General features: G+C 66.7%; 50 protein-coding genes and 1 riboswitch (1 of these 51 running past the window's edge). Of the genes, 16 read left to right on the top strand and 34 right to left on the bottom strand.

The window, feature by feature from the left end:
- The 3 genes in view from Q0Q36_RS05335 to Q0Q36_RS05325 are tightly spaced (at most 17 nt apart) and all read left to right on the top strand, a layout consistent with a single transcriptional unit that may run on beyond the window.
- On the top strand, window positions 1-1,177 hold the 3' portion of the coding sequence (locus Q0Q36_RS05335) for an ABC transporter ATP-binding protein (RefSeq protein WP_293796153.1). 491 nt of this gene lie to the left of the window's left edge; 1,177 of the gene's 1,668 nt are visible here — the last part of the coding sequence; the start codon falls outside the window, past its left edge; its stop codon occupies window positions 1,175-1,177.
- Entirely contained in the window at window positions 1,174-2,037 is an 864-nt protein-coding gene (locus Q0Q36_RS05330; protein WP_293796152.1) for a carbon-nitrogen hydrolase family protein, read from the top strand. The genes Q0Q36_RS05335 and Q0Q36_RS05330 overlap by 4 nt, the downstream gene beginning before the upstream one ends.
- Window positions 2,038-2,054: 17 nt before the next feature.
- Window positions 2,055-2,609, top strand: coding sequence for a carboxymuconolactone decarboxylase family protein (locus tag Q0Q36_RS05325; RefSeq protein ID WP_293796150.1), 555 nt, complete (start codon window positions 2,055-2,057; stop codon window positions 2,607-2,609).
- 159 nt (window positions 2,610-2,768) lie between these two features.
- Here the strand turns inward: Q0Q36_RS05325 and Q0Q36_RS05320 are convergent, their stop codons facing one another.
- Window positions 2,769-3,410, bottom strand: coding sequence for a DUF1109 domain-containing protein (locus Q0Q36_RS05320; protein WP_293796148.1), 642 nt, complete (start codon window positions 3,408-3,410; stop codon window positions 2,769-2,771).
- 86 nt (window positions 3,411-3,496) lie between these two features.
- Window positions 3,497-4,069 (bottom strand): sigma-70 family RNA polymerase sigma factor, encoded by a 573-nt coding sequence (locus Q0Q36_RS05315; RefSeq protein WP_293796147.1) that lies wholly within the window; start codon window positions 4,067-4,069, stop codon window positions 3,497-3,499.
- Between the two features lie 154 nt (window positions 4,070-4,223).
- Here Q0Q36_RS05315 and Q0Q36_RS05310 point away from each other — a divergent pair, with 154 nt between their 5' ends.
- The 6 genes from Q0Q36_RS05310 (at window position 4,224) to Q0Q36_RS05285 (ending at window position 10,470) form a co-directional block, all read left to right on the top strand.
- On the top strand, window positions 4,224-5,102 hold the full coding sequence (locus Q0Q36_RS05310; protein ID WP_293796146.1) for a PHB depolymerase family esterase: 879 nt from the start codon (window positions 4,224-4,226) through the stop codon (window positions 5,100-5,102).
- 129 nt (window positions 5,103-5,231) lie between these two features.
- Complete coding sequence (locus tag Q0Q36_RS05305; protein WP_293796143.1) at window positions 5,232-6,824, top strand: thiamine pyrophosphate-binding protein; 1,593 nt, start codon at window positions 5,232-5,234, stop codon at window positions 6,822-6,824.
- Entirely contained in the window at window positions 6,824-8,020 is a 1,197-nt protein-coding gene (locus tag Q0Q36_RS05300) for an OpgC family protein (RefSeq protein WP_293796142.1), read from the top strand. Before Q0Q36_RS05305 ends, Q0Q36_RS05300 begins: the two co-directional genes overlap by 1 nt.
- Window positions 8,021-8,090: 70 nt before the next feature.
- Complete coding sequence (locus tag Q0Q36_RS05295) at window positions 8,091-9,488, top strand: tetratricopeptide repeat protein (protein WP_293796140.1); 1,398 nt, start codon at window positions 8,091-8,093, stop codon at window positions 9,486-9,488.
- Window positions 9,489-9,509: 21 nt separating this feature from the next.
- Complete coding sequence (locus Q0Q36_RS05290; protein WP_293796138.1) at window positions 9,510-9,995, top strand: hypothetical protein; 486 nt, start codon at window positions 9,510-9,512, stop codon at window positions 9,993-9,995.
- A gap of 4 nt (window positions 9,996-9,999) precedes the next feature.
- Window positions 10,000-10,470: a YHS domain-containing (seleno)protein gene (locus Q0Q36_RS05285; protein WP_293796136.1), complete on the top strand. Its 471-nt coding sequence runs from the start codon at window positions 10,000-10,002 to the stop codon at window positions 10,468-10,470.
- A 192-nt stretch (window positions 10,471-10,662) separates the two neighbouring features.
- Here the strand turns inward: Q0Q36_RS05285 and ureG are convergent, their stop codons facing one another.
- The 13 genes from ureG to urtA form a co-directional block, all read right to left on the bottom strand.
- Window positions 10,663-11,301, bottom strand: a complete 639-nt coding sequence (ureG, locus tag Q0Q36_RS05280) for an urease accessory protein UreG (protein WP_293796135.1) — start codon at window positions 11,299-11,301, stop codon at window positions 10,663-10,665.
- Window positions 11,298-11,978: an urease accessory protein UreF gene (locus Q0Q36_RS05275; protein ID WP_293796289.1), complete on the bottom strand. Its 681-nt coding sequence runs from the start codon at window positions 11,976-11,978 to the stop codon at window positions 11,298-11,300. The genes ureG and Q0Q36_RS05275 overlap by 4 nt, the downstream gene beginning before the upstream one ends.
- Window positions 11,953-12,465, bottom strand: a complete 513-nt coding sequence (locus Q0Q36_RS05270; RefSeq protein WP_293796134.1) for an urease accessory protein UreE — start codon at window positions 12,463-12,465, stop codon at window positions 11,953-11,955. Before Q0Q36_RS05270 ends, Q0Q36_RS05275 begins: the two co-directional genes overlap by 26 nt.
- 8 nt (window positions 12,466-12,473) lie before the next feature.
- Window positions 12,474-14,186 (bottom strand): urease subunit alpha, encoded by a 1,713-nt coding sequence (gene ureC, locus Q0Q36_RS05265; RefSeq protein ID WP_293796133.1) that lies wholly within the window; start codon window positions 14,184-14,186, stop codon window positions 12,474-12,476.
- Complete coding sequence (locus tag Q0Q36_RS05260) at window positions 14,186-14,491, bottom strand: urease subunit beta (RefSeq protein ID WP_293796131.1); 306 nt, start codon at window positions 14,489-14,491, stop codon at window positions 14,186-14,188. Before Q0Q36_RS05260 ends, ureC begins: the two co-directional genes overlap by 1 nt.
- A gap of 4 nt (window positions 14,492-14,495) precedes the next feature.
- On the bottom strand, window positions 14,496-15,077 hold the full coding sequence (locus tag Q0Q36_RS05255; protein ID WP_293796130.1) for a HupE/UreJ family protein: 582 nt from the start codon (window positions 15,075-15,077) through the stop codon (window positions 14,496-14,498).
- Between the two features lie 21 nt (window positions 15,078-15,098).
- Window positions 15,099-15,401 carry an urease subunit gamma gene (locus Q0Q36_RS05250; protein ID WP_047579581.1) on the bottom strand — a complete coding sequence of 101 codons (303 nt, stop codon included), beginning with the start codon at window positions 15,399-15,401 and terminating at the stop codon, window positions 15,099-15,101.
- Between the two features lie 11 nt (window positions 15,402-15,412).
- Complete coding sequence (locus tag Q0Q36_RS05245; protein ID WP_293796127.1) at window positions 15,413-16,249, bottom strand: urease accessory protein UreD; 837 nt, start codon at window positions 16,247-16,249, stop codon at window positions 15,413-15,415.
- A gap of 47 nt (window positions 16,250-16,296) precedes the next feature.
- Window positions 16,297-16,992 (bottom strand): urea ABC transporter ATP-binding subunit UrtE, encoded by a 696-nt coding sequence (gene urtE / locus Q0Q36_RS05240; RefSeq protein ID WP_293796126.1) that lies wholly within the window; start codon window positions 16,990-16,992, stop codon window positions 16,297-16,299.
- Window positions 16,993-17,053: 61 nt separating this feature from the next.
- Window positions 17,054-17,818 (bottom strand): urea ABC transporter ATP-binding protein UrtD, encoded by a 765-nt coding sequence (urtD, locus tag Q0Q36_RS05235; protein WP_293796125.1) that lies wholly within the window; start codon window positions 17,816-17,818, stop codon window positions 17,054-17,056.
- A gap of 5 nt (window positions 17,819-17,823) precedes the next feature.
- Entirely contained in the window at window positions 17,824-18,963 is a 1,140-nt protein-coding gene (urtC, locus tag Q0Q36_RS05230) for an urea ABC transporter permease subunit UrtC (protein ID WP_293796124.1), read from the bottom strand.
- Window positions 18,960-20,561, bottom strand: a complete 1,602-nt coding sequence (gene urtB / locus Q0Q36_RS05225; protein ID WP_293796123.1) for an urea ABC transporter permease subunit UrtB — start codon at window positions 20,559-20,561, stop codon at window positions 18,960-18,962. Before urtB ends, urtC begins: the two co-directional genes overlap by 4 nt.
- 108 nt (window positions 20,562-20,669) lie before the next feature.
- Window positions 20,670-21,965: an urea ABC transporter substrate-binding protein gene (gene urtA / locus Q0Q36_RS05220; protein ID WP_293796122.1), complete on the bottom strand. Its 1,296-nt coding sequence runs from the start codon at window positions 21,963-21,965 to the stop codon at window positions 20,670-20,672.
- Window positions 21,966-22,438: 473 nt separating this feature from the next.
- Between urtA and Q0Q36_RS05215 the strand changes: the two genes are divergently transcribed.
- Both Q0Q36_RS05215 and ltaE read left to right on the top strand, forming a co-directional pair.
- Window positions 22,439-23,818 carry an L-serine ammonia-lyase gene (locus Q0Q36_RS05215; protein ID WP_293796120.1) on the top strand — a complete coding sequence of 460 codons (1,380 nt, stop codon included), beginning with the start codon at window positions 22,439-22,441 and terminating at the stop codon, window positions 23,816-23,818.
- A 79-nt stretch (window positions 23,819-23,897) separates the two neighbouring features.
- Window positions 23,898-24,929: a low-specificity L-threonine aldolase gene (ltaE, locus tag Q0Q36_RS05210; RefSeq protein WP_293796118.1), complete on the top strand. Its 1,032-nt coding sequence runs from the start codon at window positions 23,898-23,900 to the stop codon at window positions 24,927-24,929.
- A gap of 10 nt (window positions 24,930-24,939) precedes the next feature.
- Here the strand turns inward: ltaE and Q0Q36_RS05205 are convergent, their stop codons facing one another.
- The 9 genes from Q0Q36_RS05205 to Q0Q36_RS05165 all read right to left on the bottom strand — a co-directional run bounded on the left by Q0Q36_RS05205 (window position 24,940) and on the right by Q0Q36_RS05165 (window position 35,865).
- A complete protein-coding gene (locus tag Q0Q36_RS05205) occupies window positions 24,940-25,734 on the bottom strand; it encodes an ABC transporter ATP-binding protein (protein WP_293796116.1) in 795 nt (264 codons plus the stop codon).
- Window positions 25,731-26,774, bottom strand: coding sequence for an iron ABC transporter permease (locus tag Q0Q36_RS05200; protein ID WP_293796114.1), 1,044 nt, complete (start codon window positions 26,772-26,774; stop codon window positions 25,731-25,733). Before Q0Q36_RS05200 ends, Q0Q36_RS05205 begins: the two co-directional genes overlap by 4 nt.
- Complete coding sequence (locus Q0Q36_RS05195; protein WP_293796113.1) at window positions 26,771-27,808, bottom strand: ABC transporter substrate-binding protein; 1,038 nt, start codon at window positions 27,806-27,808, stop codon at window positions 26,771-26,773. The genes Q0Q36_RS05200 and Q0Q36_RS05195 overlap by 4 nt, the downstream gene beginning before the upstream one ends.
- Window positions 27,809-28,022: 214 nt before the next feature.
- A riboswitch (cobalamin riboswitch) is annotated at window positions 28,023-28,235 on the bottom strand.
- A 35-nt stretch (window positions 28,236-28,270) separates the two neighbouring features.
- Window positions 28,271-29,449 carry a mandelate racemase/muconate lactonizing enzyme family protein gene (locus Q0Q36_RS05190; protein WP_293796112.1) on the bottom strand — a complete coding sequence of 393 codons (1,179 nt, stop codon included), beginning with the start codon at window positions 29,447-29,449 and terminating at the stop codon, window positions 28,271-28,273.
- Window positions 29,450-29,460: 11 nt separating this feature from the next.
- On the bottom strand, window positions 29,461-30,948 hold the full coding sequence (locus tag Q0Q36_RS05185; protein WP_293796111.1) for a M81 family metallopeptidase: 1,488 nt from the start codon (window positions 30,946-30,948) through the stop codon (window positions 29,461-29,463).
- Window positions 30,949-31,230: 282 nt separating this feature from the next.
- On the bottom strand, window positions 31,231-32,079 hold the full coding sequence (locus Q0Q36_RS05180) for an ABC transporter permease (protein WP_293796109.1): 849 nt from the start codon (window positions 32,077-32,079) through the stop codon (window positions 31,231-31,233).
- Window positions 32,079-33,023, bottom strand: coding sequence for an ABC transporter permease (locus Q0Q36_RS05175; protein ID WP_293796107.1), 945 nt, complete (start codon window positions 33,021-33,023; stop codon window positions 32,079-32,081). Before Q0Q36_RS05175 ends, Q0Q36_RS05180 begins: the two co-directional genes overlap by 1 nt.
- A gap of 220 nt (window positions 33,024-33,243) precedes the next feature.
- Window positions 33,244-34,782, bottom strand: a complete 1,539-nt coding sequence (locus Q0Q36_RS05170) for an ABC transporter substrate-binding protein (protein WP_293796106.1) — start codon at window positions 34,780-34,782, stop codon at window positions 33,244-33,246.
- A 51-nt stretch (window positions 34,783-34,833) separates the two neighbouring features.
- Window positions 34,834-35,865, bottom strand: a complete 1,032-nt coding sequence (locus Q0Q36_RS05165; protein WP_293796103.1) for a succinylglutamate desuccinylase/aspartoacylase family protein — start codon at window positions 35,863-35,865, stop codon at window positions 34,834-34,836.
- A 79-nt stretch (window positions 35,866-35,944) separates the two neighbouring features.
- On the opposite strand from Q0Q36_RS05165, the gene Q0Q36_RS05160 reads away from it, so the two are divergent.
- Together Q0Q36_RS05160 and Q0Q36_RS05155 are read left to right on the top strand one after the other, a co-directional pair.
- On the top strand, window positions 35,945-36,703 hold the full coding sequence (locus Q0Q36_RS05160; RefSeq protein ID WP_293796102.1) for a GntR family transcriptional regulator: 759 nt from the start codon (window positions 35,945-35,947) through the stop codon (window positions 36,701-36,703).
- On the top strand, window positions 36,700-37,893 hold the full coding sequence (locus Q0Q36_RS05155) for a mandelate racemase/muconate lactonizing enzyme family protein (protein ID WP_293796101.1): 1,194 nt from the start codon (window positions 36,700-36,702) through the stop codon (window positions 37,891-37,893). Before Q0Q36_RS05160 ends, Q0Q36_RS05155 begins: the two co-directional genes overlap by 4 nt.
- Window positions 37,894-37,902: 9 nt before the next feature.
- Here Q0Q36_RS05155 and Q0Q36_RS05150 read toward each other — a convergent pair whose 3' ends face one another.
- Window positions 37,903-39,267: a sigma-54 dependent transcriptional regulator gene (locus Q0Q36_RS05150; protein WP_293796100.1), complete on the bottom strand. Its 1,365-nt coding sequence runs from the start codon at window positions 39,265-39,267 to the stop codon at window positions 37,903-37,905.
- Window positions 39,264-41,084, bottom strand: coding sequence for an ATP-binding protein (locus Q0Q36_RS05145; protein WP_293796098.1), 1,821 nt, complete (start codon window positions 41,082-41,084; stop codon window positions 39,264-39,266). Before Q0Q36_RS05145 ends, Q0Q36_RS05150 begins: the two co-directional genes overlap by 4 nt.
- 208 nt (window positions 41,085-41,292) lie before the next feature.
- Here Q0Q36_RS05145 and Q0Q36_RS05140 point away from each other — a divergent pair, with 208 nt between their 5' ends.
- Window positions 41,293-42,627, top strand: coding sequence for a dicarboxylate/amino acid:cation symporter (locus Q0Q36_RS05140; RefSeq protein ID WP_293796095.1), 1,335 nt, complete (start codon window positions 41,293-41,295; stop codon window positions 42,625-42,627).
- A gap of 70 nt (window positions 42,628-42,697) precedes the next feature.
- Here the strand turns inward: Q0Q36_RS05140 and Q0Q36_RS05135 are convergent, their stop codons facing one another.
- From Q0Q36_RS05135 to Q0Q36_RS05100, 8 genes are all read right to left on the bottom strand, one after another.
- Window positions 42,698-43,897 carry a mandelate racemase/muconate lactonizing enzyme family protein gene (locus Q0Q36_RS05135; RefSeq protein WP_293796093.1) on the bottom strand — a complete coding sequence of 400 codons (1,200 nt, stop codon included), beginning with the start codon at window positions 43,895-43,897 and terminating at the stop codon, window positions 42,698-42,700.
- A gap of 70 nt (window positions 43,898-43,967) precedes the next feature.
- Window positions 43,968-44,732: an SDR family oxidoreductase gene (locus Q0Q36_RS05130; protein WP_293796092.1), complete on the bottom strand. Its 765-nt coding sequence runs from the start codon at window positions 44,730-44,732 to the stop codon at window positions 43,968-43,970.
- A gap of 10 nt (window positions 44,733-44,742) precedes the next feature.
- The gene (locus tag Q0Q36_RS05125) at window positions 44,743-45,492 is read right to left on the bottom strand and encodes a FadR/GntR family transcriptional regulator (RefSeq protein ID WP_293796090.1); all 750 of its coding nucleotides are present in this window, start codon (window positions 45,490-45,492) and stop codon (window positions 44,743-44,745) included.
- Between the two features lie 258 nt (window positions 45,493-45,750).
- Complete coding sequence (locus Q0Q36_RS05120; RefSeq protein ID WP_293796088.1) at window positions 45,751-48,042, bottom strand: glycoside hydrolase family 31 protein; 2,292 nt, start codon at window positions 48,040-48,042, stop codon at window positions 45,751-45,753.
- Between the two features lie 19 nt (window positions 48,043-48,061).
- The gene (locus Q0Q36_RS05115) at window positions 48,062-49,129 is read right to left on the bottom strand and encodes an ABC transporter ATP-binding protein (RefSeq protein WP_293796086.1); all 1,068 of its coding nucleotides are present in this window, start codon (window positions 49,127-49,129) and stop codon (window positions 48,062-48,064) included.
- Window positions 49,129-50,181, bottom strand: a complete 1,053-nt coding sequence (locus Q0Q36_RS05110; RefSeq protein WP_293796084.1) for a carbohydrate ABC transporter permease — start codon at window positions 50,179-50,181, stop codon at window positions 49,129-49,131. The genes Q0Q36_RS05115 and Q0Q36_RS05110 overlap by 1 nt, the downstream gene beginning before the upstream one ends.
- Complete coding sequence (locus Q0Q36_RS05105; RefSeq protein WP_293796081.1) at window positions 50,178-51,200, bottom strand: carbohydrate ABC transporter permease; 1,023 nt, start codon at window positions 51,198-51,200, stop codon at window positions 50,178-50,180. The genes Q0Q36_RS05110 and Q0Q36_RS05105 overlap by 4 nt, the downstream gene beginning before the upstream one ends.
- Window positions 51,201-51,205: 5 nt before the next feature.
- Window positions 51,206-52,483, bottom strand: a complete 1,278-nt coding sequence (locus tag Q0Q36_RS05100) for an extracellular solute-binding protein (RefSeq protein ID WP_293796079.1) — start codon at window positions 52,481-52,483, stop codon at window positions 51,206-51,208.
- A gap of 168 nt (window positions 52,484-52,651) precedes the next feature.
- Between Q0Q36_RS05100 and Q0Q36_RS05095 the strand changes: the two genes are divergently transcribed.
- Window positions 52,652-53,689 carry a LacI family DNA-binding transcriptional regulator gene (locus tag Q0Q36_RS05095; RefSeq protein WP_293796077.1) on the top strand — a complete coding sequence of 346 codons (1,038 nt, stop codon included), beginning with the start codon at window positions 52,652-52,654 and terminating at the stop codon, window positions 53,687-53,689.
- Window positions 53,690-53,845: 156 nt separating this feature from the next.
- Window positions 53,846-56,591 (top strand): formate dehydrogenase-N subunit alpha (fdnG, locus tag Q0Q36_RS05090; protein WP_293796075.1); only part of this gene is annotated, 2,746 nt, incomplete at its 3' end.

The following is a 56,591-nucleotide window of genomic DNA, read 5'->3' as shown; positions in this document are numbered from 1 at the left end:
GCGCCAGCGCGTGATGATCGCGATGGCTCTCGCGCTCAAGCCGAAGCTGCTGATCGCTGACGAGCCGACGACCGCGCTCGACGTCACCACGCAGAAGCAGATCCTCAGCCTGATCCGCGAATTGCAGGACAAGCAGAACACCGCCGTCCTGTTCATCACCCATGACATGGGCGTGGTCGTCGACATCGCCGACCGGGTCTGCGTGATGCGCCGCGGCGAGATCGTCGAGACCGGCCCGGTCGAGCAGGTCTTGAGCCGGCCCCGCGAGGATTACACGCGCGATCTCCTGCAATCGGTGCCCTCGCTGACGCCACGCGCACCGCGCGCTTCGTCGGGAGGCGAGACGGTGCTGGAGATCCGCAATCTCGAGAAGACCTTCAGCTTCGGCTCCCTGTTCGGAAAGCTGATGGGGCGCGAGAGCCGTAACGTGCGCGCCGTGAAGGATGTCAGCTTCGGGCTGGCGCGCGGGCGTACGCTCGGCATCGTCGGCGAAAGCGGTTCGGGCAAATCGACGGTGGCGCGCTGCCTGATGCGGCTGGAGCATCCGACCGGCGGCGAGATCCGCGTCAACGGGCAGGACATCGCCAATTTGCAGGGTCAGCAGGCCTTGGCCCCGGCGCGGCGGCGCGTGCAGATGGTGTTCCAGGACCCCAACCGCTCGCTCAATCCGCGCCTGCGCATCGGCGAGAGCCTGATCGAGGGGCCGTTGAATCTCGGCGAGGATCGCGAGACCGCCCTGAAGCGCGCGGGCGAATTGATGGAAGTGGTCGGCCTGCCCAGCGCGAGTCTCGAGCGCTTCCCGCACCAGTTCTCCGGCGGCCAGCGCCAGCGCATCGCGATCGCGCGCGCCTTGATGATGGAGCCGGAGGTGATCGTCGCGGACGAGGCGGTCTCGGCGCTCGACGTCTCCGTGCAGGCGCAGGTGCTCGACCTTCTGGCCGAGATCCAAGAGCGGCGGAACCTCGCGGTGCTGTTCATCACCCATGATCTGCGCGTCGCCGCCCAGATCTGCGACGATGTGATGGTGATGCAGCGCGGCAGCGTCGTCGAGATGGGGCCGGCCGCCGAGGTTCTGGGCCGGCCGAGCCATGAGTATACCCGTGCGCTGATCAACGCGGCGCCGGGGCGGGACTGGGACTTCGCGGCCGGGCGCCGCATCGCTGGAGCCACCGCATGATTTCCGCCAGCCTTATCCAGATGGACGTCCAGTCCCTGGCGCCGGCCGAGAACTTCCGGCGCATCCATGATTTCGTCGCGGCAGAGGCGGCGAAGGGCGCGCAGCTCATCCTGTTCCCGGAGCTAGCCAATACCGGCTATGTCGAGCCGCTGGTGCCGGGCGGCGCTGTAATCAGCGATGTCCCGCATTTCGGTGCGGCGCTCTACGAGGCTTGCGCGGCGCCGGATGGCGAGGAGATCAAGGCGCTCGTCGCGCTTGCCGCGAAGCATCGCGTGCATCTCGTCATCGGGCTCGGCCTGCGCGACCGCCTGCGCGCGGGCGTGATGCGCAATGCCTCGCTGCTGATCGGGCCGGAGGGCGTGATCGGCGACTACACCAAGATCCACCAGTGGCAGAACGAGAAGCTGTTCTTCAGCGGCGGCGACAGCATCGACACCTATCCCGTCTTCGGGACGCGGCTCGGCATGCAGGTCTGCTACGATATCCGCTTCCCGGAGATCACCCGCATCCTCGCGCTTCAGGGCGCGAGCATCGTGACCTCGGTCTGGGCCTCCTTCGGGGCCGAAAGCGCGCCGGTGACCGACGAGGGGCTCTTCATCCACCGCGCCTATACGCGCGCCACCGAGAACGGCGTGTTCTTCCTGAGCTGCAACCGCAGCGGCAGCCGCGGCGGGCAGCGCTTCTTCGGCCGCTCCTGTGCGGTGGCGCCGGATGGCCGCGTGCTCGGTGCGCTCGACCACGATCGCGAGGACGTGCTGCGGGTCGAGATCGACCTCGCCGAAGTCGCGCGCTATCGCAGCTTCACGGGCATCTGGGCCGACCGGGCGCCTGCCCTCTATGCCAAATACCTGACGCCCTGAGCTTCGCGAGACAGCCGATGACGACCTCTCCCTGCCCGCCGATCAGCGACGCCGACTGGCCCGAGGCTATTGCCGAGATGAAGACCGGCTTTGCCGGCGCGCTCAATGTCTACCGGACGATGGCGCATCATCCGGCGCTGCTGAAGGCCTGGGCGCCCTTGCGCCAGCATGTCGTCAAGGACAGCGCGCTCGGGCCGGTGCGCTCGGAGGTGGTGATTCTGCGCGCGGCGCACCGGATGGGTTCGCCCTATGAATGGGCGCATCATGTCAGCCGGGCGCGGGTGCTCGGCATGAGCGATGCCCGTATCGCCGCTTTGCGGGGCCAGCCAGAGGGCGAGGACGGGTTGATCGTGCGGGCGGTCGACGCGCTTTTCGACGACAAGCGTCTGTCGCTTGCGCTCGAAGCGGAGCTTGCCGCCGCGCTCGGGCGCGAGGCGGTGTTCGACCTGATCGCGACGGTCGGCTTCTATTCGGTGCTCGGCTACATGCTGATGACCTACGAGACGCCGATCGATGAAGCGATCGCGACCGAGATGGCCGAGAAGCCGCTCGCCAACAATATCGACCGCTAAGCGCAGAGGACTGCCGCTCCTGGCAAAAGCGATCCGTTTCGCCGGAAAGCGTCAGAAGCGGCCATTGGAGACCGATCTTGCATTGCCTGCCCGGACTAGCGGCAGCGGCCGTTGCGGGAAGTCAGATCACCTTCTTGGCGCTCTCCGTGCGGACTCGCCTCACCAGCGCAGGAAACGCGGCAGGATTAACGCCCCGAATGTGGTCACGATCGCGGTCGCGATCGTGTACCAGGTCGCCAGGAAGGGCGCGGTATCGTCCGGACAATGCAGGCTGTAGGCGATTATGGCGAGGCCTGCGGAGGCAAGGCCGGCAGAGCCTCCTGTCAAGCCACCGTCGACCGGTGCGCCACGGCGAGCCAGCAGCAGAAGTGCGACGAGCGGAAGCAGCGCGTAGAGCGGCACCGCGATGAGGCAGGCTCGCCAGTAGCGGCCGAAGATCAAGGCATGCCATTGCTCGGCGGGGGCCTGCACCAGCGTCAGGAGGGCCCAGCCCGCCGCGACCAGCAGCGGCAGCGCAACGAGCGGCAGGCGCCGCGCCGGCTTCAGGCCCGGTCGCAAGCTGTTCTGGAACAGCATCAGCGCGATGGTTGCGACGCTGGCGCCGAATGCGACTTTGGCGATGACCGGAAGCGTCGTCCAGGCGCTTGCGAGGTCTGGCCGCGTGCCGAGCGTCAGCAGGACGAGTCCGGCCGTGGCCGCAAGGGCTGCGAAGGCCGAAAGCCAGGTCGCGCGGCGCAGCCAGCCGGTATCGACCGGCCGGCTGTCCATGCTGATCAGGGAGATCAAATCGTCGGTCTGCATGTCCGATCTTCGAAAATGTCCGGTTCAACGGGAATTCGCGCGGAGCCGGCGAAAGGTTACGGCGCGCTGGTGCCTCATGGGGATCGTCATGGTGGCCGCCTCCGTTTCGACAGGAATCGTGCCATGGCCTGAAGGCCGCGATGGATCGCGACCTTGGCCGCCGTCTCCGTCATCCCAATGGCATCTGCGGCGGCGGCGATGCTGGCGCCCTGGAGCTTGACCTGATCGATCAGGCGCCGCGTGCGCTCCGGCAGGGCTTCCATCGCGCGCGCCAGATCGAGCCGTGCCTCTGCCGCGGCGCTTTCCGACGGACCTGCCAGCCGATCCACCTCGTCTTCGAGCGGCAGCGCACCGGCGTGGCGGCCGGAACGGCGCAGATAGTCGACCAGCTTGTAGCGCGCGATCGCATGAGCCCAGGCCGTCACCGGGCTCGCGGCGTCATAGGTATGGCGCGACAGGTGCAGCGCCAGGAGGGTTTCCTGCAGGACGTCCTCGGCCTCGCTCGCCTCGGTCCGGCCGGCGCGGGCCAGCATCTGGCGGAGATAGCCGCGTAGCCGCAGGCTGATCGTATCGAGGAATAGGCGATAGGCAGCTTCATCGCCGGCAAGGGCCGCGAGGAAGATCGGTCGGAGCTGGGTTTCGAGCTCGTGCAGCGACACGTCTTGCGCTTGTTCGCAGGGGGATTCGCAATCCAAGTCCGTTGCATGCGCGGCGCCGCCTCACAAGTCCGCGATGCCGAGATGAAGCGCCGGTTCGCCCCAGCTACGCTTGCGCGCAAGGGCAGGCTTCGGCGAAGCAGCGGAGAGATCGCAAATGGCATCGAAGCTAGGGCTCATCGGTGCGCTGGCCGGTTTGGTCCTGACGGTGTCGGCCGTTGCGCAGCCCCCCGCCCCTGCCCAGTCCCGCGACGCCTGCCCTGCGGACACAGGCTGTCGCGTGGCGAGCGGCAGCTACCGCATCGTCCTGCCGCCGCAGGCGCCGGCAGGACGCAAGGTCGGCGCGATCCTATATTTCCACGGCTATCAGGGTTCGGCCGAGGAGGTCATCGCCGATGCCGAGCTCGTCGCCGTTGCCGAGCGTCTTGGCGTCGCGCTGATCGCGCCTGACGGCGCCGGGCGCTCATGGTCCTTTCCCGGTTCGCCGGCCCGTCATCGCGACGAGTTTGCCTTCGTCGGACAGGTGCTCGACGATGTCGCAGCGGGCTTTCCCATCGATTCCGGCCGCATCCTCGCGAGCGGCTTTTCGCAGGGGGGATCGATGGTCTGGTATCTCGCCTGCCGGATGTCGCGGCGCTTTGCCGCCTTCGCGCCGATCGCTGGGGCTTTCTGGGAGCCGCTGCCGGAAAGCTGCGACGGCCCGCGTCCGCCGCTGATCCATGTCCATGGCACGAGCGATACGACCGTGCCGCTCGCCGGCCGCACCCTGCGCCAGGGCTCCAGACAGGGCGATGTCTTCAAGAGCCTCGCGGTCTTCGCGCCCGGCGGCTGTACCGCAGGCTGGGCGGAAGCTGTTCGTACGGCCCCTGCGCCGGAAGGCTTGATCTGCCGCGTTGCGACCGGTTGCGGCAGCCCGGCGCGACTGGAACTCTGTCTACATGGCGGCGGCCATGTCGCTAATGCCGCGTGGGTCGAACGCGCCTGGCGCCTGACGATGCAGCCGCCTGCTTCAGCTGCCGGTCTCACGTCTCCGTGATCGTGTAACCAAACCGGCCTCCCGCGCGATCTCTCCCGCAGAGCCGCTTTCGCGGCAAGGCGGAGAGACATGATGCGTCACGAACGGATAGCGGCCGCAAAGCCGGCTGGAAGCGATCCCGAAGCGTTCGTGACTGGCGCCGATCTACTGGCCGCCCGGTTGGCGGCGGCCGGCGCGACCCATGCCTTCGGCATCCCCGGCGGCGAGGTGCTGGCGCTGGTCGATGCGCTCGAACGCGCGGGCATCCGCTTCCAGCTCGCGCGGCACGAGAACGCGGCCGGTTTCATGGCCGAAGGGCTCTGGCACGTGACGGGCGCGCTGCCCGTCCTGGTCGCGACGCTCGGTCCCGGCGTCGCCAATGCGGTCAATGTCGTCGCCAATGCCCAGCAGGACCGTGTGCCGCTGATCGTCGTGACCGGCTGCGTCGACCAGGCCCTGGCCGAGAGCTACACGCATCAGGTCTTCGACCATCAGGCCGTGCTGCGCCCGCTGGTCAAGGCGAGCTTCCGCGCCGCGCCCGGCACCGAGGACCTCGTCGTGGCCAAGGCTGCCGCCATAGCCCGGCGTGGACGGCCCGGGCCGGTCCATATCGACCTGCCGATCTCCGTCGCCGAAGCTCGCATGGCCCCGCGCGCGCCGCTGGCCATGCCATCGGCTGCGCCTGCGATCCCGGTAGATCTCCAGCCGGCACGCGCCCTGATCGCCGCCGCGCAGCGCCCTCTGGTGATCGCCGGGCTCGACCTCGTGAACCAGGATGGCGGCGCGGCGCTGAATGAGTTCCTGGCTCGCACCGGCGCACCGCTGCTCACCACCTACAAGGCCAAGGGGCTGGTGCCGGAGGATGACCCGCGCGTGATCGGCGCGGTCGGCCTCTCGCCCAAGGCAGACGCGCTTGTCCGCCCGCTGATCGATGCGGCCGACCTGATCGTACTCGCCGGCTACGATCCGATCGAGATGCGCCAGGGCTGGCGGAACCCCTGGCCTGCCGGCAAGCCGGTCATCGATATCATCGCGGAACCTGGCCAGCACGGCATGCATCACTCCAGCCTGCTGCTGGAAGGCGAGGTCGGCGCCATCCTGACGCGCCTGTCGGAGGAGCATGCGCGGCGGGACACCTGGCCTGCCGGCGAACCTGTCGCGGCCCGTGCCGCCTTCCGCGCGGCCTTCGCCGCTCCCGCAGCATGGGGGCCGCATGCCGTCTTCGAGACCCTGCGCCGGGTCGCGCCGGCCGGCACGGTCGCGACGGCTGATTCAGGCGCACATCGCATCCTGCTCAGCCAGATGTGGAACTGCGACGGGCCACGCCGCCTGCTGCAGTCGAGCGGGCTCTGCACCATGGGCTGCGCCCTGCCTTTAGCGACGGGTGCGGCGCTTGGCTCCGGCCGGCCGGTGCTGTGCTTCGTCGGTGATGCCGGCCTCGAGATGGTGCTGGGCGAGATGGCGACACTGCGCGATCTCGGCCTGCCGGTGATCGTCGTCGTGCTCGTCGATCAGACGCTCGGGCTGATCGCGCTGAAGCAGCGCCAGCTCGGCATGGCGCGCGCCGGCGTCGATATCGGCGAGACCGATTTCGCCGCGGTCGCCCGCGGGTTGGGCGGGCATGGCGCGGCGATCGACGACCGCGAAATGCTGACGCGCGAAGCAGAGGCGGCCTTCCGGCGCGATGGCTTCACCGTGCTCGCCTGTCGCATCGATGCTTCCAGCTACGAGGGAGCGTTCTGATGGCCGCAACCTCCACCGCTCCCGCAAAGCGGCCGCGCGACGAGCGGCTCGACCTCTTCCGCGGTCTGACCATGCTGATCATATTCGTGGCGCATCTGCCGGAGAATAGCTGGAACGCCTGGATTCCCGCGCGCTTCGGCTTTTCCTCAGGCGCAGAGCTGTTCGTCTTCTGCTCTGGTATCGCCAGCGCGCTTGCCTTCGGCAGCGTCTTCACGCGTCGCGGCTGGCGGCTGGGCACAGCGCGGATCACCTACCGGATCTGGCAGGTTTATTGGGCGCAGATCGGCCTCGTCATGGCGCTGATCGCGCTTGCTGCCGCGCTCGACCGGATCTTCGGCCTCGCCGTGCTCGCGCAACAATTCCAGCCGCTGCTGGCGGATCCCGAGAACGCGCTGCTCGGCCTGGCCACGCTGACCTGGCAGCCGGACTATCTCGACATTCTGCCGATGTATCTCGTCATCCTGGCGCTCGTGCCGGTGATGATGCTGGCGCGCCGGCTCCATGCCGCCTTGCCCTTCCTGATCGCCGCGGCGCTCTATGCGGCAGTCTGGGCGACCGGCCTCAACCTGTCGGGCAATCCCTGGAACGGCGCCGGCTGGTTCCTCAATCCGTTCGCCTGGCAATTCATCTTCTTCATCGGCTTCTTCATCGCCATGAAATGGCTGCCCGTGCCCCCGCTCGGCGATCGGCGCCTGATGATGGCGGCGGCGCTCTTCATCCTGATCTCGGTACCGCTGTCGTTCTGGGGCATCCTGGAGCACTGGCCATTGGCACAGGCGGCCCGCGATCTCGTCATCCCGGCCAGCGAGAAGACGGACCTGCATATCCTGCGCGTGCTGCATTTCCTGGCGCTCGCCTATCTCGCGCTCAGCTTTATCGAACCCTGGCGGGACCGGCTCGATCGCGGCGCCGGCCATCTGCTCATCCTGATCGGGCGGCAGTCGCTCGCCTGTTTCCTGGCGAGCGTCGTGCTGGCGCGGCTGCTGGGCACGGTCGCCGACATGGAGGGGCGCAGCGAGCTCGTGGTCGCGCTGCTCAACCTGACGGGTTTCGCACTGATCCTCGCCGCCGCGCTCGTGGTCGGCTGGTTCAAGAGGGCTCCCTGGGCCGGCCTGGGACACAAACCCGTGGCTGCGCCGCGGAGCGAGCCGGCTGCGCAGGCGCCGCTGACAACACGGGTCCGTGAAGCGAGTTGAACGCCGCTTGATCGCGCCGCTGCGAACTCCCCGACAAGCGCCCTTCACCGGCGCGGCAATGGAGCAGCCCATGACTTACGCCGTCCATCACGATCTCTCCGGCGATCCGATCACCGTCTCCGGCGATGCCGCGCGCCTCGCCTGGAACGATATGCTCGAAGCGCTCATGGCCCATGCCGCCGCGACGCCCGAGCATCTCGTTCGGGTGCTCGCCGCCGACCCGGATTTCGCGCTGGCCCATGCCGCCAAGGGGCTGATGCTGCTCTCGCTGGCCCGCGCCGAGCTCGTCGCCCCGGCTCGCGACTGCCTGGCTCGGGCGCAGGCGACAGTCCTCCAGCGCCCGGTGACCCGGCGCGAGGCGATGGTCACTGAGGCACTGGCGCTCTGGCTCGACGATCAGCCGCGCCGGGCGGCCGAGCGGCTGGAGGCAATCCTTATCAGCCATCCCTTCGACGTGCTGGCGCTCAAGCTTTCGCATGGCATCCGCTTCATGCTGGGCGACCAGGCCGAGATGCTGACGACGCTCAACCGCTTCGCGCCGGGCTTCGGCGAGAGCCATCCGCTCGCCGGCTTCGTCCATGGCTGCCATGCATTCGCGCTGGAGGAACGCGGCTTCTATGCGCAGGCCGAGCGCATTGGTCGCCGTGCCGTGGCCTTGAGCCCGCGCGACGCCTGGGGCCGCCATGCCGTCGCCCATGTGCTGGAGATGGCTGGACGCGCCGAGGAGGGCATCGCCTGGCTCGGCGACGGGCGCGACATCGCTCACACCAACAACCTGCGCTTCCACATCTTCTGGCATCTCGCGCTGTTCCGGCTGGAGCGCGGTGAGACTGGCGAGGTCTTACGGCTCTATGATGAGGAAATCCGGGCCGAGCCGACCGACGACTATCGCGACATCGCCAACGGCGCTTCGCTGCTGGCCCGGCTGGACTATGCCGGCGTCGATGTCGGCGATCGCTGGGAGGAACTCGCCGCCAAGGCCGAGGGGCGCGTCCATGACGGACGCCTCGTCTTCGCCGACCTGCATTATGCGCTCTCGCTGCTCGGTGCCGGCCATGCCGACGGGGCCGAGGCCATCGCCCGCAGCCTGATCGAGGATGCGAAGGCCCATCCCAGCAGCGAGCGACGCGACGCTGCCCGTCGCGGGGCGCTCGCCGCCTTCGGGCTGATCGCCTTCCATGAGGGCGATTATGACGAGGCCGCCCGGCTGCTCGGTTCGGCCCGCACCGGCCTGATCGCCATCGGCGGCAGCCATGCCCAGCGCGACCTGTTCGAGCAGGCCTATGCCGAAAGCCTGATCCGCGCCGGAGAGTATGAGGGTGCCGTCGAAATTCTCGACGAACGCCTGCGGCGGCGCGGCGGCACCAATCTCTTCGCCGCCCGCCGGCTGGCGCAGTTGCGTGGCCGCGGTGCCGGACGGCTCGCCGGTCTCGCCATCGCCTCCACCCCGCTCGCCATCGCTCACTGAGACCAGGAAGGGACGCCTGCCATGACCACCGCGACCATGACCCGCAGCTTCGCGCTGCCCTCGACCCGCACCGTCATCAACCTGGCGCTGGGCGGCTTCGCCGGCCTGGGCTTCTGGGAGCTGTTCTCGGCCGTGCCGACCGCCTGGTTCGCCGAATATCCGCTGGAGCCGCCGGAGCTGGTGAAGTCGCTCTTCTACCATCAGCTCGGCCTGACGATCTCGACGCCGACCGCCAAGCTGCTGCATTTCACCACCGGCTTCCTGTTCTACCCGCTCGGCTACTGGGGGCTGACACGCTGGGTGAAGAGCTTCGGCATGTCGGCCGATGGCTGGATCTGGGGCGTGATCACCTATTTCATCGCGCTCGCCTTCTTCGCGCCGCTGGCCGGGCAGCATTTCCTGCTCAACGACGTGCCGCGCCTCTCCTTCATGAGCCTCATCGGCCACGCGATCTACGGCTATCTCGCGGCCTATGTCTTCGAGGCGCTCGAAGCGCGAGCCAGGTGACGCCATGCTCGACAGACGCGTCTTCATCGGTCTCGCCGTGGCGGCGCTCGCTGCCGGTGGCGAGGCTCGCGCCGAGGCTCCACGCCCAATCAACACGCTCGGTTCGCCCGATGGCGTCGCGATCCGCGGCTACGATCCCGTCGCCTATTTTCGCGACGGCGGCCCGCGGCTCGGCAAGCCGGAATTCTCGGTTCGGCACGGCGGCGCGACCTGGCATTTCGCCACTGCCGAGCACAAGGCGTTATTTGAGGTCGACCCGGAGCGCTACCTGCCGGCCTATGGTGGCTTCTGCGCCTACGGCACCTCGCGCGGCTATCTCGTGAAGGTCGAGCCGGAAGCCTGGTCGATCGTCGATGGCCGGCTCTACCTCAACTACGACCTCGGCGTGCGGAAGACCTGGCTCGGCCGGACGAAGACCTACATCGCCCGTGCCGACGGGAACTGGCCGCACTTGATGGCCAGGGACATTCGCTAGCTCGTACGAGGGCCGCGCGCCACCTCCGGACGTTGACCCGCCTCCCGAAAGCGGACGCCCACGACGAAAAAGGCATCGGCTGGCCAGCTCGGGCCAGCCGATGCAGATATTCCTGACAGGGAACATCATCGAGGCGCAGTTTGCCGCTGTCCCCTCGACACCTGGCTCGAAGCAGGCGGATGACCTCTCTCATTATTTCTGCTCGGTCTCGGACCGAGCCGCGAGACCGCCGTTCTTCTCGATGAAGGCGACGATCTGATCCACCCCGGTGAGCCGGTTCAGGTCGCTGAAGACGAAAGGCCGGTTGGCGCGCTGCTTTTCGGTATCCGAACGCATCACGTCGAGATCGGCGCCGACATAGGGCGCGAGATCGATCTTGTTGATGATCAGCAGGTCAGAGCGGGTGATGCCCGGCCCGCCCTTGCGCGGGATTTTCTCGCCGCCCGCGACGTCGATGACATAGAGCGTGATGTCGGCGAGATCGGGCGAGAAGGTCGCTGCGAGATTGTCGCCTCCAGATTCGATGAAGACGATATCGAGATCGGGAAAGCGGCGACGCATCTCGGCGATCGCGGCGAGGTTGATGGAGGCATCCTCGCGGATCGCGGTATGCGGGCAGCCGCCGGTCTCGACGCCGATGATGCGCTCCTCCGGCAGGGCCTGCAGCCGGTTGAGGATCAGCTCGTCCTCCTTGGTGAAGATGTCGTTGGTGACGACGGCGACCGAATAACGGTCCCGCATCGCCTTGCAGAGCTTCTCGGTGAGCGTGGTCTTGCCGACGCCGACCGGGCCGCCGATGCCGACCCGGAGCGGGCCATGGGGGGAGTTCACGAGCGAAAGACCCTTGAATACTGCGTTTCGTGGTTCATCGACAGGATGTCGGCGCGGATGGTGCAGGAGCCGAGATCGTCTAGCGTCGAAGCGGCGGCGCGCCGGGCGGTGCGCAGGATGACCGACTCCAGCGCCGCGAGGGTCGCAACGCCGTCGCGCTGGCCGAGCGGCACCAGCCGCACGCAGGCCTGGACGAGATTCGAGGCGAAGGCGTGGAGATAGGCGGTCAACGCATCGGCAAGCGCGATGCCGTGGCGCGCGGCGGCCGAGCCCACGGCCACCGGATAGGCGACCGGCCCCTCCTCGCTCGCCGGCGGCTCACCGCTCCAGGCCGCCATCGCATCGACGAAGGCGCCGCCTTGCAGCGTGGTTTCCATGTGGCGCTCACGTGAGCCCGACATCGCCTCGGCCAGCTCCGCGACCTCTGCGATATCCTCGCCGGCGCCGGCCCGACGCCAGGCCTCGGCCAGCAGGACAGCATCGTTCCAGGCGGAGCCGTGCTCCAGCAGCGGCTCCAGCCATGCGAGCAGGCTCTGCCGATCCCGGATCAACCCGTCATGGATCGCCCGCTCCAGCCCATGGCTATAGGCGAAGGCCCCGACCGGAAAGGCCGGGGAGAGCCATGTCATCAGGCGCGCGAGCGTGGCAGCCTCAGTCATGGTGGTGGTGATGGCCATGCTCATGGGAATGCCCATGGCCGTGGTCGTGATGATGAGCGTGGCTGTGCCCGTGATCATATCCGTGCGCATGATAGGCGCCATGGACGGGCTGGAAGCGCGCCACGACCTCGCGAACGGAGGCATCGAGCCCTTCGAGCATCGCCCGGATGACATGGTCGCGCAGGATCAGGATGCGGGTTTCGTCGATCTGCGCCGGCAAGTGGCGGTTGCCGAGATGCCAGGCGAGATGCCGTAAGGGACAGGCTCCCGGAAGCACCTCGTAGAGCTCCTCTTCAGCCGCCACGATCGCGACGCTGCGCCCATCCTGCAGCACGAGCCGGTCGCCATCGGCGAAGAGCACCGGCTCGGGCAGATCGACCATGATCTCCTCGCCCTGATCGGTGGTGACGAGCTTGCGGCGCAGATGGCGTGCGGCATGGTCGAGCCGGAGCGTGCCGGCAGGCCGGTCGCTACCGCCGTGGCTATGGGAAACGGCGCGGAGCATGGCGGGCCTCAAAACAGGAAATAGCGCTGCGCCATCGGCAGCACGGTCGCGGGTTCGCAGGTCAGGAGTTCCCCATCGGCGCGCACTTCGTAGGTCTCGGGATCGACCTCCATATGCGGCGTGGCGTCGTTCAGGACCATCGAGGCCTTGGAGATGCCGCCGCGCGTGTTCTCGACCGCGACCATGCCCTTGGCGACGCCGAGCTTCTCCTTGAGGCCATTGGCGATCGCCGCCTGGCTGACGAAGGTCACGGAGGAGACGGCCGGCGCGCGGCCCATGGCACCGAACATCGGCCGATAATGCATCGGCTGCGGCGTCGGGATCGAGGCGTTCGGATCGCCCATCGGAGCGGCCGCGATCATGCCACCGACCAGCACCATCTCCGGCTTCACCCCGAAGAAGGCCGGGTTCCAGAGCACGAGATCGGCTCGCTTCCCGACCTCGACCGAACCGACATGCTTGGACAGGCCCTGCGCGATGGCGGGGTTGATCGTGTATTTCGCGATATAGCGGCGCACGCGCAGATTGTCGTTCTCGCCGGTCTCTCCGGGCAAGCGCCCGCGCTGGACCTTCATCTTGTGCGCGGTCTGCCAGGTGCGGATCGGCACCTCGCCGACGCGGCCCATGGCCTGGCTGTCGGAGGAGATGATCGAGAAGGCGCCGATATCGTGCAGGATGTCCTCGGCCGCGATCGTCTCCTTGCGGATGCGGCTCTCGGCGAAGGCGATGTCCTCCGGGATCGAAGGCGACAGGTGATGGCAGACCATCAGCATGTCCAGATGCTCGGCGATGGTGTTCTGCGTGTAGGGCCGCGTCGGGTTGGTCGAGGACGGGATGACGTTCGCGAGACCGCAGACCTTGATGATGTCCGGCGCGTGGCCGCCGCCGGCGCCCTCGGTGTGGAAGGCATGGATAGTGCGGCCCTTGAAGGCCGCGACCGTGTCCTCGACGAAGCCGCTCTCGTTCAGCGTGTCCGTATGGATCATGACCTGGACGTCGTAATCGTCGGCGACGGAGAGGCAATTGTCGATCGCCGCCGGCGTCGTGCCCCAGTCCTCGTGGAGCTTGAGCGCGCAGGCGCCGCCCTCGATCATCTCGATCAGCGCAGCCGGCTTCGAGGCGTTGCCCTTGCCGGAGAGGCCGAGATTGATCGGCACGGCATCGAAGGACTGGATCATGCGGGCCAGATGCCAGGGGCCGGGCGTGCAGGTCGTCGCCAGCGTGCCGTGGGCCGGGCCGGTGCCGCCGCCGAGCATGGTGGTGACGCCGGACATCAGCGCCTCCTCGATCTGCTGCGGGCAGATGAAATGTATATGGGCGTCGACGCCGCCGGCGGTGAGGATCTTGCCTTCGCCTGCGATTGCTTCCGTTCCGGGGCCGATGACGATGGTGACGCCGGGTTGCGTATCCGGGTTGCCGGCCTTGCCGATGGCGACGATCAGCCCGTCCCTCAGGCCGATATCGGCCTTCACGATGCCCCAGTGGTCGACGATCAAGGCATTGGTGATGACGGTATCGACCGCCCCCTCGGCGCGGCTCGCCTGGCTCTGGCCCATGCCGTCGCGGATGACCTTGCCGCCGCCGAACTTCACCTCCTCGCCATAGACGGTGAAGTCCTTCTCGGCCTCGATGATCAGGTCGGTATCGGCGAGGCGGACCCGGTCGCCGACGGTCGGTCCGTACATCTGCGCGTAAGCGGCATGGGAGAGCTTGGCCGGCATCAGAGTTTCCCCATCACCTTCTGCTGGAAGCCGTAGACGGCGCGCCCACCGCCGAATGGCACGAGGCGCACCTCGCGCTGCTGGCCGGGCTCAAAGCGCACGGCGGTGCCGGCGGCGATGTCGAGCCGCATACCGCGCGCCAGCGTGCGGTCGAAATCGAGCGCCGCATTGGTCTCGAAGAAATGGTAGTGCGAGCCGACCTGGATCGGCCGGTCGCCGGTATTGGCGACGAGCAACGTGACCTGCTCCGCACCCGCGTTGAGGATGATGTCGCCCGCGGCGGAAAAGACCTCTCCGGGGATCATCGGGTCAGGCTCCAGTGACGAGCCAGAGCCCGCCGAGCGCGGTCAGGCCACCGGCGATGCGCGCCACGATCCGGCCGCGATGCGAGAGCGCATTGCCCGCGAGGCCGATGCCGAGGCCGACGGCATGCAGGAGGGCTGTGGCCAGCGCGAAGCCGATCATGAAGGACAGGCTCGTCGCCTCGCCCATCTCGCCGCCATGGGCATAGCCGTGGAACAGCGCGAAGAAGCCGACCACGGCCATGCCGACTGCGACCGGGACCTGCAGGGCGACCAGCGCCAGCATGCCGAGCACCACGACGGAGGCCGCGATCGTCGGCTCGACGAAAGGCAGGCCGATACCGACGAGCGCTGCGGCGAAGCCGAGCATCATCGTGACGACAAAGGCGGTCGGGATCGCCCAGACGGCACGTCCGCAGACGAGGAAGGCCCAGAGACCGACGCCGACCATCGCCAGGATATGGTCGGCACCGAAAAACGGATGCGAGAAGCCGGCGGCGAAGGAGCCGTGCTCGGCCGGGTTGAGATGCGCGAAAGCCGGGCTCGCGGCACCGACGCTCAGGATCAGGGCGATCGACAATCTCTTCATGGCAGTCTCCGGCTTGCTTGCTCAGCGGATGGGTTCGTGGACGGTGACGAGCTTGGTGCCGTCCGGGAAGGTGGCTTCGACCTGAACATCGTGGATCATCTCGGCGACGCCTTCCATGACCTGCGCACGGCTGACGACATGGGCGCCCGCCTCCATCAGATCGGCGACGCTGCGGCCGTCGCGCGCGCCCTCGACCACGAAATCGCTGATCAGGGCGATGGCCTCGGGATGGTTGAGCTTCACGCCGCGCTCGAGCCGGCGCCGAGCGACCATGGCCGCCATGGAGATCAGGAGCTTGTCCTTCTCGCGCGGAGTCAGGTTCATGCCGTCAGTCCCTAGAGTTGCCAGACCTTGGGCAGCGGCTGGCCGCCCAGGAGAAGAGCGAGCAGCGGCTCCAGCCGCTGCCGGAGCGCGAGCCCGGTCTCCTCGACCAGCCGCGCGAGAAACTTGCCGTTCCAGGCGCTGGCGCCGCCGCCTTGCCCGATGATCGCGCGGGCCTGATCGAGGAAGCGCTCGGGTGTGGCTCCGACGAAAAGCACCGTCGCCACGGCACGGCAGCCGACCATCGCAGGCTGCGGGGCAAGCCGCGCAGCGATATCGCCCTCGACACGCAGATCGTCGGCGAAGATCAGGCGGCCGTCGCGCCTGATGCGCCAGCGGTCGTGCAGGTGGCCGCTGTGCAGGGTCTCCCCCATCGCCTGCCGGCCGAAGAGCACGGCCTCGACCGCGACCAGCTCGGCATCACCAGCGAGATCGACGTCGAGAGAACGCGACAGGCGCCCGCCGTCGAACAGAATCGTCTCCTGCGGAAGCCAGGCGAGCCGGGCGCCGGCCGAGAGCTGCAGGCGGTTCGCGACGACGGCATCCGCTCCCGTCGAGCGATAGACCCGCTCGCAGGCTTGGGTGGTGACACAGGCCTCGGCCCCTGCGGCAAGCTTCACCTCCGTGCCGAAACGGTCGCCGCCGGTCAGCCCGCCGGCCGTGTTAATGAGGATGGCCTGCGGAGCGTCGTTGCCGAGCGGGCGCGGGAAGCGCAGCTTGGCACAGCCCTCCTGAAAGAGGCGATCGAGGCGCGTGTGGCTGTCGCGAGCGTGGAAGGCGACGCTGGCCTGCCCATGGGCGCGCTGCATACGCGCTGGCGCAAGAGTCGAGAGATCGGTTATCGCCAGCATCGTCAGGGCTGCTTCCCGTCAGGCTCGGCACGAAGGCGTAAGGCCCATCAGACCTGAATCAGTCTTTGAACCTGAGCACCGTCAAGCTCGCTCATCGGCCCCGACAGCACAACCTCGCCGCGATCCATCACGAACATCGTGTCGGCGAGATCGCGGGCGAAGTCGAAATACTGCTCGACCAGCACGATCGCCATGCCACCTTTCTGGCGAAGATAATCGATGGCGCGGCCGATATCCTTGATGATCGAGGGCTGGATGCCCTCCGTTGGCTCGTCCAGCACCAGCAGCCTGGGTCGGGTGACCAGCGCCCGCGCAATCGCGAGTTGCTGCTGCTGGCCACCCGAGAGGTCTCCGCCGCGCCGGCCCAGCATGGTCTTCAGCACGGGGAATAGGTCGAAGAGTTCATCCGGGACGAAGCGGTCCTTGCGTTTCAGCGGCGCATAGCCCGTCTCCAGATTCTCCTTCACCGTCAGCAGCGGGAAAATCTCCCGCCCCTGCGGCACATAGGCGATGCCGGCCCGCGCGCGATCCTCGCTGCGTAGAGCCGAGATGTCCTCTCCATCGAGGCGGATATGGCCCCCGGAAATCGGCTGGTGCCCGACGATGGCGCGCATCAGCGAGGTCTTGCCGACGCCGTTGCGGCCCATCACACAGGTGACCTTGCCCGTCTCGGCCGCGACTGAGACGCGGCGGAGCGCCTGGGCCGCACCGTAGTGGAGGTTGATGGCGTCGACATAAAGCATGCGGGTTATTTCCACCGCATGAGCTGATCGGAAAACCGGTTCCCACTTTTCCTGATCATGCTCACCGCCCCAGATAGACTTCGACGACGCGCTCATTGGCGCTGACATGGTCGAGCGGGCCTTCGGCCAGCACCGCGCCCTCGTGCAGCACCGTGACCTTCACGCCGAGTTCGCGGATGAAGCCCATGTCGTGCTCGACGACGATCACCGAATGATCCCTGGCGATCTCCTTGAGCAGCACAGCCGTCTGCGCCGTCTCTCCGTCGGTCATGCCGGCAGCGGGCTCGTCGACGAGGAGGAGCTTCGGATCCTGGGCCAGCAGCATGCCGATCTCCAGCCACTGCTTCTGGCCGTGAGAGAGCAAGCCCGCCAGCCGGTCGCGCCTGTCGGCGAGGCGGATGATGCCGAGGATGTCGTCGATGCGCTTCTGCTGCGGATCTTCCGTCTTCCAGAACAACGTCCTGCCGACCGTGCGCTTCGATTTCAGCGCCAGCAGAATGTTGTCCTCGATGGTGTGGCTGTCGAAAACGGTCGGCTTCTGGAACTTGCGGCCGATGCCGAGATTGGCGATCGCGGCCTCGTCGAGCTTGGTCAGATCGACCGAGCCGCCGAACATCACGGTGCCGACATCCGGCTTCGTCTTGCCGGTGATAATGTCCATCATCGTGGTCTTGCCGGCGCCGTTGGGGCCGATGATCGCGCGCATCTCGCCGGGCTCGATCGTCAGCGACAGCCCGCGGATCGCCTTGAAGCCGTCGAAGGTGACGCTGACGCCGTCGAGATAGAGCAGCGAGGAGGTCAGGGCGCCAGGCACGGGAGCGTTCATCGCCTTCACTCCGCCGGGGCCGGCTCGGCGGCCGGAGCGTTGTCGGGTTTGCCGCGGCGTGCCCATAAGGCTTCGGCCGTGCCCAGAATGCCCTTGGGCAGGAAGAGCGTGACCACGACGAAGAGTCCGCCCAGCGCAAAGAGCCAGTACGGCGCCATGAAGCCGGAGGTGAACAGCGTCTTGGCCCAGTTGACCACGACGGCGCCGAGCGCCGCCCCGACCAGCGAACCGCGCCCGCCGACCGCGACCCAGATCACGGTCTCGATCGAATTGGCCGGGGCGAATTCGCTGGGGTTGATGATGCCGACCTGCGGGACATAGAGCGCGCCAGCGACGCCGGCCATGCAGGCCGAGACGGTGAAGACGAACAGCTTGAAACGGTCGACCCGGTAGCCGAGGAAGCGCGTGCGGGGTTCCGCGTCGCGGATCGCGATCACGACCTTGCCGAGCTTCGAGACGACGATGCCGCGCGCGATCAGGAAGCCTGCCGCCAGCATGACGCAGGTCATGGAAAACAGAGCCGCGCGAGTCGCTTGCGCCTGGATGTTGAAGCCGAGGATATCCTTGAAATCGGTCAGGCCGTTATTGCCGCCGAAACCCATGTCGTTGCGGAAGAAGGCGAGCAGCAGCGCATAGGTCAACGCCTGGGTGATGATCGAGAGATACACGCCGGTGACGCGCGAGCGGAAGGCGAACCAGCCGAAGACGAAGGCAAGCAGGCCGGGCACCGCCAGCACCATCAGCATGGCGAAGGGGAAGGAGGAGAAGCCCCACCAGTACCAGGGCAGCTCCTGCCAGTTCAGGAAGACCATAAAGTCGGGCAGGATCGGGTTGCCGTAGACGCCACGCGAGCCGATCTGGCGCATCAGGTACAGCCCCATGGCGTAGCCGCCGAGCGCGAAGAAGGCGCCGTGGCCGAGGCTCAGGATGCCGCAATAGCCCCAGACGAGATCGAGCGAGACCGCGAGCAGCGCGTAGCAGAGGTATTTGCCCCAGAGCGACATGGTCGAGGTCGGGACGTGGAAGGGCGAGGATGCCGGCAGGAGCAGGTTCGAGAGCGGCACCAGCAGGGCGAGCCCCAGCAGGATCGCGAGGAAGACGCCGCCGCGCTTGTCCATGTTCTGCAGGAGGAAGCGGGTGATCATGCTTCCACCGCCCTGCCCTTTAGCGCGAACAGGCCGCGCGGGCGCTTCTGGATGAAGAGGATGATGCAGACGAGCAGCGCGATCTTGCCGAGCACTGCACCGGCATAGGGTTCGAGCAGCTTGTTGGCGACGCCCAGCGTCATCGCGCCGACCAGCGTGCCCCAGAGATTGCCGACGCCGCCGAAGACCACGACCATGAAACTGTCGATGATGTAGCTCTGGCCGAGATTGGGGCTGACATTGTCGATCTGCGAGAGTGCGACGCCGGCCAGGCCCGCGACGCCGGAGCCCAGCCCGAAGGTCAGCGCATCGATGCGGCCGGTGCGGATGCCCATGGCCGAGGCCATGCGCCGGTTCTGGGTGACGGCCCGCATCTGCAGGCCCATCGGCGTCAGCTTCAGGATGGCGAGCAGCGCAGCGAAGACCAGCCCCGCAAAGACGATGATCCAGAGTCGGTTATAAGTGATTGCTAAACCACCGAGTTCGAAGGCGCCCGACATGAAGGAGGGCGCGCCGACCTCGCGGTTGGTCGGGCCGAAGGCGGTGCGGACAGCCTGCTGCAGGATCAGGCTGATGCCCCAGGTCGCGAGCAGCGTCTCCAGCGGGCGCCCGTAAAGGAAGCGGATGACGCCGCGCTCGATGGCGATGCCGACAGCACCGGCGACGACGAAGGCGGCCGGCAGGGCGATGGCCAGCGACCAATCGAAGAGCCAGGGCGCGTTGGTTCGGATCAACTCCTGCACCACGAAGGTGGTGTAGGCGCCGAGCATGACCATCTCGCCATGGGCCATGTTGATGACGCCCATGACGCCGAAGGTGATGGCAAGCCCGATGGCCGCCAGCAGCAGGACGGAGCCAAGCGATAGGCCGTACCAGAGGTTCTGCGCGGCGGCCCAAAGCTTCAATCGGCCTTCGATGGCGGTGATCGCCTTAGCCTGTGCCTCCTTGAGGGCCGGCGTTGCATCGCCCGGCAAGGCGCGTAGCGTGGCGAGAGCATCCTGATCCGCGCGATCACGAAGCACTTCGATCGCGGCGAAGCGATCCAGCGGCTGCGTGTCGGGCTTGGCGATCAGGATCGCCGCCTGGGCCTGTCGCAGAGCGGCGAGCGCGCGGGGGTTGGTTTCCTTGCCGATGGCGGCCTCGACGATCGGCAGCAGGCCGGCATCGCGGGACTTGAACACGGCCTCGGCCGCAGCCGTGCGCTTCGCCGGGTCGGGATTGAGCAGGCCGAGGCCGCCGAGAGCGGCCTGGACCGCGCGGCGCACGGCGTTGTTGAGACGGACCGGCTTCACATCGCCGGGGGCGGCGGCGAGTGCCACACCTGTCTTCGCATCGACGAAGCCACCGCCGGCCGTCTTCACGGCGACGCCGCCCGGCCCCGCCAGCAAGCGGCCGTCATTGAGGGCCTCGACGATCAGCGCCGCATTCGGATGGGCTGTCGAAACGAGGAGCTCGATGGCGCGGGAGGTATCGGAGTAGCTGTCTGCCGCCAGCCGCGTGAAGGCTTCGTCCGCGGTCTGCGCGAAGGACGCGACCGAGGCCGCGACCAGCGCGACGAGGATGACGAGCGCATGCTTCAGGCGGTGGAAGATCGGCATCGATCCGGTTCGCTTGTCGGCTGGTGATTGCCTGGAAAAGCCCCGCCGCAAGGCGGTGAACGGAGGGCGGCCGGGATTTTTCCCGTGCCGCCCTTCCCCCTCATGATCTCAGACGCCGCCGCACTTGCCGGTCTTGACGTTGAAATTGCCGCATTTCTTCTCGACCCAATCGCCGACGAGATCCTTGGAGCCGTCGAGCTCCTTCGACCAGGCATCGCCGGGGACGAGGCCCGCGGTCTTCCAGACCACGTCGAACTGGCCGTCATCCTTGATCTCGCCGATGAAGACCGGCTTGGTGATGTGGTGGTTCGGGAGCATCTTCGAGATGCCGCCTGTCAGGTTCGGCGCCTCGATGCCGGGCAGCGCGTCGATGACCTTGTCCGGATCGGTCGATTTGGCCTTCTCGACCGCCTTCACCCACATATTGAAGCCGATGTAGTGCGCCTCCATCGGATCGTTGGTGACGCGCTTCGGGTTCTTGGTGAACGCCTGCCACTGCTTGATGAAGGCCTCGTTCTCCGGCGTCTTGATCGACTGGAAGTAATTCCAGGCAGCGAGGTGGCCGACGAGCGGCTTGGTGTCGATGCCGGCGAGTTCCTCCTCGCCGACCGAGAAGGCGACGACCGGAATGTCGGTCGCCTTGATGCCCTGGTTGCCGAGCTCCTTGTAGAACGGCACGTTGGCATCGCCGTTGATGGTCGAGACCACCGCCGTCTTCTTGCCGGCCGAGCCGAACTTCTTGATATCGGAGACGATGGTCTGCCAGTCGGAATGGCCGAAGGGCGTGTAGTTGATCATGATATCCTCGGGCTTCACGCCCTTGGACTTCAGATACGCCTCCAGGATCTTGTTGGTCGTGCGCGGATAGACGTAGTCGGTGCCGGCGAGCACCCAGCGCTCGACCTTCTCCTCCTTGGCGAGATAGTCGACGGCGGGAATCGCCTGCTGGTTCGGCGCGGCGCCGGTATAGAAGACGTTGCGCTCGCTCTCCTCGCCCTCGTACTGGACGGGGTAGAACAGGATGTTGTTGAGCTCCTTGAAGACCGGCAGCACCGACTTGCGTGAGACGGAGGTCCAGCAGCCGAAGGTGGCCGCGACCTTGTCCTTGGTAATGAGCTCGCGCGCCTTCTCGGCGAAGAGCGGCCAGTTCGAGGCGGGATCGACGACGACGGCCTCGAGCTTCTTGCCGAGGAGACCGCCCTTCTTGTTCTGCTCCTCGATGAGCATGAGCATGACGTCCTTCAGCGTCGTCTCGGAGATCGCCATCGTGCCCGAGAGCGAATGAAGGATGCCGACCTTGATGGTGTCCTGCTGCGCCGCCGCCGGCAGATAGGACGATCCGAGGAAAGCGGCGCCGGCCAGAGCGGTGCCGAGGAATTCGCGACGGTTGCTGTTCACGGCCATCTCCCCGAAGGACTGTTGCTGACGGCGCCCCCTCGACGCCGACGGGCCGCGCGGCCCATGCACCAGCCAACGCAAGCGATGTGCCAACCTCTCTCGGGGGGCGTTTCAAATCGGTGCGGCGGCCAATTCCTGACACTCGATGATCCATCGAGAACTCGCCGGCGGCTGCGCTTCCACGGCAGCAAGATGAGGATGCCTATTTTCTGATCCCCTTGAGCGCCAAGGGCGCAGTTGAGCTGTTTTTAGGCAATGACGCCGCAATCGACGCGCCTGCGGGTTATGCTCCGACGCCGTTTCAAGCTCCTCTCTCGTTCGCGTCCGACCCGGCGCCCGGATATTCCCTTTTGCCGCCCTTCATGCCATCGGAGTCGATGATGGCCCGCGCTCGGCAAAGGCGATCCAAAATGTAGCGGCGTAACGATCTCCCTCCGGGATTCGCGGCCCGCGCAAAAAGGGTTCGACAGGGGGCGGGAATGTTCCTGAGCGTATTCGACGTCTTCAAGATCGGCATCGGTCCCTCGTCATCGCATACGATGGGGCCTATGACGGCCGCCGGGCATTTCCTGGATCTTCTGCGCCGGGCCCCCTCCCGGGACCGGGCTGCGGCCGTGAAGGCGACGCTCTATGGCTCGCTCGCCTTCACCGGAAAGGGCCATGCCACCGACCGCGCCGTGGCGCTCGGGCTGCTTGGCTGGACGCCGGCCGCCTTCGATTTCGACGCGGCCGAACGCCAGATCCAGGAGCTCGACCGTAGCCACCTGCTGCGCCATGACGGCCTGCCGCCGCTCGCCTTCGACCCGTCGACCGATATCGTCTTCGACTACGGACCTCCCCTGCCCGGCCACGCCAACGGGCTTGTCTTTTGCGCCCGCGATTCCGCCGGCCAAGAGCTGCTGTCCGAGACCTACTATTCGATCGGCGGCGGCTTCGTGGTGACGGCGCAGGAGCGCGAGGCGCCGGCTGCGGCAACCGAAACGGCCTCCTGGCCCTACCCATTCGCGAATGCGGCGGCGATGTTGCGCATGGCCAAGGAAAGCGGGCTGTCGATCGCGGAGATGAAGCGCGCCAACGAAATCCATCTCCGCTCGACAAAAGAGGTCGAAAGCGGTCTCGCCCGGCTCTGGTCGGTGATGAATGATTGCATCGAGCGCGGCATGAGCCAAGAGGGCGAGTTGCCCGGCGGCCTGCGCGTGCGGCGCCGGGCGGCGCGTATCTACCAGCAATTGACGGCCGAGCGGATGGCCAATCGCTCGCAGCCGCATGCCACGACGGACTGGCTCAGCGTCTACGCCATGGCGGTGAACGAGGAGAACGCGGCCGGCGGCCGGGTCGTGACCTCGCCGACCAACGGGGCGGCCGGCGTCGTGCCGGCCGTCCTGCGCTATTATCTAGACCATTGCGTCGGGGCGGATCCCGAGAAAGTTGCCGATTTCCTGCTGACGGCCGCCGCGATCGGCGGGCTGATCAAGCATAACGCCTCCATCTCCGGCGCCGAAGCCGGCTGTCAGGGCGAGGTCGGCTCCGCCGCGGCGATGGCCGCGGCCGGGCTCTGCGCCGTGCTCGGCGGCACGCCGGCCCAGATCGAGAACGCCGCCGAAATCGCGCTGGAGCATCATCTCGGCATGACCTGCGATCCCGCTGCCGGGCTCGTCCAGGTGCCCTGCATCGAGCGCAACGGCATCGGCGCGATCAAGGCCGTCGCCGCGGCGTCGCTGGCGCTGCGCGGCGACGGCTCGCATTTCATGCCGCTCGACAACTGCATCGAGGCGATGCGGCAGACCGGCGAAGCCATGAACGAGCGCTTCAAGGAAACCAGCCTCGGGGGTCTCGCGGTCAACCTGCCGGAATGCTGAGCCCACCCGTTCCGTTTTTGCATGATGGTTCGAGCAAGCACCGACTAGGGTGAGCGCACAGCCTGCAAGGATCGGATCGATGATCGTGAATGATTTCCGCTCGGATACGGTGACGCGCCCTGGCGAGGGGATGCGCGCCGCCATGGCGGCGGCCGAGGTCGGCGACGCCGTCTATGACGATTGCCCGACGACCAAGCGGCTGGAGGCGATGACGGCCGAGCGGCTCGGCAAGGAAGCGGCCCTCTTCTTCCCTACCGGCACGCAGGCCAATCTGGCCGGGTTGATGGCCCATTGCGGCCGCGGCGAGGAGTACATCGTCGGCCAGATGGCGCACACCTATCGGCTGGAAGGCGGAGGCGCGGCGGTGCTGGGCTCGATCCAGCCGCAGCCCCTGCCGAATGAGGCGGACGGGACGATCGCGCTCGACGCCATCGCCAACGCGATCAAGCCGAACGATTTCCATTTCGCGATGACGCGGCTGCTGACGCTGGAGAACACCTTCAACGGCAGCGTGCTGCCCGATTCCTATCTGGAGGCTGCGACCGGGCTCGCCCGCTCGCATGGCCTCGCGACTCATCTCGACGGCGCCCGCCTGATGAATGCGGCCGCCGCGAGCAACCGGGACGCTGCCTGGATCGCCGGGCAGTTCGATACGGTGTCACTGTGCCTCTCCAAGGGTCTGGGCGCGCCGATCGGTTCGATCCTTGTCGGCCCGAAGGATTTCATCGAGAAAGCACGCCGCATCCGGAAGATGCTGGGCGGCGGCATGCGCCAGACCGGCGTGATCGCTGCGGCCGCGATCTACGCGCTGGAGCATAATGTTTTGCGGCTCGGCGAGGATCACCGGCGAGCATCGGCTCTGGCGGAGGTTCTGGGCCGTTTCCCGGAACTCGGCGCTGGGCCGGCGCGCACGAACATGGTGTTCATGTCGCCCAAGGCGCTCGATACAGCGGCGTTTGCCGCCTTCCTGCGCGAGCGCGGCATCGCCGTCAGCGGGCGCTATGGCACGCTGCGCTGGGTGACCCATCTCGATGTGAACGACGTTTCCGTCGCCCGCGTCGCCGAAGCTTGCGAGCGCTTCTTCGACAAGCGGCAGGCGGCAGCGGAGTAAAGGCTCGGCCTCAAACGCTTCCGGCCGCGCTTTTCCTGGGTTCGGCCTCGATCAGATATTCGATATGCCGCCGCCCGGACGCCCCCATGCGGATCGAGACCGCGACGCCGAAGATGCGCTGGATCGCCTCGGCGGTCAGCACCTCCTCCGGCGCGCCGGCTGCCTGCAAGCGCCCGTCATGCAACAAGGCGATCTCGTCGCAGAACATGGCGGCGAGGTTGAGATCGTGCAGCGCCATGATGCAGGTGATGCCGAGGCGGCGGACCAGGCTCAAGATCGAGAGCTGGTGCTGGATGTCGAGATGGTTGGTAGGCTCGTCCAGGATCAGCTCGCTCGGCTCCTGCGCGAGCGCCCGGGCGATATGGACGCGCTGGCGCTCGCCTCCCGACAGCGTGTGCCAGTGCTGATCGTGACGCTCCGTCAGCCCGACCCGCGCCAGCGCCTCGTTGACGGCGGCCTCGTCGGCGTCGTTCCAGGAGGCGAGAGCGGCGCGATGCGGCGTGCGGCCAAGGCGGACGACATCGCAGACGGAGAGCTGGATTTCGGTGGTCGCCTGCTGCTCGACGAAGGCGAGGCGGCGGGCGAGTTCGCGGCGCGGCACGGCGGCGATGTCGTTGCCGTCGAGGGTGACGACGCCGCTCGCGACATTGCGCAGGCGGCAGAGCAACCGGAGCAGGCTCGACTTGCCGGAGCCGTTCGGCCCGATCAGGCCGAGCACCCGGCCGGGCGCCGCTTCCAGCGTCACACCGTCGACGATCATCCGGCCGCCGGCACCCCAGCGGACCTCGCGTGTGGCGAGCGTCATGCCGGCCTCCGGGCACGATAGAGGATCAAGGCGAAGACAGGCGCGCCGAACAAGGCCGTCACCACGCCGATCGGCAGAATCTGCTGCGGGATCAGGACGCGAGAGAGGATGTCGGCGAGGATCATGAAGATCGCGCCGATGACGAGACAGGCCGGCAGCAGGCGGGCATGACCGGAACCGACAAGGAAGCGGGCGGCATGGGGAATGATCAGCCCGACGAAACCGACCGTGCCGACGATCGAGACCATCACCGCCGTCATCACCGCCGTCGTCGCGAACAGCACGACCTTCACCCGGGTGACCGCGACGCCGAGCGAGGCCGCGGCATCGACGCCGAAGGCAAAAGCGTCGAGCGCCTTGGCGTGCAACATGCAGATGCCGAAGCCAATGAAGGCGACCGGCGCCGCCATCCAGATATCGGGCCAGCGCACGCCGCCGAAATTCCCGAGCATCCAGAACATGATACCGCGCGCCTGCTCGGCGCTGGCCATGGTCGTGACGATCATCGACGTCGCGGCGTTGAATATCTGGGAGGTCGCGACACCGGCCAGGATGACGCGATCGCTCGCCCCACCCGCTCCCGCTGCGAGCAACGCAACGACGACGAGCGCGACGCATGCGCCGATGAAGGCGCCGGCCGAGACTGACAGCACCGCGCCGCCGATGCTGATGCCGAGGATCAGCACCGCGACGGCGCCGGTCGAGGCACCCGCCGAGATGCCGAGGATATAGGGCTCGGCCAGCGGATTGCGCAGCAGCGCCTGCAGGATCGCGCCTGACAGGGCGAGCGCGCCGCCGCACAGGCCGGCCATCAGCGCGCGGCTCAGGCGATAGTCGAAGATCACGCCCTGCTGGATCGCGCTGACCGGAAAGTCGAGATCGAACAGCCCGTTGCCGAGCGCCTTCAGGGCCGTGTCGAGCGGAATGCGCATCTCGCCGATCGTCACCGCCAGCGCGACCGACAGGATCAGCGCCAGCAGCGAGGCCAGCGCGATCGCGATCCGCGCAGGCCAGTTCGGCCCATGGGAGGCGTGGCTCAACGCGAGAGCCCGAAGCCGGCGATCGCCTTGGCGAGGGTCTCGATGCCGTCGACCGTGTCGAGCCCGGCGCGGGTCGCGCCGACATCCATGATGACGACGCGACCATTCTTTACGGCATCGAGCTTGCTGGCGACCGGATCGGTCTTCAGGAATTCCAGCTTCTTCTCGATATCGTCGGCCGGGAAGCGGCGGCGGTCCATCTTGACGGTGACGATCACAGCCGGGTTGGCGGCGGCGATGCTCTCCCAGCCGACCAGCGGCCATTCCTCGTTGGTCGTGATGACGTTGCGGGCGCCGAGCTTGGACAGAATATAGGCGGGCACGCCGTTCCTGCCGGCCATGAAGCCGTCGCCCTTGATGTCCTTGCTGGAGAACCAGACGACGACCGGCACGTCCTGCGCCTTCAGCTTCGCGACCTGTTCGACTGCCCTGTCCTCGCGCGCCTTGAGCTCAGTGATGAGCTTTTCGGCCCGGTCGGCGACGTCGAAGATTTCGCCGAATTCGCGGATGTTGCGATAGACCAACTCCATCGTGAACATCTCGGTGCGGACGCCGTCGCCTGCGCCGGAATTGTCCTTGCCGATGCAATCGGTCGGCGAGACATAGGTCGGGACCTTGACCTTGGCGAACTGGTCGCGCTTGCCGACGATGCCGTTGGGTCCGACATGCCATTCGAACATCGCGGTGACGAGATCGGGCTCCTGCGCCAGCACGGCCTCGAAGCTCGGATCATTGTCGGCGAGGCGCTTCACCTTGGCGTTGACCGCCTCATAGGGCTTGGCTACCGGCGAGAACCAGACCGCGGTGCCGACGACGCGGTCGCCGAGGCCGAGCGCATAGAGGATTTCCGTCTGCGTCTGGCCGATAGCGACGACGCGCTTGGGCGCGGCGTTGAAGGTGATGCTCTCACGGCAATTCTCAAGGGTTAGCGGGTACTTGGTCGGCGCCGCGCTGGCCGCGCCTGCGGTGAGAACGCCGAACAGCGCGGCGGCAGACAGGCGAAGCAGGGTGTTGAACGGGCGCGCTGCCGGCATCGAGGTCATCCGAAATGTAACAATGTTGCATTTCTGATAGAGTGCCCGGCAGGCAAACGTCAAGCCGCCCTGAGTGGCTTGAGAATTGATCTTCGTGAACATGGACTTCATCGCTCCCCGAGATGACGGCCGGGGCAGCTTTGGGCATGTGGGACGGAGGGCTGGCCGCACGGGCCACCATCGACTCACAGGCTCCGGAACACCCCGTCCGAAAGACGTCTTCGACGATCGGGGCAGGTCTCCTGGCTCGCGGGTCGATGCCGCTTCCGCCCGGCCTTCCCGGCGCATCAGGCGCCAGTGGACGATGGACGGAGAGCTCGCCGCTTACAGTTGCGGGGGCAGCCTCGGCTTTTGCGCGCAACGCGCAGCACCGAATTCCCTCTTAGCTCCGGGAGCAACCCGGAGAACCTCGATCGGCGCACACCCTATAAGGGCGTGGCGCTGCGTCAAGCGGACATCGCGTCAGAGGCTCGGCGTGCTGTAGAGCCGCTTGCCGCCGACGGAGATTTCGACCTCCTGAAGATAGCCGCGCAGCGCCGTGGTCGCGACCTCGATACCGAGACCCGGCGCATCCGGAGCAGCGACCTGCCCGTTCGCGTCGCGCTCCAGGTGATTGGCGGAGATCGCCGTGGCGAGTGGCTTGGGCATCGCCGGGTATTCGCAGATCTCGTGGTCAGCGAGGCCAGCATAGGGCTGGAGCGAGGCCGAGAGCGCCAGATGCGAAGTGAAGGTGTGGTTGACGAAGGTCACGCCCTTCGCGATCGCATAATCCGCCACCGCCTTCGACGGGCCGATACCGCCAATGCGCCCGCAATCGATCTGGACATAGCCGATGCCGCCATGGTCGATGAGCTGGCGCGCCATCGACTCGTTATGGGCGCCCTCCCCGCCGGCCAAACGGACCTTGGGGCTGCGTTTGGCGAGGGCACCGTAAGCTTCAAGCGCGCTGGCGTGGAACGGTTCCTCGAACCAGAGCACGTTCGCCTTCTCCATCGCGGGCAGGCGGCCGGCAGCGCGCTCGACATCCTCGATGAAGATCTGGCCGGTATCGACGAGCAGGATACCGTCCGGCCCCAGCCCCTCGCGTGCGGCGACGAAATGCTCGGCATCGGCCTCGACGCTGCCCCGGCCGATCGGCCCCCAGCCGAACTTGGCGGCGCGGAAGCTGCGGCTGCGCGCATCGCGCGCGCGGTCGAGGGTCTCCTGCGCCGTGTCGCCGAACAGGACCGAGGCATAGGGCGTCTTGGGATGGCTCCTGTCATAGCCGAGCAGGCGCCAGACCGGCTCGGCGCGCATCTTGCCGAGGATGTCCCACAAGGCCATCTCGACGCCGGAGAAAGTGTGCGGCGCCTGCAAGAGGTCCATCGAGTTATAGGCGACGGCGGCGGCGATGCGGGCGATGTCCTGCGGGCCTTCCAGATTCTGGCCGAGCACGGAATCGGCGACGGGCCGGCAGACGCCGTGCGACATCGGGCAGATGAAGGCGGCGATGGAGGGCAGCGGCGCCGCCTCGCATTCGCCCCAGCCGACATGGCCGCCAGCGGCGACCCTGACCAGCAGCGCATCCTGGCTGCCATCGGCCTCGTCGGTGACGACGGGCATGGCGAGATAGAAGAAATCGACGGCCTCGATCCTGGGCACGGGTCTTCTCCTCACAGTTCGTAGATCGTGGCACGGGGCGCGAAGGTGACGCCCTCGTCGAGCGGGTAGATCGGGCGGGCGCAGATGGTGTGGCCCAAGCTCTTCAGATTGGCGGAGGTCGCTCCGGGCGCGTCGATGTTGAAATTCCGCGCGCACCACTGGTCGAACATGTGGAACTCGGTGTGCGGCGACTTCACCACGATCAGGTCGAAATCGGTCGGGTCGATGCCATTGGCGTAATACATCGCGCGGTCGAACAGGCTGACCGAGCGGCTCATCACGACGACGGTGACATTGTCCCAGGTCAGAACCGCGGTCGGCCCGGCACTCAACGGCGCCTTCATCGTCTCAAGCGCGGCCTCGCCATCCGATAGCAATTTGACCTTGGCTTTCACCTTCATCGGCGGGAAGCGAGCGGGATCGATCGAACCGCCGAGCGTGACCTCTATCGTCGCGCCGACGCCGGCCTTATGCGCGGCGGCAGCGGCCGACGTATCGACGATCTGGGCCAAAACTCGCTTGCCGTAGCCAGCCGCGCGAAGTGCGACGAGGATCGTGTTGCTGTCGCCGGAGGCGCCGGAGGAGGTCGCATCGGCGGCATCGGTGAAGATCACCGGGCCGTCGATGCTGCGGGCCTGAGCGATGGCGCGGTCGAGCGGCACGAGCTTGCCCTGCATGCGGAAGCGCAAGGGCCAGAATTCCTCGGCGAGCCGGATCGCCTCGCGCTCGGCAGTCGCCTTGTCGCCATCGGTGAGGATCAGCACCTGCGAGCAGAGCTCGGGCACGTCGGTGAAGGGATTGCCGATCATGATGCCGGCGGCGAGCGCCCGCCCCTCCTCCTCCAGCCGGCGGCATTCGGCGAGCAATTCGCCATAGCAGCCGGTCTTGGTGATGAGCTCGTCGCCACGCACCAGAGCGGGAATAACGACACGAGCGGCGACCGGCTTGATCCCGCCAGCCATCAGCTTCAGCAGGAGTTCGGCGGCGCGCCGGCCGGTATCGGCGAAATCGACATGGGGATAGGTCCAGTAGATCGCGAAGCCTTCGACATTGCGCAGCATGCGGTCGGTCAGGATGCCGTGCAGGTCGAGCGAGATGACGATCGGCATGTCCGGGCCGACGCGCTCGCGCAGCTTCTCCAGCAGGTAGCCTTCCGGGTCGAGCTCGCCATCGGCGCCCATCGCGCCGTGCAGCGAGACATAGATGCCGTCGATGCGGTCGAGCTTTGCGAAGATGGCGGCCAGGATTTCTTCGGAGAGCTTCTCCCAGCCTGCAGCCGAGAGCGGCCCGGCGCTGCCGGAGCGCGCGCAGATCGTCGGCACGATCTCGATATCGGGCCTCGCCTCGAAGGCCGTAAGCGCGCCGCCCAATTCTTGGTTCTGGCCGCGCTGGACATAGAGGCCTTCGCCATGATGGATCAGGAAATTCTCGTAATGTGATGGCAGCGGGTTGAAGGAGGAGATCTCCTGCTTGCAGTCGGCGATCAGGATGCGCTTCATCGGGCGGCTCCTAGAGGCTGTTAGTGACCATGGGAGGGATTTGACGCTGGCGATTTTGCGCGAATGCAAGGAGTTCGAGGACGCAAGCCCTCCGGCTTGCTACGAAGGACGACACGGCAGTCGCGCAAAATCGCCGCGCCCTGCGGGTGAGGTGAAAACCGCAGAGCTGCAGCGTCGCACCGCTTGCCGATACCAGCGGTATCGGCGGCGCGATGCTCCTCCCATCTCTGCGGTTTTGACCTCATCAAATCCTCTCCCATGGTCACTAACAGCCTCTGGGGTTCAGAATTTCAGGCGGGGGTCGAGCACGTCGCGCAGGCCGTCGCCGAGCAGGTTGAGGCCGAGCACGCAAGCGATGATGGCGAGGCCGGGGAACACCGTGATCCACGGGGCCTCGCGCATGAAATCGCGCCCCTGGGCGATGATCGAGCCGAAGGAGGCTGCCGGCGGCGGCGGGCCGGCGCCGACGAAGGAGAGCGCCGCTTCGGCCAGCACCGCGATGGCGAAGACATAGGTCAGACGCACGATCAGCGGGCCGGCGACATTGCGCAGCACATGCCTGAACAGGATCGTCCATTCGCCCACGCCGATCGAGCGGGCGGCGGCTATGTATTCCTGCTCCTTTTCGAGCAAGACCGAGGCGCGGACGATGCGGGCGGTATGCGGCGTCGTGGCGATGGCGAGCGCGATCACGACATTGGTCAGCGAGGCCCCGAGCACCGCCGAGACGACCATGGCGAGCACGATCGACGGAAACGCCATCAGCGCGTCCATGATCCGCATGATCGGCTGGTCGAGATGGTAGAAATAGCCGGCGATGGCGCCGCTCAGCGTGCCCGCGATACCGGCCAGGATCGCAGTGAAGGCACCGATGGCGAGCGAGATGCGGGCGCCGATCATGACGCGGGAGAGGATGTCGCGGCCGAAATGGTCGGTTCCGAACCAATGAGCGGCGCTGGGCGCCGCCAATCGTGCCCGGACATTGCTCTTGAGCGGGTCGAAGGGCGTGAGCCAGTCGGCAGCGAGCGCGACCGCGATCATGAGCAGCACGAGCAGCGCCCCGATCACGAAGGAGCGGTTGCGCAGCAGGCGCCCCCAGAGGGCGCGGCCGACGAGTCGCGTGCCCTGCATCAGGCCAGCCTCACACGCGGATCGACCACGGCGTAGAGGATGTCGACGACGAGATTGATCGCGAGATAGACAACCGCGAGGAAGAGCAGGCCACCCTGCAGTACCGGGAAATCGCGCGAGGCGATGGCGCCGACGATCAGGCGGCCGATGCCGGGAATCGAGAAGACCTGCTCGACGATGACCGCGCCGCCGAGCAAGGCGCCGGAAACGATGCCGATGACGGTGAGGATCGGGATCATCGCGTTGGGCAATGCGTGGCGCAGGACGACATGGAGCTTGGCCAGCCCCTTGGCATCGGCGGTGCGGACATAGTCCTGGCCGAGCGTGTCCAGCATCGAGGCGCGGGCCATCCGGGCGATGAAGCCGACCTGCACCAGCCCGAGGGTCAGCGCCGGCAGGATCATCCCGCGCAGCCATTGGCCCGGCGATTCCATGAAAGGCGTGAAACCGCCGCTCGGCAGCCAGCCGAGCGAGACGGCAAAGACCAGAACCATGACAAGACCGAGCCAGAAATCCGGCACCGAGAGCCCGAGCAGCGCCGTGGTCATCACCGCCTGATCGGGCCAGCGGTTGTGATTGACGGCCGCGATGATGCCGGCGGCGACGCCGAAGAAGACGGCGAAAGCGAGTGCCAGCGCCGCCAGCGAGAGCGTGACCGGCAGGCGTTCGACCAGAGCCGCCGTCACGGAGCGGTTGAGCAGGATCGACTGGCCGAGATCGCCGCTCAGGATGCGGCCATACCAGCCGAGCATCTGCTGCGGCAGCGACAGGTCGAGGCCGAGCGCGCTGCGCAGCTTGGCGACTTGCTCCGGCGTCGCGGAAGCGTCGAGAAAGGCCGCCGCCGGATCGCCCGGCACCAGCCAGATCAGCGCGAAGGACATCAGCGAGACCAGGACGAGCACGAGAAAGGCGCCCGCGAGCCGGCGGATCAGGAAATGTCCCATGCCGCTCCTCGTCGAGTAAGAGGTGAAGGCGCCGCCGCCAAGACGGCCCGCAGGATCAACCCCGCGGGCCGGATTCGTTTCTGCGAGCCCTCATCCTGAGGAGCCGCGCCAGCGGCGTCTCGAAGGATGCTTCAGGAGGCTCCGGAACCATCTGGACCATCCTTCGAGACGGCCCTGCGGGCCTCCTCAGGATGAGGACTGAGGAGGCCCAGAAGAACACTCAAGGCTCGAGCCAGACGCCCCACATGCGCGGGATGCGATAGGGCTTGAAGTTCTTGAGCTTGGCCGTCGAGGCCTGGAAGACCCCGTAATTGCCGGCCTTCATCGCCACCGCCGCGTCGTACATGTGCTTCTGGAAGGCGTCGAAGAGGGCCTTGCGCTTGCCTTCGTCCATCTCGGCATTGAAGGCGGCGGCGATGCGGTCGATCTCCGGGTCCTTCGCCTGCTGCGAGAGGCCGTTGACCCAGGGCGCCATCACCGAGCCCGGCCCCTCATAGGGCTCTATGCCGAAGCCATGGGTCCAGAAGGTCCAGCCGGTCGGCGTAAAGCCGATCTTTGACACGGTCGGCCAGTCGGAGACCGCGATATCGACCTCGACGCCGATCTCCTTCAGCTTCTGCTGGACCAGCGTCGCGGTGTCGACATTGGGGCGCAGGTTGTCGGTGATAAAGGTGACCTTGCCGCCCTTGTAGGAAGACTTCGCGAGCAGTTCCTTGGCCAGCTTGATGTCGGACTTGTTGTACTTGTCGCTACCGACCGCCGAATGGAAAGCCGCACCCGGATACAGCCAGCTCGGGTCCATCTGATAGATATCGGCATAGGAGATCGCCATGATCTCCTCCATGTCGAGCGCCGCCTGGACGGCGAGGCGGAAGTTCACATCATTGGCCGGGGCCTGGGCCTGGTTGAACTTGATGACCTGCAGGCCGAACGGCATCACCTTGTGGATGGTGAAGCGGTTGTCGGTGCCCAGCCGCTTGGCGGTCGGGCCGTCGACGGTCTCGTTGAACTGGATCTGGCCGGCTTCGAGCGCCGCGGTGCGGGCGCCGCCTTCCGGCATGAAGCGGAAGGTCACGGTGTCCAGGAAGGCTTCCTTCTTGCCGGCGAAGCCGTCGCGGCCGGTGCCTTTCGGATTGGGCGCGTAGCCATCATAGCGCGTCAGCTTGACATGGCTGTCAGGCTTGTACTCGACGAACTTGTAGGGACCGGTGCCGATGACCTCGATCTTGCCGGCTTCCTTGGCAGCCTCACTCGCGGGATAGATCGCGATCGGCGCGCGCGGCGACGAGAGATTGTCGAGGAAAGTCGATTGCGGCTCCTTGAGCGTGACCGTGACCTCATGCTCGCCGCTCGCCTTGATCGTGTCAATCGCCGCGACCAGCGCCGGCGAGGCGCCGATCTTGCGGTATCGCTCCAGCGAGGCGACGACATCGGCCGCATCGAGTTTCTTGCCGTTATGGAAGGTCACGTCCTTACGGATCGGGAAGACATAGGTCTTGCCGTCCGGCGAGATCGTCACGCCTTCGGCCAGCTCCGGCACGGGCTTGGCGTTCTCGTCGCGGGCATAGAGCGTTTCGAAGATATGCAGGGTGATGTTGCGCGACGCCTGCGCCGAAGTGATCTGCGCGTCGAGCGAGGGCGGCGCCTGGCTGATGCCGATGACGACGTCGCCACCCTTGCGCTGGGCCAGAGCGCCTTGTGCCCCTCCCAGCATAAGCGCCGCCGCGAGGGCGGCGCCGAAGATGATGTGCTTTGCCATGTTCTTGTCCCCTCAGGATTGATGGTCAGGCACGTTCAGGCGTGAACTTGATCAGGCGGCGGCACGCACCGCGTCGTAATCCTCCATCAGCACGGCGACCGCATCGCCGCGCTGGACGCGACCCGGGCCGGCAGACATCCAGAGCACGCCGTCGCGGCGGTAGCGCACCTCCAGCGGATCGCGGTCGATGTCCTCGACGAAATGCAGGTAGCCCGCGAGATCGCCGGCGCGGCAGAGATCGCCGACGACATTGCGCGGCTCGAACAGCCCGCCCGCCGGCGCGAACGAATAGCCCGCGGCATCGCGCACCATCATGTGGCGGGTGCCGGGCGAGCCGTCGCGCTGCGTCGTGTCGGGCTTGCCGTCCATCAGGCCGCAATGCTTGAGGATGTTCGTCAGGGCCCGGTCGGCGATGCGCACGCCCTCGACATTGACGCGGCCCCAGCCGCCAAGCTCGGTCCCGAGCGAAAGAATGCCGCGACGCTCGACCGAGGAGGTCAGCGTCGCGCCCTCGTCGACGCCCCAGAACACGACATTGTAGGGCGCGCCGAAGGCGGCGGCCGCCGCCATGGTGCGTTCGCGTAGGGCCGTGTCGGCGACGTAGTGCATGTTGGTCGAGAGCGCGGAGTCGCCGGAATGGCCGGCGGTATGGAGATCGACGGAGATATCGACCAGCGGCAGCACGACGCTATCGACGAAATGCGCCAGCATTTCCGAGAAGGTGCCGCGCGGATTTCCGGGAAAGCAGCGGTTCATGTCGCGATTGTCGACCGGCGAGAGCCTGGTGTCGTTGAGCACGGCCGGCATGTTCAGCGCCGGGATCATGATCACCCGCCCCTGCACCCTGGCCGGATCGAGGCTCCGGGCGAGGCGCGAGACCGCGATCTGACCCTCATACTCGTCGCCATGCACGCCGCCGGTGAACAGGATCGTCGGGCCGGAGCCGTTCTTGACGCTGACGACCGGGATCTCGACGACGCCCCAGCCGGATGTATTGCGGGAGAGTGGCGCCCGCAGATAACCGGCCTGCCGCCCCGAAGCTTCAAAGTCGATCTCGCAACGAATTCGGCTTTCAGACGCCATTGCGATCCCCTCCTCGCTCTTGCGTTTCGTATGATTGTATACGATCATACGATCTGTCAAGCGAGAGGCAGAGAGCCGGATGACGGACACGGGCGAGCAAGTGCGGGCAGCCGGAACGGCAACGGAGGAGCGAGCGAAAAGCTCAGGTCCCGACTGGCAGCCGCTGCAACCGCAGACGCTCGTCGACCATGCGATCGAGGCGATCATCGCGGGCGCTGCCGCCGGGCTGATCCTGCCGGGAGACCGGATCGTCGAGGTCGATCTCGCCCGCAAGCTCGGGGTCAGCCGCGTGCCCGTCCGCGAGGCTCTGCGGCTGCTCGAAAGCCAGGGCGTCGTGGTCAGCGAGCCCTATAAGGGCATCAAACTGCGCCCGGTGACCAACGAGCGCGTCTCGGACCTGATCGAGGCGCGCATCGCGCTCGAAGCCAGCGCAGTGGCGCGCGCCGTCGCCGCCGGGCGCAATCGTGGTGCTCACCTCGACGAGTTGCGTGCAGCGGTTGCCGAGATGGAATTGATGGCGGCGCGCGGCAGCGCCTATGGCGTCGCCGTCGCCGATACCGCCTTCCACCGCGCGCTCTGTCGGCTCGGCGGCAACAGCGTCACCTTCGACCTGTGGGAGACGCTGGCGCCGCAATGCACGATCATCTTCGGCCTCGCCACCTTCGGCAAGCCGATGGCCGGCGTGGTCGAGGAGCATGTCGACCTGCTCGCGGCCTTCGAGGCCGGCGACATCGCGGTGATCACCCGCACGCTCGACGAGCACATCACCGTCATGAACCACGCGATGGATTACGAGACCATCGTCGCCCAGCGCCGCAGGGAAAGGGATATGCCGTGAACGACCAGCCGATCCAGACGCGCGCAGCCGGGCGGGCGGGACTTCCGCCCTTCCGCATCACCCGCATCGAGGCCGCTCCTCTGTTCGGCGAAAGCCCCAAGGGCGGCTGGTCGGCCGAGATCCGGCCGGAGGATTCGATCCATGCCCTGATCGCGGTCCATACCGACCAGGGGCTCACCGGCTATGGCAGTGTCTTCACCGATGGCCGGCTCGTGCAGGCTGGCCTGAAGGTGCTGGAGCCGCTGTTTCTCGGGGCTGACGCGCTCTCGCCCGATTTCGTCAGCGAGAAGCTGCACCAGAACACCTTCTGGATGGGCCGCGGCGGCACGCTGACCCATACGATCAGCGGCATCGACATCGCGATGTGGGACATTCTCGGCCAGGCGACGGGCCTCAGCGTCGGGCGGCTGCTCGGCGGGCGCTATCGCGAGCGCGTCCAGCCCTATTGCTCGCTCCTGATGGAAGAGCCGGCAGCGATGAAGGACGTCGTCGCGAGCTATCGCGACAAGGGGTTCAGCGCCTTCAAGATCGGCTGGGGGCCATTCGGTCGAGCGCTCGACGTCAAGCTCGACGAGGCGATCGTGCGCGCCGCGCGCGAGGCGGCCGGCGAGAAGTCCAAGCTTTTCGTCGATGCCGGCGCCAGCGACGCGCTCTGGCCGCATGGGCTGAAATGGGCGAAGCGCACAGCCGAGATGCTCGCGGATTACGAGGTCGGGTGGTTCGAGGAGCCGGTGCGACCCGACGCGATCGACGATTACCGCGAATTGCGCCGCTCCTCGCCCGTGCCGATCGCCGGCTGCGAGGTCCTGACCCGGCGCCAGAGCTTCATTCCGTGGCTGACGACCGGCGCGCTCGACATCGTCCAGCCCGACGTCACCAAGGTCGGCGGCATCTCCGAGCAGCGGCGCATCGCCTGGATGGCCTATGATCTCGGCATCAAATATGTCGGCCACGGCTGGAACACGGCGCTGGGCCTCGCCGCCGACCTGCAGATGGCCACAGCCTTCCCCGATGCCGATCTCGTCGAGTTCATCGGCGGCAGCCCCTATGTCGACGGCATCCTGGCCAGGCCCTTCGCGCTCGATGCCGAGGGCTGGCTGACGATCCCGGACCTGCCGGGGCTCGGCGTCACCATCGATCGTGACAAGCTGGGGCGGTACACGCCAGACCCGGCGGCACTATTCGGCTGACGCCCTCGCCTACTCCGAGATCGCGTAAGCCGCGCGATCGATGCCGTGGCGGGCCAGCTTGTCGTAGAAGGTCTTGCGGGGAATGCCGAGCATCTCCAGCGTCGCGCGGACATCGCCCCGGTTGGCTTCCAACGCCTCGCGGATCAGGTTAGCCTCGATCGTATTAAGGCGATCCGGCAGGCTGGCCACCGGAGCATCCGGGCGTGCCCGCTGCGCCGGCAGGTCGCTGGGCAGGCCGAGCGCGACACGCTCGGCGAAGTGGACAAGTTCACGGACATTGCCGGGCCAGTCGTTCTCGACCAGATGACGCTCCACCGCGCGGTCCAATACCGGCGCCGGCCGACGGTATTTCTCCGCCGCGCGGGCCAGGAAACGCGTGAAGAGCAGCGGGATATCACGCCTGCGTTCGCGCAGCGGCGGAATGCGCAGCGTCACCACGTTCAGGCGGTAATAGAGGTCTTCGCGAAAATCGCGGCGCTGGGCGGGATCGCCAAGATCGGCCTTGGTCGCAGCCACGACCCTGAGATCGACGCGGCGCAGATCGTTCGAGCCGAGCGGGGCGATCTCGCGCATCTCCAGCACGCGCAGCAGCTTGATCTGCGCCGAGGGCGGCATGCTTTCGAGCTCGTCGAGGAAGAGCGTACCGCCGCTTGAATGCTCGATGCGGCCGATCCGCTTCTTCTGTGCGCCGGTGAAGGCGCCGGGCTCGTAGCCGAAGAGTTCGCTTTCGATGACGCTATCGGGCAGCGCCCCGCAATTCAGGGCGACGAAAGGCTTTTCGCGACGCCGCCCCAGACGGTGCAGCAGGCCGGCGACGACCTCCTTGCCCGTCCCGGTCTCGCCGAGCACGAGCACATCGACATCGACATCGGCGAGCTCGCGCACGGTCTGACGCAGGCGCGTGATGGCAGGCGTCTCGCCGATCAGCGCCGTCTCCTCCTCGCCCTGCCCGGCCAGCGCCCGCAGGCGGCGGTTCTCGAGGACGAGTGCGCGCTTCTCGGCTGCGCGCCTCAAGGTCTCGACGAGGCGCTCGCCGGCATAGGGCTTCGCGATGAAATCATAGGCGCCCTCGCTCATCGCGCCGACGGCGGTGGCGATATCGGCATGGCCGGAGATCACGATGACCGGAATGTCGGGATCGAGCGTTCGCAAGCGCCGGAACAATTCGATCCCGTCCATGCCGGGCATGCGGATATCGGTGACGACGATGCCGGCATAGTCCGGCCCGATCCGCTCTAGAGCCGCCTCGCCGGAGGGCAGTGCCACCGCCCGGAAACCGGCGAGGCGCAGGGCCTGGACATTGGCGTCGCGCAGATCGGGATCGTCATCGACGAACGAGACTTCGATCGCGGCGGATGCGTCGGGATCGCTCATGCTGCCGCCCTTTCGAGATTGATGACAAAGCTGGCACCGGCGCCGGAGACGCTCGTCGCGGTCAGGGTGCCGCCGAAGGAGACGATCATGTCCTGCGAGATCACCAGCCCGAGGCCGAGCCCCTTGGGCTTCGAGGTGCTGAACGGGACGAAGAGCTGCGCCAGCGCCTGCTCGGACAAGCCGGGCCCGCGGTCGGTGATCGCGATCTCGACCCGGTCGTCGCTGGGCGTGACCGTGATCGCCAGCGCAGGTTCGCCACCCTGCCCGCCTTCATGCAGCGCTTCGATCGCATTGCGCAGCAGGTTGACGAAAACCTGTTCAAGCTCGATCGGACGCGCGATGACATGGACCGGCTCCGGCGGCGCCGTCACGAGCGGAGTCACACCCGCCTGCCGCAGAGGGCCTTCGAGCAAGGTCAATGCGCCCTCGATGATTGCGCTGATCGGAACCGGCGCGAGCGGCTCCTTGCTGCGGCGCGCGAAGCCCCGCAAAGTCTCGGTGATCGCGCCGATCCGGTCCGTCAGCGCGACGATCCTGACCAGGGCGCCGTCGGCATCGGCGGGCTCGGCGCGCTTGAGAAAGGCGCGGGCGTTCTCGGCATAGGTGCGCAGCGCCGCCAAGGGCTGGTTGACCTCATGCGCGACGCCGGCCGTGATCTGGCCGAGCGTCGCGAGTCGGTTGGCCCTGGCCAGATCTTCACGCAGATTCGAGAGCCGCTCCTGCGCGCGGGTACGCTTGGCCATCTCGGCAATGAGGCGCTCATTGGCGCCGGCAAGCTCCGCCGTGCGTTCGTCGACGCGCTCCTCCAGCTCGGCCTTGGAGCGGGCATCGGCCTCCTGCCGGGCGAGATTGCGCTGGCGGCGATGGAGAGCGAAACCGGCCAGTGCCGCCCCCGGCATCAGCAGGAGCGCGACCAGCGCCTGGGATTGCGTGCGCCCGGCGGCGACAGCCGCATCGACCGGCTGAAGCACCTCCAGCAGCCAGTCGGTGGTCGCGACGGGCTGGCGGATGCGGGCATAGAGGCCGGCATAAGCTTCAGTGCCCTGAACCAGTTCGTCGCGCTCCTGCAACGGCAGCAAGGTTAGCGGCGCGGTGCCGAACTGGAGCGAATCCCGGATCACGGCCGCAGTCGCCGCGTCGAGTGGTGTCTCGACACGGAAGCGCCAGTCCTCGACCGTCGAGAGCAGCACGACGCCACGCTTGTCGACGACATAGGTCTGGCCGCCGAGCGCGCGCCAATCCGCCTCGACGCGATCGAACTCGGCCTTGACGACGATCACACCGAGGCTGCGGCCGGCATCCTCGATCCGCCGGGTGATATAGAGGCCGGGGCGCTGGCTGACCGTACCGAGCGCGAACTGCTCGGCCGTGCCGTTTGCGACCGCGCCCCTGAAATAGTCGCGGAAGCTGTAATCGTTGCCGACGAAGCTCGTCGGTTCGTTCCAGTTGCTGGCGGCGATGGTAACGCCGTCCGGGCCGAGCAGGTAGATCACCGCCGCGCGGGCTTCTTTCGCGATAACTTCGAGCTTGAGGTCGAGCCCGTGGCGGTTGCCGCCAGCCAGGGCCTGCCGCACGTCGGGGTCGCGGGCGAGGATGACCGGCAGGGCGCGCTGCTTCTCCAGCTCCCCGCGCAGGATGGCGAGCGCCAGCGTGCCGCCATCGCTCGCCCGGCTCTCCGTCGCGGCGATGGCGCGGCTGCGGCCGATCTCGCCGGCGGTGAAGAGCGAAGCGATCCCAAGCGCTGCCACGACCAGCCCGAAGACCAGCCAGCGCAGCGTCGTGGCCCTCTGCCATTGATCGCGCCCGGAACGGCTCATCCCCTGTCGTTGTGCGGAATCCCGCACAAATCAAGAGGCAGCGTGCGGATTTCCGCCGGAAACGCTCGCAAAATGATTCAGAATGGAATCGCAAGTGTCTGTTTTCTTTGAGCTATATCTTCTTCCGAAAGTTGGCACGTAGGTTGCCAACAGGGGGAGCAGCGGTTTCAAACAAAACCAAGACGACCGCCGACCCAAGGAGCAGAACATGGCGACCCCGATCGACATCGCGCCCGCTCAGCCGGCGCGCCCGAAGAAGTTCTATCAACACCTCTACGTGCAGGTGCTGTTCGCCATCGCGGCAGGCATCCTGCTCGGCCATTTCTGGCCGGACCAGGGCACGGCGATGAAGCCGCTCGGCGATTCCTTCATCAAGCTGGTGAAGATGATCATCGCCCCCGTGATCTTCCTGACGGTCTCGACCGGCATCGCCGGCATGACCGACATGAAGAAGGTCGGGCGCGTCGCCGGCAAGGCGATGATCTATTTCCTCTGCTTCTCGACGCTTGCGCTGATCGTCGGCCTCGTCATCGGCAACTTGATCCAGCCCGGCACGGGTCTTCACATCAATCCCGCCAGCCTCGATGCCAAGGCCGTCCAAGGCTATGCCGCCAAGGCACATGATGCGAGCGTCGTCGGCTTCCTGCAGAACATCATCCCCGATACGATCGTCGGCGCCTTCGCGTCCGGCGACATCCTGCAGGTGCTGTTCTTCTCGGTGCTGTTCGGCCTGGCGCTGGCAATGGTCGGCGAGCGCGGCAAGCCGGTGCTCGACTTCCTGCAGGCGCTCTCGACCCCGATCTTCAAGCTGGTGGCGATCCTGATGAAGGCCGCCCCGATCGGCGCCTTCGGCGCGATGGCCTTCACCATCGGCCGCTACGGCATCGGCTCGGTCGCCAATCTCGCCTTCCTGATCCTGACCTTCTACATCACGGCAGCGGTCTTCGTGCTCGGCGTGCTCGGCCTCGTCGCCCGCTATAACGGCTTCTCGGTGCTGGCGCTGATCCGCTACATCAAGGAGGAGATTCTCCTCGTCGTCGGCACCTCGTCCTCGGAAGCGGCCCTGCCGAGCCTGATGGAGAAGATGGAAGCCGCCGGCTGCAAACGCTCCGTCGTCGGCCTGGTCATTCCGACCGGCTATTCCTTCAATCTCGACGGCACCAATATCTACATGACGCTGGCGGCCCTCTTCATCGCTCAGGCAATGGATATCCACCTGCCGCTCGGCGACCAGGTCCTGCTGCTGCTCGTCGCGATGCTCTCCTCGAAGGGCGCGGCCGGCATCACCGGCGCGGGCTTCATCACGCTCGCAGCCACGCTTTCGGTCGTCCCGGCCGTCCCGGTCGCGGGCATGGCGCTGATCCTCGGCATCGACCGCTTCATGTCGGAATGCCGCGCGGTCACCAACTTCATCGGCAACGCGGTTGCCACGATCGTGGTGGCGCGCTGGGAAGGCGAGCTCGACGAGAACCGCCTCAAGGCCGCGCTGTCCGGCCAGCTGCCGGACTTCCTCGACGAGCCGCTGATGACCCCGGCCGAGTAATCCGGGCACCCGCAAAAACGCCGCCGCCGGCATCCCAGCGGCGGCGTTTTTGTTGTCGAACGTTGTACCCTCAGAGCGTTGAGCGGCGCACGGTCAGGTCGGAGCGCTCGTAGACGGCCGGCAGCAGGTCGACGCCGAGGCCGGGGGCCTCCATCGGATAGACATAGCCGCCCTCGATCCGCGGCATCTCGGTGACCAGCTCCAGATACCAGCCGCGATAGAAGGCGCGCACCGATTCCTGGATCAGCGTGTTCGGCTGGCTGAACGAGGTGTGGACCGCCGCGACGAAGCCGACCGGACCGATGCAGTCATGGGGCGCAAAGGGGCGGTGCCAGGTCTCGGCCAGCGCTGCGATCTTGCGGCCCTCGGTCAGGCCGCCGGTCCAGCACAGGTCGACCATCACGACATGGGCTGCGTCGCGCTCCAGCATGTCCTTGTAGGGCCAGCGCGAACCCAGCGTCTCGCTGGCGCAGACCCAGACATCGGTCGAGCGGGCATATTCGGCCAGCGCCTGCGGCGAATTCATCCGGATCGGGTCCTCGTACCAGGTCGGCTTGTAGGCTTCGAGGACGCGGGCGATCTGCTTGGCGGTCGGCAGGTTCCAGAGCGAATGGAACTCGACCATGATCTCCATCTTGTCGCCGACGGCCTTGCGAATCTTTTCAAAGGGCTCGACCGCCTTCTTCATCTGCTCGGCGGTGATGTGGAGGCCGTGGTTCTCGATCGCGGCTGGATCGAAAGGCCAGATCTTCATCGCGCTGATGCCCTGCTCCAGCAGGCTCTCGGCGAGGACATCGGCGCGGTTCATGAAGCCGTCGAGGTCCTCGTAGGGGCTTGCCTCGTCACCCAGGCTCCAGTTCGAGACCGGCTTGATATTGCTGGAGCGAACGTAACGGGTGCCGGCGCAGGTGTTGTAGATGCGCTGCTTGTCGCGGCAGAGCCCGCCCAGCATCTGGTGGACCGGCAAGCCGCAGACCTTGCCGAAATGATCCCAGAGCGCGATGTCGATCGCCGAGGTCGCGCGGGATTCTGCACCGGTCGAGGACTGCGCCATCGGCAGGTTGGTCATCTCGCGATGCAAGGCTTCGATATGCAGAGGGTTCTTGCCGAGCAGGCGGCCGGCCAGCGTGTCGTGGATATGCGCCTCGACGGAGGCCGCGCCATAGAAGGTCTCGCCGAGGCCGATATGGCCGGAATCGGTGTGGACGCGGACCCAGAGCACGTTGCCGAACTCCTCGGCGCGCAGGGTTTCGATGGCCGTGATCTTCATGGCGTTCCGTCCTGTTCGATCGTTTCGGGAGCGGGCGCCAAGCCCCTCGCCGCTTGTTGATTCTTGAAGCTCACAGCACCGAGATCATGCCGCCGTCGACATAGATGATCTGGCCGCTGACATAGTCGGAGGCGGGTGAGGCCAGGTAGACGCAGGTGCCGGCGAGCTCGTCCGGGCGGCCCCAGCGGCGCGCGGGCGTGCGGCCCTTCACCCAGGCGTCGAAGGTGGGATTGTCGATCAGCGCCTGGTTCATGTCGGTCAGCATGTAGCCGGGGCCGATCGCATTGGCCTGGATGCCGAGCTCGCCCCATTCGGCCGCCATGGCCTTGGTCAGCATCTTGATGCCGCCCTTCGCCACCGTGTAGGGCGCGACCGTGGCGCGGGCGAGCTCGCTGGTCAGCGAACCGATATTGATGACCTTGCCATGGCCGCGCGTGGCCATGCGGCGGGCGGCCTCGCGGCCGACGACGAAGGCGCTGGTCAGGTTGGTGTCGAGCACGCGGCGCCAGTCGGCGGTCTCCAGCTCCAGCATGGGCTTGCGGAACTGGATACCGGCATTGTTGACGAGGATGTCGACCGCGACGCCCTCGGCATCGAGCGCGGCGAAGGCTGCGACCACTGCCTGCTCGTCGGTCACGTCGAAGTTGAGGCCGCGCGCCTTGTGACCGCCCGCGCTCATCGCGGCGACCGCCTCAGCGAGGCGCCCGGCATCGGCGCCGTTGAGGATGATGCTCGCGCCGGCAGCCGCAAGCCCTTCTGCCATGGCACGGCCGAGGCCACGCGAGGAACCGGTCACGAGCGCCGTGCGCCCCGAGAGATCGAAGGGAGAAGTCACGGGAGGCGTCCTATGTCGTCGGGTTCTGGAGGGCCGGGTGGGCCGGCATCGGGCGGCCTGCGGCGAGCTGGGCAGCGTAGCGGCGATAGGATTCGCCGATATGCTTCCGCATCGCCTCGCCGGCACCGGCCGGATCGCGAGCGCGGATGCGATCGAGGATCGCGGCATGGTCGGCGCGGCGAATCGCGATGTTGGAATCCTCGCCGCGATCCTTGTCGCGCATGCTGCGGATCGAGTTGAGCAGCGGGCTCGAAACGAACTGGAGCACGGTCAGGAAGAGCGGGTTATGCGCGGCCGTGGCGATGGCGAGGTGGAGCGCGAGGTCATGCGCGGAGCTGTCTTCCCCCGCATCGTCGGCGGCGTTCAATGCGGCCTCGGCCGCCTCCATGCGCGCCAGGTCTTTGGGCGTATGGCGTAGCGAGGCCAGTTGCGCAGCCTCCACCTCCAGCCCGAGGCGGAATTCCAGGAATTGCAGGATCGACTGCTCGGAAGCTGCGATCTCGGCCCGCCGCAGCCGCAACGAGTCCTGCTGGTTGACGAAGAGCCCGAGCCCGCGCCGGCTTTCGACGATGCCATCGGCCTTCAGATAGGCGATGGCCTCGCGCACCACCGGCCGGCTGACGCCAAGCTGGCGGGCAAGCTCCGTCTCGGAAGGCAACCGCGCGCCGGGCTGCAAGGCGCCCGACCGGATCGACGTCGCGAGCGCAGTCGCGGCATCGCTCGCGAGATTGGGCCTCGATCCGATGGATGACAGCTGCATGGCGGGTTCCTATCGAGCCATTATTGTCATGTTATCAGTTGTCTGACAACCTTACTTCCCCATTTTCACGGGCTGTGGCCGTTATGGTGGGGCTTGCCCCGGCCATCACGTCCCCGTTCGTGCGCAAGTGTCAAAGATGTGGATGCTCGCCACGAGGGCGAGCATGACGAGAAGTGGCCAGGGTCGCGAGCAGGGTTCCGGCTCGGGCTACGCCAGCCTGCGGAATGACAGCTTGTTGTCGCTGGACCGCAGTGCGGCCTAGAGCGCGCCCGCCCCGTCCCCGATCTGCCGGATCGCGATGCGATCGAAGATAGGGTCGCGATCCCCCTCCTGTTCGACGGCGATCTCGCCCTTCTTGACCTTGAACCGGATGAGCGTCGCGCCGGCACCGCGCCAGTCGGCGGTGTCGCCATCATCCTCGTAGAGTTCGCCCGACGCACCCTCTACGAGGCCACAGACGAGAATCTCGCGGAGATCGTCGATGCCCTCGGGATTGCCGAGCGGGATCAGCGCGCCGGCCCGGGCGAAGACCGGCAGGCGCCCGAGCGGCGCAGCGACAGTCACCACGGCGCCGCCGTCGAAATGCTGGCCGGTATGCCAGTCATACCAGCCGCCTTCATGGACCGGCAGGTAGATGCTGCGCTCCCGCGCCCCCTCCTCCAGCACGGGCGCGACCAACACGTCCGGCCCGAGCATGAAGGCGTCGTCGGTCTTCACGGCCGTCGCATCCCGCGGGAAATCCCAAAGCAGCGGGCGGATCGCCGGGGTGCCGTCGCGGCTGGCGCGCCACATCAACGTGTAGAGATAGGGCATCAGCCGATAGCGCAGCGAAATCGCCTCGCGCACCTGCGGTACCATCTCCGGATACATCCAGGGCAGGTTGACGACGCCGTCATCGTTCCAAGAATTCATGACCATGCGCGGCCAGAGCGAGCAGAACTCGTTGAAGCGCACGAAGAGCTCGGGGCCGGGCGTCGGGCCGTGAAAGCCGCCGACATCGTGGCCGATCGAGAACATGCCCGAGAGGCTCATGTTGAGCCCCTGCGTCAGGTTGTAGCGCAGCGTCTTCCAGGCGGTCTCGTTGTCGCCGGACCAGGTCTGGGCATAGCGCGAGATGCCGGCGCAGCCGCCGCGCGTGATCGCGTATTGGCGCTTGCCGGGCTGGCGATCGGCCTGCGCCTCATAGGAGAGCTTGGTCATCAAGAGCGGTTGGGCCGGGCGTGCCAGAGCCTGCCTGAAAGGGCGGCCGTCGCCGTCGCAAAGCGCGTCCTCGTCCCAGATCTCGTATTCGTTGTTGTCGTTCCAGACGGTGGTGAAGCCGTAATCGAGCAGCGCGGTCTCGATGCCGTCGCGCCACCAGGCACGGCCCTTGGGGTTGGTGTAGTCGAGATGGAAGCCGAGCCCGTCCCAGAACTGGGCGACGGCCGGCTTGCCGCTGTCCCCGTCGCGGACGAGGAAATCACCGTCGAGCGCCTCCTTCAGGCGCGGGTGATCGTCGAGGAGGCAGGGCTTGAGATTGGCGACCGTGAAGATGCCGACATCGTTCAGGCGCTGCATCGTCGCCTTGGGATCTGGAAACTTCTGCCGGTTCCAGTTGAAGGCGTAGCGGCGATGGCCGATCTGGGTATAGCCCGAGCCGAAATGGAACGAGTCGCAGGGGATGCGATGCGTCTCCAGCTTGCCGATGAAATCGCTGATGCGGGCATCGGCATCGGGCGCATCGGCGATCGCCATCGAGGTCACGCCGAAGCCGAAGGACCAGAGCGGCGCGAAGGCCTGCCCGCCAGTCAGCCAGGAAAAGCGCCTGACGACATCCGGCACGGTCGGGCCGGCCATGACGTAGTAATCGAGGTCGCCGTCATCGCCTTTCCAGGAGCGAAAGAGGCCGTGGTAATTGTCGAGCGTGCAGCCGAAATCGACGCTGCCGGTCGAAAGATTGTCGTAGAAGACGCCATGCGCGCCGGCCGCCCCATCAACGATGAAGAAGGGCAGCATCTTGTAGAGCGGGTCGGACAATTCGGCATCGAACCCGCAGGGGTCGACCGCGTCGATGGCGAAGCGCCGGCCGGTGCGATCCAGCGGACCAGCCTTGTCGCCGAGGCCGTAATGGCGCTCGTGATAGTCGCGGGCCATGAAATGCGCGAGCGCGCCGGTGCGAGGCGAGACGAGGTAGGCCTGCGTGGTGCGGTCCTGCAGGAAGGGCTTGTCCTCGCCGTTGCGACGCCAGGCGATGCCGAAGGGAGCGAGCGTGACTTCGGCGATGAGCCCGCCGGCGGCGATGACGACCTTGCCTGCGCCGGCGCGGATATCCGTCTTCGGGCAGGCGAAACCGTCCAGGCTGCCGCGCGGACGTCCTTCATAGGGCGGCTCCAGCCCGCCGGGCGCGATCGACCAGCCACGGTCGAGGCGGTAGCCGTCCTGCGGCTTCAGCGTGACACGGCCGATATCGCCTTCGAGGATGCGAACACAGAGCGTGTAGCCGAGCCCGAGATCGAACAGGGCGGCTTCGCCATCGCGGCCGAGATAGTGGCCTTGGCTGAGGGCTTTCATAGGGTATCTCTCGGTAATTTCAGGACCGGATCGCCCGGCCGGCTTCGTCGAACAGGTGCAGGCTCTGCTGCGGGAAGGCGAGCGCGACGCCGTGGCCCCGCTCATGCTCGCTCTGACCGTCGAGCCGGAGCGTGATCTGGGGCAGGCTGGCGGCGGTCCCGTAAAGGTAGCTCTCGCCGCCCAGCCGCTCGACGAGGTCGATGGCGAGCGGCAGCCCCTGCCCGTCCGGCGCCAGCGCCAGATGCTCGGGGCGGATACCGAGAGTGACCTTGCTGCCGGTAGCAAGTCGGCCGGTGGCACAGGCGACTTCATGACCGCCCTCGCCCAGCGCGACCTTGCCGGCGGCGGTGACGCGTCCGGGCAGCAGGTTCATGCGCGGCGAGCCGATGAAGCCGGCGACGAAGAGATTGTCGGGGCGGTTGTAGAGGTCGAGCGGCGTACCAACCTGCTCGATCCGGCCGCCTTGGAGCACGACGATGCGGTGCGCCAGCGTCATCGCCTCGACCTGATCGTGGGTGACGTAGATCATCGTGCCGCCGATCTCGGCATGGAGCGCGGCGAGCTCCTTACGCGTGGCGACACGCAATTCCGCGTCGAGATTCGAGAGCGGCTCATCGAACAGGAAGATCTTTGGATCGCGCACGATCGCACGGCCGATGGCGACGCGCTGACGCTGGCCGCCGGAGAGCGCCTTGGGCTTGCGCTCGAGATAGTCGGTGAGGCGCAGCATCTCGGCCGCGCGCTTCACGCGCTTGTCGATCTCGTCGCGCTTGAACCCCATGTTCTCCAGCGCGAAGGCCATATTCGCCCGGACGGTCATATGCGGGTAGAGCGCGTAGGACTGGAACACCATCGCAAGGCCACGCTCGGAAGCCGGCAGATGGGTCGCGTCGGTGTCGTCGATCGCGATCGTGCCGCCGGTGATCTCCTCCAGCCCGGCGATCGAGCGCAGCAGGGTCGACTTGCCGCAGCCGGAGGGGCCGACGAAGACGACGAATTCGCCATCGGCCACGTCGAGATCGATGCCGTGCAGCACCGTCGTCGCACCATAGGCCTTGCGGACGCCGGAAAGTTTCAGCCCGGCCATTATTTCATTCCCGTATTGGCGATGCCGGTGGTGATGAAGCGCTGCAGGAAGACGAAGACCAGCGCGACCGGCAGCAGCGTCACCACTGTCATCGCGAGCAGGTAATGCCATTGCGTCTGCAACTCGCCCTGGAAGGCGTTCAGGCCGATCTGGAGCGTGTAGGACTCGGTCTTGGTCAGCACGGCCAGCGGCCAGAGGAACTCGTTCCAGCGCCACATGATCGAGAAGATCGCGAGGACGGCGAGCGCCGGCATGGCGAGCGGCATGACGATGCGCCAGTAGATCTGCCACTCCGACGCCTTGTCCATGCGGGCGGCCTCGATCAGGTCGCGCGGCAGGGTCAGCATGTACTGGCGCAGCAGGAAGACGCCGGTCGGGGTCGCCGCGCCGGGCAGGATCACGGCCCAGAGGGAGTTGACCAGCCCGAGTTTGGTGATGACGAGATAGACCGGCACGAGGATGATCGTGATCGGGATCATCAGCGTGCCGATGACCATCAGCATCACCGCCGTCTTGCCGCGAAATTCGTAGATCGAGAGCGCATAAGCCGCCATCGAGTTGATGATCAGCGTGATGATCGTCGCGACCAGCGTGACGAACACCGAATTCCACAGGAAGCGGGTAAAGGCGAAGCGCTCCAGTGGCTCGGTGTAATTCTCTGTGGCGAGCTTGAACTCACGGACGGGTGTGCGCTTGTCGATGGGGACGCGGATCGTCTCACCGGGCTTCTCGGGATCGACCATCTGAGCCTGGATGCCGATGCGGCGGACCTGCGCCAGCACGCGCTTCGAGCCATCCGGCATCTCGACCTCGAAGAGCGGCAGCTTCTGGGCCTGGCCGGGCACCGCCACCTCCTTCTGCGACATCGGCAGCAGCGAGGGCGGGAATTCGAGGAGGCCGGCCTGCGTCTTGAAGGACGAGAGGCCGAGCCAGAGGACCGGGCCGAACATCAGCACGACGCCGAGCGCGAGATAGGCATAAGCCGCGATATCGGTCCAATGCCAGCGGCCGGGCTTGCGCCGGGCGGTCATCATGCGCGTGGCGAGGCTCATGCGGCCCCCTTCCGACGGCTCGCCGCGAGCTGAGCCAGCGTCAACGCGAAGAGCACGATGCCGAGCACGACGGAGGCTGCCGCCGCCAGCCCGAAATTCTGGACCTGATTGGCGAAGGCCGTCTCGTAGATGTAGTGCACGATCATCAGCGTCGCCGTGCCCGGGCCGCCGCCGGTGAGCACGAAGACCTCGTCGAAGGTCTGCACGCCCTTGATCAGCGCGAGTACGATCACGACGATCATGTTCGGCCAGAGCAGCGGCAGGGTGATGCGCCAGAACACGCGCCAGCGCGGCGTCGCGTCCATCTCGGCCGCCTCATAGAGATCGGCGGGGATGGCCTGGAGGCCGGCGAGCAGGATCAGCGTGTAGAAGCCCATATGGGCCCAGACCGAGACGAAGACGATCCAGAACATCGCCCAGCTCGGATCGACCAGGAGCAGGATGCGCTCGCCGCCGATCGAGGTGATCGCGGCATTGAGCAGGCCGTCGCGCTGGAGAATCCATTTCCAGGTCAGCGCTACCACCACCGGCGATAGCAGGACCGGGAAGAAATAGACCGCGCGGAAGAAGCCGCGCGCCCGGATCTTCATGTTCAGCACGATCGCGGTCAGCAGCGAGAACAGCACCATCGCCGTGACCTGGAAGACGGTGAAGCGCGCGGTGTTGGAAACGCCGCGCCAGAAATGATCCTCGCGACAGGAGGACGGATCGAGGAAGGAACCGCAATCGAAGAGATAGCCGTATTGCTGTGTCCCGACGAAAGGACGTTCGCTCGGGAACAGCCCCGCCCCGCCCGTCACCGAGAAGATCACGTTGATGATCAGCGGCAGGAAGACGAAGAGCGAGAAGAAGGCGAGGTTCGGCAGGATGAAGACATAGGCCATCCGCCGCTCGCCGATCAGGCGCTGCAGCGCCCGCATCGGTCCATCGACAAGGCGCATCAGGAGCGTGAGCGGCGCGGCGAGAAGGCCGGCGGCGCCCTCGCCCTCGCGGCGCGGCTTTGTCTCGGCGGAGGCCATCGGCCTTACTTCTTGCGCTCGGCGATCTGCTGGGCGATGTCGGATTCGATCCGCTTATAGGCCTCGTCGAGCGTGCCCTCGCCCGAGATAGCCTGGCCGAGACGGCTGATCACGGCGTTGAAGATGACGCGGTTGTTGGCATAGCCCTGCAGCTTGTAGGCGGCCGGCGAGATCTGCGCGACCTGGTCGGAGAAGACCTTGAGCGCGGCCTTGCCCTGCGGCGTCGCGCCGGCATAGTCGAGCCCCTTGGCGGCGATGCCGAGATGGCCGGGCACGAAGAGCGAGCGGGCGTAGAACTCGCTGAGCACCGGCTCGCTCGCGAGATAGTCCATCACCTTGGCGACGGCCTCCGGGCTCTTCGTCGTCTTGATCGCGACGAGGCCGGCACCGCCCGGCATGGGCGAGCAGCCGCCCGCCCCGCAAGGCGAGGGCACCGCGACCCAATCAAAGGCGTCGCCGACCGTCTTGTCGAACTGCGCGATCTGCCAGGAACCGGACTGGTACATCACGACCTGGGCGTTCTTGAACTCGTCATTGGCGCCGCGATAGGCGGTGCCGGAGACCGAGCCCCAGAGCTCCTTGGCCATGGTGCCGTTCTGGTGCCAGTCATAGATGAGCTTGGCGCCGCGCTTGAAGCCTTCGTCGATCACGGCCGGCTCGCCCCTGTCGTCGAAGACCTTGGCGCCTTCCGAGATCGCGACCGAGAAGAAGCGGTGGCCGGAACGGTCCATGGCGACTGGGAACGGCGCCTTGACCTTGGCGGCGACATCCTTGGCCGCCTTGCCCCACTCCTCCCATGTCGCCTTCGCGCCCGGCAGCGCGACGCCGGCCTGCTCGAACAAAGTCTTGTTGACGAAGGGGCCGGTGACGGTGAGCTGCGTCATGAAGCCGGTGATCGCGCTGGAATCGCCCTCGGGGCGCATCCAGGGCAGAAACGGCCCGAAATTCTTTTCCCAGTAGGAGGCGTCCTTGAGATAGGGCCGCATGTCGAGCGCATAGCGGGCGACGCCGCCGAGATCGACGACTCGGGCGATGTCCGGCCCCTGCCCCGAGGCGAGCTGAACCGGCAGATTCTCCGTGATCGCCTTGTAGGGCACCTGGTCGAGAACGACCTTGATGTCCTTGTTCTGCGCCTCGAAGCGCTTCAGCAGATCGGAAACGACCTCGCCCTCGTTGCCGTCGGAATACCAGGCGATGCGCACCGTGGTCTGGGCGAAGGCCCCGCTGCCGGCGACGAGCCCGACCGTCAGCGCGAGCGCCGAAATCCAGTGTTTCCCCTGCATCTGCGTTCCATCCCTTGCCTGATCGCGGCACCTCGGCGGGCACCTTGACAATTACTAAGGCAAACGTTTGCCTTGCTTGTCAACGGGCAGACGAACCGGCATGGCTGCGTTAGCCGGCTTCAGACCTGCCGACCGGTTTCGAATCGCGCGCTGGCACCGGGGAGAATCATGACGGCAAGGGCCGCAAGACCGCAGGAGGACGGCGTCTCGCTCGCCACGGTGGCGCGCGAGACCGGAGTCTCGGTCGCGACCGTCTCGCGGATCGTCAACGGCAAGAGCGGGCGCGCCTCTCCCGACACGATCGCCCGCGTCGAGCAGGCGATCGCACGGCTCGGCTACCGGCCCAATCCCGTCGGACGGGCGCTGAAGCGCCGCGCCAGCCGGGTCGTCGCGATGCTCGCGCCCAATCTCGACAACCCCGCCATGGCCGCGATCGCGGTCTCGACGGAAGCGGCACTGCGCGACGCCGGCTATGTCATGATTCTCTGCGACACCCACGACCGGGCGGACCTGCAGGACGATTATCTGCGGGCGATGCGTGACCAGTTCGTCGCCGGTTACGTGATGGTCAGCGCCGTCGGCAGTGCCGGCCTTGCCGAAGCGCAGACACGCGGCGATCCGATGGTTTTCGTCGCGCGGCGAAACCCGATCGGCGGAGGCGCCTATGTCGGCATCGACAACCGCAAGGCGGGCGCCGATGCCGCCGACCATCTGCTGGCGCAGGGCATCCGGCGAACCGCCGTGCTGATGGCGACCCTGAACGCTTCCAGCACGACCGAACGTGCCGAAGGCTTTATTCAAAGGCTCGTCGCTCAGGGCATTTCGGACGCCGATATCCGCAGGGCGAGCGCGCCCAGCCTGTCGCATATCGAGATCGGCTATGCCGCGGCGAAAAGCCTGGAAGCGAGCGGCGGCTGGCCCGACGGGGCGCTCTGCGTCAGCGACATGATCGCCTATGGCGCCTATCGCCGCGCCACGGAGACCGGCATCGCGATCCCCGAGCGCTGCACCCTCGTCGGCATCGACGGCAATGCGCTCAATCACTGGATCGCGCCCTGGCTGACCTCGATCCGCATCCCCTATGAGAGCTTCGGCCGGCATGTCGTAGCCCAGCTCGCCTCCGCCTGGGGCGGCGGCGCGACCACCGATATCAACGTGGCCCATGAGCCGCTGCCGGCCACGGGCACGCCTGCCGGGCGCGCCTGACAGCCCCACCAAAGCAAGGCCCTGCGGAGGGCACGATCGTAGGCCGAAAGTCTAAGAGCTTGCCCGCCCGGTCGCGAAGGCTTGCCTTGACGCCCCTCCCCCAGAGTTTCACTATTCCAAATCGAACGACGCTTCGTCGTCGCCTGGGAGGTTGAGATGCTGCATGAGCTCTCGCGTCGCCAGTTTCTGAAAGCCGCAGGTGCGGGTGTCGCCGGTTCTGCCGTCGCTGCGCTCGGGTTTGGCGGTGCCGAGGAGGCACTTGCCCAGGCCGTGCGGCCCTTCAAGCTGGCGCGCACCACGGAAACGCGAAATACCTGTCCGTACTGTTCCGTCGCCTGCGGCGTGATCATGTACAGCCTGGGCGACAAGTCGAAGAACGCCCACCCGGCGGTCATCCATATCGAGGGCGATCCGGACCACCCGACCAATCGCGGCACGCTCTGCCCGAAGGGCTCTGCCCTGCTCGATTTCGTCCATTCGGAGACGCGCACCAAGGTGCCGCAATATCGCGGCCCCGGCGAGAAGGCCTTCCGGCAGATCAGCTGGAACGAGGCGCTCGACCGTATCGCGCGGCTGATGAAGGACGATCGCGACAAGAACTTCATCGCCAAGAACCAGGACGGCCAGACGGTCAACCGCTGGCTGACCACGGGTTTCCTGGCGGCCTCGGCCACCACCAACGAGACGGCCTTCCTGACCTACAAGGTCGTGCGAAGCCTCGGAGTTCTGGCGTTCGACAACCAGGCGCGCGTTTGACACGGACCGACGGTGGCCAGTCTGGCCCCAACATTCGGTCGCGGTGCGATGACCAACTCCTGGACGGACATCAAGAACACCGACCTCATCGTCGTCATGGGTGGCAATGCTGCCGAAGCGCATCCCTGCGGCTTCAAATGGGTCACCGAGGCCAAGGCCCAGCGCGGCGCCAAGCTGATCGTCGTCGATCCGCGCTTCACGCGCACGGCTTCGGTCTCGGATTTCTATGCGCCGATCCGGCAAGGCACCGACATCGCCTTCCTGCTGGGCGTGATCCGCTATTGCATCGAGAACGACAAGATCCAGCACGACTACGTGCGCGCCTTCACCAACGCGCCCTATCTCGTGAAGGAAGGCTTCTCCTATCAGGACGGCCTGTTCTCGGGCTATGACGAGGCCAAGCGCGACTATGATCGGACGAGCTGGGAATACGAGCTCGGGCCTGACGGCTATGTCCAGGTCGACGAGACACTGCAGAACCCGCGCTGCGTCTTCCAGCTCCTGAAGCAGCATGTCGCGGCCTATACGCCGGAGATGGTCGAGCGCATCTGCGGCACGCCGAAGGACAAGTATCTCGCGATCTGCAAGATGATCTCCGAGTGCTCGGCGCGCGACAGGACGATGACGTCGATGTACGCGCTCGGCTGGACGCAGCATTCCAAGGGCGCGCAGAACATCCGCACCATGGCCATGCTGCAGCTCATGCTGGGCAATATCGGCGTGCGCGGCGGCGGCATGAATGCCCTGCGTGGGCATTCCAACATCCAGGGACTGACCGACATCGGCCTGATGTCGGACCTGATCCCCGGCTATCTCAACATCCCCAAGGATCGCGAGGTCGACTTCAAGACCTATATGTCGACGCGCGGCTTCAAGCCCTTGCGTCCCAACCAGATGAGCTACTGGCAGAACTACGGGAAGTTCATGGTGAGCTTCCTGAAGTCGATGTGGGGCCCGGCTGCGACGGCGGAGAACGAATTCGCCTATCAATGGCTGCCGAAGCTCGATGTCTCCGGCTACGACCTCCTGCGCATCATGGATTTGATGCATCAGGGCAAGGTCAACGGCTATTTCTGCCAGGGCTTCAACCCGCTCCTGTCGGCGCCCAACCGCAACAAGATCACGGAATCGCTGTCGAAGCTGAAGTTCCTGGTGGTGATGGACCCGCTTCAGACGGAGACGGCGCGGTTCTGGAAGGACGAGGGCGTCCATAACGACGTGAAGTCGGAGTCGATCCAGACCGAGGTCTTCGAGCTGCCGACCTCCTGCTTCGCCGAGGACGAGGGCTCGCTGGTCAATTCCGGCCGCTGGCTGCAATGGCACTGGCCGGGCCAGGAACCTCCGGGCGAGGCGAAGGCCGATACCTGGATCATGGCGCAGCTGCATATGCGCCTGCGCGAGCTCTATCGTAAGGAAGGCGGCGCCTTCCCCGATCCGATCGTCAACCTGCACTGGCCCTATCGCGACCCGCTGGACCCGCAGCCCGACGAGATGGCCAAGGAGATGAACGGCTACGTCGTCTCCACCGTCACCGACCCGGCCGACCCGAGCAAGGTGCTGCTGGAGAAGGGCAAGCAGGTCGATAGCTTCGGCCAGTTGCGCGACGACGGCTCGACCGCCTGCGGCTGCTGGATCTATTCGGGCAGCTGGACCGAGCGGGGCAACATGATGGCCCGGCGCGACACCAGCGACCCCGGCAATACCGGCGCCTATTCGAACTGGGCGTTCTCCTGGCCGGCCAACAGGCGCATCCTGTACAACCGCGCATCGGCCGATCTCGACGGCAAGGCCTGGGACCCCAAGCGCAAGCTGATCGAGTGGAACGGCACGGCCTGGACCGGCTACGACGTGCCCGACATCGCGGTGAACGCCAAGCCGCGCGATGTCGGTCCCTTCATCATGAATGCCGAGGGCTCGGGCCGCCTGTTCTCCCGCGGACTGATGCGGGACGGGCCGTTCCCGGCGCATTACGAGCCGTTCGAAAGCCCCATCGCCAACGTGATGGCGCCCAAGATCCGCGGCAACCCGGCCGCGCGCATCTTCCCCGCCGACCTCGCCGCGCTCGGGACCTCCGACAAGTTCCCCTATGCGGCGACCTCCTACCGCCTGACCGAGCATTTCCACTACTGGACCAAGCATGTCTGGG

Source organism: uncultured Allobosea sp., assembly GCF_945957345.1.
Lineage (GTDB): Bacteria > Pseudomonadota > Alphaproteobacteria > Rhizobiales > Beijerinckiaceae > Allobosea.
The sequence above is the reverse complement of the archived record's forward strand: the minus strand, read 5'-3'. Positions and strand labels throughout refer to the sequence as shown.

What these genes read in the sequence shown, in the direction of transcription:
- Q0Q36_RS05330 (WP_293796152.1), top strand. Translation starts at nt 1,174, where the DNA reads ATGATTTCCGCCAGCCTTATCCAGATGGACGTCCAGTCCCTGGCGCCG.
- Q0Q36_RS05325 (WP_293796150.1), top strand. Translation starts at nt 2,055, where the DNA reads ATGACGACCTCTCCCTGCCCGCCGATCAGCGACGCCGACTGGCCCGAG.
- Q0Q36_RS05320 (WP_293796148.1), bottom strand. Translation starts at nt 3,410, where the DNA reads ATGCAGACCGACGATTTGATCTCCCTGATCAGCATGGACAGCCGGCCG.
- Q0Q36_RS05310 (WP_293796146.1), top strand. Translation starts at nt 4,224, where the DNA reads ATGGCATCGAAGCTAGGGCTCATCGGTGCGCTGGCCGGTTTGGTCCTG.
- Q0Q36_RS05300 (WP_293796142.1), top strand. Translation starts at nt 6,824, where the DNA reads ATGGCCGCAACCTCCACCGCTCCCGCAAAGCGGCCGCGCGACGAGCGG.
- Q0Q36_RS05295 (WP_293796140.1), top strand. Translation starts at nt 8,091, where the DNA reads ATGACTTACGCCGTCCATCACGATCTCTCCGGCGATCCGATCACCGTC.
- Q0Q36_RS05290 (WP_293796138.1), top strand. Translation starts at nt 9,510, where the DNA reads ATGACCACCGCGACCATGACCCGCAGCTTCGCGCTGCCCTCGACCCGC.
- Q0Q36_RS05285 (WP_293796136.1), top strand. Translation starts at nt 10,000, where the DNA reads ATGCTCGACAGACGCGTCTTCATCGGTCTCGCCGTGGCGGCGCTCGCT.
- Q0Q36_RS05275 (WP_293796289.1), bottom strand. Translation starts at nt 11,978, where the DNA reads ATGGCCATCACCACCACCATGACTGAGGCTGCCACGCTCGCGCGCCTG.
- Q0Q36_RS05270 (WP_293796134.1), bottom strand. Translation starts at nt 12,465, where the DNA reads ATGCTCCGCGCCGTTTCCCATAGCCACGGCGGTAGCGACCGGCCTGCC.
- ureC (WP_293796133.1), bottom strand. Translation starts at nt 14,186, where the DNA reads ATGCCGGCCAAGCTCTCCCATGCCGCTTACGCGCAGATGTACGGACCG.
- Q0Q36_RS05260 (WP_293796131.1), bottom strand. Translation starts at nt 14,491, where the DNA reads ATGATCCCCGGAGAGGTCTTTTCCGCCGCGGGCGACATCATCCTCAAC.
- Q0Q36_RS05255 (WP_293796130.1), bottom strand. Translation starts at nt 15,077, where the DNA reads ATGAAGAGATTGTCGATCGCCCTGATCCTGAGCGTCGGTGCCGCGAGC.
- Q0Q36_RS05250 (WP_047579581.1), bottom strand. Translation starts at nt 15,401, where the DNA reads ATGAACCTGACTCCGCGCGAGAAGGACAAGCTCCTGATCTCCATGGCG.
- Q0Q36_RS05245 (WP_293796127.1), bottom strand. Translation starts at nt 16,249, where the DNA reads ATGCTGGCGATAACCGATCTCTCGACTCTTGCGCCAGCGCGTATGCAG.
- urtE (WP_293796126.1), bottom strand. Translation starts at nt 16,992, where the DNA reads ATGCTTTATGTCGACGCCATCAACCTCCACTACGGTGCGGCCCAGGCG.
- urtD (WP_293796125.1), bottom strand. Translation starts at nt 17,818, where the DNA reads ATGAACGCTCCCGTGCCTGGCGCCCTGACCTCCTCGCTGCTCTATCTC.
- urtC (WP_293796124.1), bottom strand. Translation starts at nt 18,963, where the DNA reads ATGATCACCCGCTTCCTCCTGCAGAACATGGACAAGCGCGGCGGCGTC.
- urtB (WP_293796123.1), bottom strand. Translation starts at nt 20,561, where the DNA reads ATGCCGATCTTCCACCGCCTGAAGCATGCGCTCGTCATCCTCGTCGCG.
- urtA (WP_293796122.1), bottom strand. Translation starts at nt 21,965, where the DNA reads ATGGCCGTGAACAGCAACCGTCGCGAATTCCTCGGCACCGCTCTGGCC.
- Q0Q36_RS05215 (WP_293796120.1), top strand. Translation starts at nt 22,439, where the DNA reads ATGTTCCTGAGCGTATTCGACGTCTTCAAGATCGGCATCGGTCCCTCG.
- ltaE (WP_293796118.1), top strand. Translation starts at nt 23,898, where the DNA reads ATGATCGTGAATGATTTCCGCTCGGATACGGTGACGCGCCCTGGCGAG.
- Q0Q36_RS05205 (WP_293796116.1), bottom strand. Translation starts at nt 25,734, where the DNA reads ATGACGCTCGCCACACGCGAGGTCCGCTGGGGTGCCGGCGGCCGGATG.
- Q0Q36_RS05195 (WP_293796113.1), bottom strand. Translation starts at nt 27,808, where the DNA reads ATGCCGGCAGCGCGCCCGTTCAACACCCTGCTTCGCCTGTCTGCCGCC.
- Q0Q36_RS05185 (WP_293796111.1), bottom strand. Translation starts at nt 30,948, where the DNA reads ATGAAGCGCATCCTGATCGCCGACTGCAAGCAGGAGATCTCCTCCTTC.
- Q0Q36_RS05180 (WP_293796109.1), bottom strand. Translation starts at nt 32,079, where the DNA reads ATGCAGGGCACGCGACTCGTCGGCCGCGCCCTCTGGGGGCGCCTGCTG.
- Q0Q36_RS05175 (WP_293796107.1), bottom strand. Translation starts at nt 33,023, where the DNA reads ATGGGACATTTCCTGATCCGCCGGCTCGCGGGCGCCTTTCTCGTGCTC.
- Q0Q36_RS05170 (WP_293796106.1), bottom strand. Translation starts at nt 34,782, where the DNA reads ATGGCAAAGCACATCATCTTCGGCGCCGCCCTCGCGGCGGCGCTTATG.
- Q0Q36_RS05165 (WP_293796103.1), bottom strand. Translation starts at nt 35,865, where the DNA reads ATGGCGTCTGAAAGCCGAATTCGTTGCGAGATCGACTTTGAAGCTTCG.
- Q0Q36_RS05160 (WP_293796102.1), top strand. Translation starts at nt 35,945, where the DNA reads ATGACGGACACGGGCGAGCAAGTGCGGGCAGCCGGAACGGCAACGGAG.
- Q0Q36_RS05150 (WP_293796100.1), bottom strand. Translation starts at nt 39,267, where the DNA reads ATGAGCGATCCCGACGCATCCGCCGCGATCGAAGTCTCGTTCGTCGAT.
- Q0Q36_RS05145 (WP_293796098.1), bottom strand. Translation starts at nt 41,084, where the DNA reads ATGAGCCGTTCCGGGCGCGATCAATGGCAGAGGGCCACGACGCTGCGC.
- Q0Q36_RS05140 (WP_293796095.1), top strand. Translation starts at nt 41,293, where the DNA reads ATGGCGACCCCGATCGACATCGCGCCCGCTCAGCCGGCGCGCCCGAAG.
- Q0Q36_RS05135 (WP_293796093.1), bottom strand. Translation starts at nt 43,897, where the DNA reads ATGAAGATCACGGCCATCGAAACCCTGCGCGCCGAGGAGTTCGGCAAC.
- Q0Q36_RS05125 (WP_293796090.1), bottom strand. Translation starts at nt 45,492, where the DNA reads ATGCAGCTGTCATCCATCGGATCGAGGCCCAATCTCGCGAGCGATGCC.
- Q0Q36_RS05120 (WP_293796088.1), bottom strand. Translation starts at nt 48,042, where the DNA reads ATGAAAGCCCTCAGCCAAGGCCACTATCTCGGCCGCGATGGCGAAGCC.
- Q0Q36_RS05115 (WP_293796086.1), bottom strand. Translation starts at nt 49,129, where the DNA reads ATGGCCGGGCTGAAACTTTCCGGCGTCCGCAAGGCCTATGGTGCGACG.
- Q0Q36_RS05110 (WP_293796084.1), bottom strand. Translation starts at nt 50,181, where the DNA reads ATGAGCCTCGCCACGCGCATGATGACCGCCCGGCGCAAGCCCGGCCGC.
- Q0Q36_RS05105 (WP_293796081.1), bottom strand. Translation starts at nt 51,200, where the DNA reads ATGGCCTCCGCCGAGACAAAGCCGCGCCGCGAGGGCGAGGGCGCCGCC.
- Q0Q36_RS05100 (WP_293796079.1), bottom strand. Translation starts at nt 52,483, where the DNA reads ATGCAGGGGAAACACTGGATTTCGGCGCTCGCGCTGACGGTCGGGCTC.
- Q0Q36_RS05095 (WP_293796077.1), top strand. Translation starts at nt 52,652, where the DNA reads ATGACGGCAAGGGCCGCAAGACCGCAGGAGGACGGCGTCTCGCTCGCC.